We start from the raw sequence: 54,914 nt of genomic DNA, 5'->3' as shown, positions 1-54,914 counted from the left end.
GCCGGACCGCGAGCAGGAAAAGATGATTGATACGATCAGGCAAACCGGCGGGCTGGTCTCGATGCGGGCCTTGGCCGACGGGGGCCAGGCCCCCTATGAAATCAACACCACCTTCTTTGAGGCAACCCGGCGGACATTCTTGGGCGAAGACGACCACCACTTTGATCGATTTTTATGTTCGCAAACCATCGTGATGTCGCTAGAGGGGATCCCCGCATTCTACATTCACGCGATGCTGGCCACGCCCAATGATCACGACCAGGTCGCGCGGCGTGGGATGAACCGTGCGATCAACCGTCACCGTTGGGACTATCCAACGCTAAACGCCCTGCTGGATGACCCCAGTTCCTTGCAGGCTCGGGTTCTGGCGAGGCTGTCAGAACGGTTGAAGATCAGGGCAAGGCAACCCGCCTTTCACCCCAATGCGACCCAGTTCACCATGCCGTTGGACAACAAGATCTTTGGCGTCTGGCGGCAAAGCCTGGATCGACATCAGTCGATCTTTGCGCTGCACAATGTCAGCGACCAGCCCACAACCCTGCCACATATGTCGATGAACCTGATCGAGGATGAAACCTGGATTGACCTTCTGACTGGAGAGGAAGTCGATATGATGCAGGAAGCGCTGGTGCTTTCGCCCTATCAATGTCGCTGGATCACCAACCGGGGTTAGCGCGACGCGCCGTCACGTGCATTCACGCACGCAGGCTCTCGTTTGTATTTTGCACGTTCTACGCAACCAAAATCCGGTGCGCGATACTGCGTAGCACGCTTAGGTATAGTCCATCTCATCTGCCTTGGCGGCGGCAGTCATATCCGACAGGAAGGTGGGGTCGGCGGCATGGACGCGGTTCCAGGTGGGAATAAAGGGCGTCTCATGCGGGTTTTCCAGAAAGATCTGCCCGGCGCGCATGATGTTTTCCGCAAACAACTCGATCGAAGTCTCTTCGGTATGGCGATTGATCGACAAGCCATTCATCTTGGCATCGTTGTAGTAGGCCTCTAGCAAGTCAAGGGCGCAGCGATAATAAGTGGCCTTCAACGTGCGAAACACATTGGGGGTAAAGACCGTACCGTCCGCCGCCAGCTTGCGGAAAATCGCCTTGCAGATATCCGTCGACATCCGGTTCAGGCCGGTGTTTTCTTCCTCTGGGCTGAGCGCCTGGTGCTTGTGATCATAGGCATCCGAGATATCAACCTGACAGACCGCTTTGGGCGCAAGATTGCGCCAAGCCTCTGATAAGACTCCGATTTCCAGACCCCAATCCGATGGAATACGCAGATCCGGCAGGATGGCCGTGCGCATTGCAAACTCCCCCGATAGGGGATAGCGAAAGCTGCGTAGATAGTCGATGTAATCCCGGCTGCCGATCACCCGATTGAGCGCAATCAGCAAGGGGCTGACCAACAGGCGTGTGACCCGGCCATTGATCTTGTCGCCGCCGATCCGCGGGTAATACCCCTTGGCCACCTGGTAGGGAAAGCTGGGGTTGGCCATCGGATAGACCAGCCGGGCCAGCATCTCTTTGTTGTAGGTCAGAATGTCACAATCATGGATTGCCATGACTGCGCTATCGGCGCAGCCAATCAGATAGCCAAGGCAGGCCCAGACATTCTTGCCTTTGCCTTTCTCAGTTGGGGCCAGACCCAACGCCTCTAGGCGGCTCCCCAGTGCCAGCATTCTGGGGCTGTCATTCCAGATGACGATATGATTTTGCTTCAGTCCCTTGAAGAATTCCTTGGCACGGCGGTACTGGGTTTCATTCGCGGCATCCAGGCCAATGATGATCCTGTACAGATAGCTGACACTTGCCAGCTCTGTCAGGATATGCGGCATGGCCTCCCCTTCAAGTTCGGAATACAGGCAAGGCAGGATCAATGAGATTTTGCGGGACTGGGCAAAAACGGCAAGCTCATGCTCCAACTGATCGGCCGACCGGGTGCGCAGATTGTGCAGTATTGTGATGTTTCCGTTCTGATGAAAATCAGCCATACGCCTTAGCCCTTGTTCAATTGCAATCGATCTAGGAAATGAAGCATCGCCGCATTCCAGCCCTGCGGACCTGCGGCTGTGCTGCGGATGATCCGGCCCTCTGCCTCGCCCTGAAGCGGGGCAAGGGGGGCACGATGCGGGTTGGCCACCACCACCCCAAAATCAGTTGCCTCCAACATCTGAACATCGTTCGGCGCATCCCCCAGCGCAATTGTATGCTGGGGGGCATAGCGCTGAACAATTTTGCGCAGCTGATCGACCTTGTTGCCGCCAAAAGAGAGCGTCAGAAAACGCCCGCCCTGTTGCGCGCTCACGCCCTGCGCCTGCAGATGGGTAAGAAAGTCCGCCTGCTGTTGCACCGTCCCCAGCCATTGTCCTGGTTCGGAAAAATCACGCTGCTGTGCCAGCTGTGCCCCAGCGGGCGGCAGCCCGGTCATCTCGCCCAGCTGTGCCAGCGTGACATCCCCGAAACCGCGAAAATTCTGCCTCAGATCCGGCGGCAGCCCGGCAAGAATCTGGCGCAAATCCGCATAGCCGCTGCCCCCCTGCACAGAGCTGACACCAGGCGGCAGATGCCCTGCCCCATTCTCGACGATGGCGGGCCAGTCCTGCAGCCCCAAAGCAGCGCGCAGCGTGCCCACCTCGGCGGCGGTTTTGCTGCTGGCCAGGACAACCGCCGCAGACAGGTCTTTCAGTGCAGCAAGCGCTGGCTGTGCCGCCGCCCAAGAATAAGTGTCGTGATCAAGCAACGTGCCGTCAAGATCGGTAAACACCATAAGACGCAGGGGAATTGTCATGCCCCCAGTCTGTCTTCGCGCCCCGCAGGATCACAAGATCCCACTCGCGAGAGCGCGAGAGAGCCCCCGCATCCGCCTAAATCACAAGCACCGAAACGCCCATATGATTACGACTTAAGCACATTCTAAACGCCCAAGCGGGCAAATACAGGGTGCCAGATCCACGCTCCATAGCGCCTGCCTTTTGCCCCCAGCCAACCGCTGCAGGCCCGTTCAAAACCGGGCGCCGCGAGGTGGGGTTAATTATTGGCATTCGCGCAGCTGCAATCCCTTTCAGCGCCCTTCAACGTAGTCGGCAGCCTGAAAAAGCGGAACGCCCCAAGCCGATACATCGTTTCAGTATAGCTGTTCTGCTTACCCTCGGAATCCGTGGTCTCCACAGGCGTTTCAACAATTTCAACCGCGCTTCGGTACGGCTGCCCCTTGTTCAGCCAATCTGCTGACAGCACCATTTCAGTGCCATCCAACTCCCACGATCCGGTGTAAGGGCGTTTGGCAAAGACCAGTTCAAATGCCCCGTCTTTCTGGATCGCCATGTACCCTTCGGCATCGACGTCCAATTCACCAGCATCAACCTCGCGCATCAGCTTGGTCCATAGCACGACGTAGCTTGGCTCAGCGCTGCACAATTCGTAACGCGCGATCGGCTCGCCTGTCTCAAGGCTCCACTTCTCCTCGAACATCACATCCATGATGTTTTCTGGCGTGGTCAGAGGCTCCGATTGTTCCAAGTCGTACCGACGCCTCTCGCTCAGCTCATCCTCGTCGCGATCGCTCCTTTCAATGCCCCTGTCGTCGGACGACATCAAAGGATCACAAAATGAGACCAGCGGCATCTCAGAGGATTGGCTTTGGGCGACAGCACCGGTGGGGCCGATAAGGCAAGCCAAAACAGCTCCAATAATTTTTTGAAATGTAGTCATGATTTCCTCCCCAGAAACCAACTCTTCAAGAGTTGTCCCAATAATTTAGCAGAAATTAGGCCCTGCGGCAAAAAAATGAGCGACAGAATTAACCATTTGCACCCATTTCTCGCCCAAGAATGGCCGCTTTAACCCGTTAGTCCGTCCTGACCACAAGCCGTGGCAGGCGGCTTGAGTTCGCAACAATTTGGAAAGACAGACCCATGCTGCGCTATTTATTTGCTACACTTCTGGCCATGATGATGGTTGGATCAGCAGAAGCCCAGAAGGCCGGTGTCGGTGCCTGGGAGAATTCCAGCTACACCATGTTGAAGTGGCTGGAAGATACGCCCGCACTTGGCTGGTATTACAACTGGCGGCCCGATCAGATGTATTCCAGATCCCGCCATCGGCGCAGTGTGGAATTCGTCCCGATGATTCACAATGCGTCGGATGTGAACAAGCCGATACAATCTGACCTGCCCCTGCGGCATCTGCTGGGTTTCAACGAACCCGACGGCAAACGCAGGCTGTCAGTTGCGCGGGCGGTCAAACTGTGGCCCAAGCTGGAACGGCGCGGCCTGCGCCTTGGCAGCCCCGCCACCAAGCAAGGCGGAACCCTGGGCGAGAATTCCTGGCAGCGCCGCTTTATGAACGAAGTCGAAGCGCGCGGGCTGCGGGTCGATTTCATGGCGGTCCATTATTATTCCAGAAACGGAAGTCTGACAGAGTTTCGCGACTGGCTCGAAGCCGTACACAAGGAATACAAGCGCCCTATCTGGGTTACCGAATTTGCCTATATCAACTGGCGCCGCCCCGGATCCACAACCTATCAGAAGAACGCCAAATTCGTTGAAGGCGCGATCCGCATGATGGAGGGGCTGCCGTTCGTGGAAAGACATGCCTGGTTCGCAGCTAATCCCTATACTTGGCATGGCCATACGCCGCAGCTGAACCTGGTCAATGATGATCTGGTCCTGACCCCCACGGGCCAGGCATTCGACAGAGTCCTAAGCAGAATGGACGCCCGCCGGGTTTCCAGCAGAGACAATTAACAGGCTATGATTGGCATTTGCCGACCGCCGTTTCCCCATGCTCATATTACTGCAAAATTACGCCTTACTCTTCAGTGCTCCTTTAGACCAAACTTCCGGAATTAGAATTAGGTCGCAGATTTGCACGTTATGGTAATATCGGAAAATTCAGATATCCCAAAAACGTGGCAGACCCTCATGGAACTTAATAATCGGCAATCTATGTCTGCCGTATTTATTTGACAAAGACACCCCCAAGGACGTCTAATATAGGGGCAAATAATGAGGGAAAGGAAATGTCCGCACGTCCTCCTCTATTGAAACTGATTGGCATCAGTCTTGTTGTATTTTTCAGCGCAACCGGACCAGCCACCCACGCCCAAACGCTTGAATTTGAAACCTTGCAGGATGCTGCCAAAGATCCGGCGGCAGTAGACGCGCAACTTCAGCTTGGCGAGATCCTCCTTTATGGCAACAGGGGCCAGCCCCAGGACAAGGACCGGGGGTTGACGCTGATTTCACAGGCGGCAGCTGCGGAACACACGGCAGCGCAAGCGGTGCTGGGAAAAGTTCTGCTGGACGGATTTTATGTCGAAGCTGAGCCTGAAATGGGGCTGGGCCTCCTGCAGAAGGCCGCCGACAAAGGCAATCGGCTGGCAGAGGAAACGCTGGGGCGGGCGTTCTTGTGGGGGGAAGGAACACAGCCTGACCGCACCAAAGCGCACACCTATCTAAGTTCGGCAGCGATGAAGGGAAGCCCAGATGCAATGCGCATTCTGGGTGAACAACTTATCGATGGCCGGATCATGGACCAAGACATTGCTGCCGGAGTTCTGCTGCTGGAACGCGCCGTGGACATAGGTGATGCAAAGGCCAAAGTTGCGCTTGGCACATTGTTGTTTTACGGCGGAAACCTCCCCAAAGACCGGCCCCGCGCGACCGCGCTTTTCGAAGCAGCGGCAAAGGCGGGCAATGGCGAAGGCCTCCTCCACCTCGGCGCGGATATGATGTGGCGTCGGGTTGATCCCCAGGCCGCAAAAGCCCTGCTGACCCAAAGCGGAGAGCTGGGCACTGGTGCCGCTTGGACAACCCTGGCTGAAGGTGCGATGTTCGGATATCTGGGGGCAGACCGGCGCGGGCAATTTGAAACCTTTGCTGAAAAGGCGCGTGCCGCAGGTGAAACCCGTGTCGCCAAGCTGGAGGCTTTGCGCCAGTTATACGGCATCAATATGCGCGCAAGCGGCCCCGATGCGATCCACTTGCTGGAGCAGGCATCAGAGGATGGCAATGCCGACGCCGCCAAATTCCTGATCCAGCTGGTCCGTGATGGCAACCGGCTCAATGTCAGAAAGGCACCGGAACAGGCGGCCATTTATCTGGAGAAATATTCCCACCTTCTTGACCTGGCAGATCGGGAGCGGCTGGACTTCACCCTGAAACTGGCGGGCACACGGCGCTTTGACCAGTTTGACAAATTCGCTACGGAATTCGAAAGCCGACCAGACCTGAAAACCACTGCCTTTGGCATGGATATTTTTGCAAGTAATCCGAATTTTGCAATTTTCGTTTTGCAATCAAGATTCAAACAACAGGGCAAGGCTGTTGGCCCTACGGACGGATTTGCAGGCAGGCGGACCCTGAAAGCCCTATCGAAAGCCTGTCGGACACTGCCCGATACCAGCCCCTGTCGTGATACCGTCATGCAACCCAAAGTCATCGGAGAGCTGCTGGCCCAACGATAATGCGCCTGCACTACCGCCGGAGTGATATATCACTGCCGGGCAGCGCTGCGTGCGGCAGTGCCGGACCGATATGCCAAAGACCTACCTGTAGTTGTCGAAAGCTATGGCGGTCTTTGGGCAGAATGTCGTTTCCATACAGAACCCCAGATCCGCGGCACACCTCGCCGCAGGCCAACCCTGTAGGCTGCAGCCTTGCACCGCAAAAATGGACAGGTCAGCTTCGCTTGGGATCGTCGTTCAGATTTGGCCCTGTATCGCAGAGATCAAAGTTCTAGCTACGATGGCAACGTGAAGGCTGACCAAACCCCGCCGGAGAACAAATCCACGTGGCCCCCCCGCGCGTGCTCATCAATGAGGCCCGTCGAGCAGCCTTGCGTGCACGAGCTGCGCGTTTGTCAACAGTATTGCCATTGGCCATCCAATTGAAACCAGAAACAGTCTGAGTTCTATTGTTGCTCTGCTGCTCGGCCACTGCAGCCACTGGAAACGTAGAGATTGCCACGACTAGCCCAACACTGAGGGTCGCTGACACAAAATCGGTCGCCGTTTTGATAAACATTGCTCGCTGCCTCTAGCTTACATCGGTGGTTTCCCCACCTTGATTGCGCCTGAATAAGGTATTTATATGTTTAAGCAACGGTCGATTTGTGTCGGCTCTATGAGTGGCGAATTCTCGCTAGTTGCCGATTACCCGGTTTTCCAAGCGCCAATCCGGCAAGCCATAGCCATCGGGCCAAGGGTAGACCTCTTTTTGGTTGAAGTAGACGACACCGGACAACAGCGGTTTTTCGGGCTGTGGCTGACGGACTTCGCCTTCCCATTGCTCGACGTAGCTGGCGCTGCCGGCAAAGCCAAGCTCGGCAACGATGACCGGCTTTCCAAAGACGGCTACGCGGGCATAGGTTTCGTCCAGCCATTGCTGATACGGTCGCGACCCACCTAGAATTTCGGTCTCCCATTGCTCAAGCCCAAAAATCGACAGCCCCACAAGGTCCACGTAGTCGTCACCGGGATAATATTTTTCCAGCCCGTCATCCCCTGCAGGCGACCAGATAATGCTGATGTCAGGTGCCTGGTCCCGGCAGATATCAATCATCCGCTGGAACGAGGTGATATAGTCCTCCGGCTCCCAGCCTGACCAGATGAACTGGCCTTCATCGCGCTCCATTTCCTGCCCCCACCGCACAGAGATCGGGCTTTGCAGATCCTTGAGCACCTGGCAGATGCCGCGCATGTTTGCATCATAATAGCCATTCAGGATGCCATTGCGCAGAAATTCCGGTGTGTTGCGCTCGTCCACCGTCCAGGTCCAGGGTTCCACCGTGACCATCAGGGCACGCCCGCGCTCAAGCGCATATTCATCGGCATCCAGCAGGGAAATCAGCGACACGTCCTCCCACGGCAGGAAGACATGCTCGATCATCACATTGGTTGCCTCGCTGTAATCCCCTACAGGATCAAATGCGCCATAGGGCATGCTGCCTGGCGGAATAGCCGCAGCGGCCAGAATAAAGGGAGCCCCTGCGATTGCACCCACCGCAAACATGCGCCTGACGCGAGAGACTGGTTTGAAACGCTCCATGACCCGGTCCTCCTGTTTTTGGTCACCACACTGGGGCGCTTTCATCACCCCAGTCAAAATTAAATCTATATACAAACGGATCTCGACTTGCGCTGCCCGCCCCTGCAACGTTGACCTGCACCTCAACGATCTTCAGCGGTTCAAGACCAATCGACAGCGCATAGACGCTTTCTGCTGCGCGGATCGTAAAGGCGCTGAACAGCAAAGTCGCTGTGGTGGCCACAACACCTGCCTGCACCACAACATCGCGCCACTGTAGTTTGACAGGCCATCCGTTCTCCTGAAAATGCCTCAACACCGTCACGGACAGCGTCGCAGTATAAAGGCTCCCGGAAAACAACGTCAGAAGATAAAACCCCTGTGCCTGTTCCAGGTTTCCGGCCAACAATACGGGCAGGATACACCCCAAAGCCAGAATCGCATAGACTGCCCAGACCTTGACCGGCAAACGGGTTGGCCCGGTGTCACCCTTGGGGGTAATTCGGAAATCGACAAAGCGCCCTGTTAAACTGTCCCGCACGGCTGAAACGCAGCCCCACAAAACCCAGGGCCATTGCAGCATCAGAAACAAGGTTCGTTCCCAGCTAATAAGGGGGGCATCTACCGGCCGGAAAACCTTGAGCCGCCGCAGCGCGCTTGCCAGCAGCAGCAAGGCCGCGATCTGTGGCATCGCGTGCAACACATACTGTGGGAAAGTAATTTCCGCGTAGCGGAAATCGAACACAACCGCCAGGATGGGCAACAGGTACATCAGCACAAAGGTCACGCCGAATATCGGATAGAGCAGCTGACAAAACAGGAACTGCCATTTCAGCCGCATTGGCATTTGTCGCAGATAGCGCGGCGTATGTACCAACAACAGGGTCACCAGGCTGCGGGACCACTGGAATTCCTGAATCGCAAGATCGGCCACCGTTGTCGGGCCGTCGCCAATGGCAATCGCATCCAGCGCATGGACCCCCCGCCAGCCTGCCGCATTGATCAGCATTGTTGTGGAATGGTCCTCAGCCAGTTCAGGACCCAATCCGCCAGCCTCCTGCAAGGCACAGGTCCGCACCGAGTAGTGAGATCCGATGCACATCGGCGCAAACCCAGCGGTATAGCCCGCCTGCAGAACCCCGTGAAACGCCCCTTCGGTGTGTAGTCGCGTGCGCGCCGCCCAGTTCCGAGAGGCGTTGGAGGCACAAATTGATGGTGCACTCACGTAGCCCACGTCCGCATCCGCAAAGGGGCGCAACATCTCGCGCAGGTATCCCGGCTGCGGCACGTGATCGGAATCAAGCTGGCTGACGACATCGTATTCCGCATAGCCCCAGTGATCGTAGAAATAGGCAAGATTGCCTTCCTTGCACCGTGTTCGCCTTGGCCAGGTCGCCTGATGATAGTCTTCAACCCCCTTGCGGCTGGAAATCTTTACACCGTGGCGGTTGCACCAATCTATGGTGTCCGCGCTGGGATCTTCATCTGCCAGCCAGGTATCATGGGGATAGTCCTGTGCCAGCATCGCTTCGAGGGTGGTTTGAACAACCTCAAACGGTTCTGAGGGCGTCTTGGTCACGATCATCGCAACCCGGAACTGCCCCGGCACTGGATCGGGCGCGCTGGAGCGAACGGCGCGCATCGCAAAATAGATGAAATAGCATTGCAAGAAGCTCAGCCAGGCCAACAGCCCAGTCACCAGTGCAAACCGCCAGGGCGACGCGATATGTTCAGGCGCGAACCACCAGATCCAGAACCAGAGCGTCGCCGCCCCCCATATCCCTAGCAGGGCCCAAAACAGCACCCGTTTACGTCCCACGATTATGCGGGACAGGTTGTGATATCCGGGGTCAGGCCGCGACATTGCATTTCAGCCCGAACCAGGGGGCTGCGTCTTCAATAATCCGGTCAAGCGAGGACAGCTCGGCGCGAAACCCCAGCACCTCGGCGGCGCGCGAAGGATCTGCTGTCAGCGAGGGCGGATCACCGGCGCGACGGGGTTCAATCCGGACAGGCAATTTCCGGCCGGTCTTCGCCTCGATGGCGCGCAGGATTTCAAGGATAGAATGCCCTCTCCCACTGCCCAGGTTCAGCTTGATCGACGGTTTCCCCTGCATCAGATGCTGCAGGGCCAGAACATGCGCCCTGGCCAGATCAGCCACGTGAATATAATCACGAATGCAGGTTCCATCCGGCGTCGGGTAATCATCACCAAAGATCGACAAGACATCCCGCTGCCCCGACGCGGCCATCAGGGCAAGTGGAACAAGGTGGGTTTCGGGATCATGTTGCTCGCCCAGCTGGCCTTCGGGGTCTGCCCCCGCCGCATTAAAGTACCGCAGACAGGCAAATGTCAGATCGGTCACGCGGGCGAGATCTTCCAGCATCTGCTCGCCAATCAGCTTGGTCCGACCATATGGATTGATCGGCACCTGTGGCGTTGCTTCGTCAATTGGCAATGTTTCAGGCACACCATAGGTGGCACAGCTTGATGAAAAGACTATCCGCTTGATGCCGGTTGCGCTTGCGGCTTTTAGCAATGAAATCATGCCGCCGACGTTATTATCGTAATAGGCATTAGGGTGCTGCACGCTCTCTCCGACATAGGCGGAGGCCGCAAAATGCAAAATGGCGGTGATCTTATGCTGCGAAATCGCGGTGGCAACCGCATCGCAGTCGCGTATGTCGCCCCGCACGAAGGGGCCAAAGCGGACGGCCTCTTCGTGTCCGGTTGACAAATTATCAAAAACAACGGGACGGTATCCTGCCATTTTCAAAGCCTTGCAGCTATGCGATCCGATAAATCCAGCACCGCCCGAAACAAGGATTGAGGAGACCTGACTCATTGTCCTACTGGTACCTCCGCTTCCTTATCTGCCGCCAATCGTTCACGGTACCACTCAATTGTGGTGCTCAGACCTTCGTTCAGGCCCACGTTCGGCGCCCATCCCAAGATCGTCTTGGCACGTTCAATATTGGGTCTGCGTTGTCTGGGGTCGTCCTGCGGCAGCGGCCAGAACGCGACGCCTGTCCGCGATCGCACCATTTTGACGATCTTTTCGGCAAGTTCCAGCATGGTGAATTCGCAGGGGTTACCCAGGTTCACTGGCATCTTCTCATCCGATGCCATCAACTGGATCAGCCCCTCAACAAGATCACTCACGTAGCAAAAAGAGCGGGTCTGCTTGCCGGTTCCGTAAATGGTCAAATCCTCGCCTTTCAGGGCCTGCACAATGAAGTTTGACACAACGCGCCCGTCTTCTGGATCCATGTTGGGACCATAGGTGTTGAATATCCGGGCAATCCGCGTTTCAACCCCCTTATGAGCACCATATTCCCAGAACAATGTTTCCGCCACGCGCTTACCTTCATCATAGCAGGCGCGGGGGCCGCAGGTATTGACGCAGCCGCGGTAGCTTTCATCCTGCAGAGAAACCTCCGGATCGCCATAGACCTCCGAGGTGGAGGATTGCAAAATCCGGGCTTTCTTTCTGCGCGCCAGTTCAAGCAGATTGAGAGCGCCTAGAAAACAAGTTTTAGAGGTGTGGATCGGACCTTCCTGATACCTATCCGGAGAGGCAGCACAAGCCATGTTATAGATCTCATGAACAGGCCCCGATATATCAATCGGGTCACAGATATCATGCTGGATCAATCGGAAATAACGCCGCTTTAAAAACGGTGCGATGTTACGCCTGCACCCGGTTTGAAAATTGTCGACACAGATAACTTCGTGCCCATCATCCAAAAACCGACGGCAGAGGTTTGATCCAATAAAACCGGCACCACCGGCAACAAGGATTACTTTGTGATTTCGCGTAACGACGCGTGGCATAATATTGGTACGCAAATGCATTCCTCCCCAGGAGATTCCGAGAAAAATAAGGCAGCTATTGGCATATATGCGATTTGGAAGGACGTGATATTTCCGACAGATCCGAACTCGTCAGTTCAGATGTCTCTACGACTTCCGAGATTTTAATCTGCCACAGTCTAATAAAATTTTCAATAAAATGTATAGACTAGTGCTATCCCCCCCTGCACCATACTGAATATGGTATAGCCTTTCGATTTACCCCAAATAATTCTCGTGAAGGTAGTTTTGATTTCAGCTTCAGGTAGTGTCATTTTGTTAAATTCGACGGGAAACTCGAATAATTGACGGTGATCCAGCAAAAGCCTGTACCGGCGATTCGAAACTGTAACGGCAAGATAAATTGATTTCCGTTGGGCTGCCTGGTTCGCATATTCGAAAAGAAAGCAGAAAAATAGCGCCCCACCGCACCCAGGTTTCTTCATCCATGAAAATCCGACCTCATTCCTGGTGAAAAGAACGCGGGCAAGCCATGCAGAGAAATCTGGTTTTCGGATCAAGAAGCAGACACTGCTGACGCACACCATATCACCGAGCACCACGAAACGGCTCAAGAACCACTCCAGCTACCACTAATCGAGGTGGCGAAAGGGGGCGGCATTTCTTGGGACACGGCCTATAGGGCGAAAAAGAAGGGAGCAATCAAGATCTGCAAGGCAGAAAGCCAATCGTTACTGAATGCCTCAGGCGCCACAGCAGGATTGAGCGTTGTGCAGTGCTGCATGGCACATTGTGTGGGTATCTTGCGGGGCAAAGATGTCGCCACTGCCATTCCATCAAGTATTATCAAAATCTCAGGTCTTGATAATGGTGCGGTCGAGAGGCGTCATTTTTTGCATTAAAGACAACAAGATAACACTATCTTTGCGTAAACTATGCGTAACACAACAACGATACACTATGTAATTTGGATGAATGGTCGGCCCCTTACAGAGTCGATTGATGCAGAATCTCAGCCACAGCTGCCAGCTTGCCATTGGCGCAGGTCCGCCCGCGCGCCTCGGCGATCAGAGCATCCGAGATCTGACCTTCGGTCTGCGGCAGCGGGCCGGTGTATCCAGCGCAGGGCTGCAGCAGATCGGGAGGCACTTGGGGCGGCGGCATAACCGCCTCACTGGCTGGTTGAGAACAGGCGCTGAGCAGTAGCGGCAAGCAAAGGGGATAAAGGCGCATCGCGGCCCTCCATCTGTTGCAGGTCATTGGAAAGCGCAGACCATTGGCGCGCCTCATCGGCGGCGCGATCGAGGTGGGCGCGGTGAATGCGGGCGGTCTCGGCGGCCTGCTGCAGGGTGGCCTGCGCCCTGGTCAGATCCGATCGGGTAGCGGCCAGATCGGCGCGCAACCTGGCGCGGTCCTGGAAGGCATCCGCCACGGACCAGACACCCCCGGCCAGCACCGCCACCAGAGCAATGCCCGGCAGATTGCGCAAGATAACAGCCCGGATCATGCCGCCGCTTTCAGGGCCTGATGGCACATGGACCGTTCTGCGCCGCGCCGATTGACCAGCCCGGCCCAGATGCGCCCGCCCGCCTTGTTCCAGCGTGGCAGCTCATCGCAGGCCCCGGCGAGATCCCCGGCATTGGCTTTGCGCACCAGGGTCGATGTGCAGGCGGCCCCTGCCCCGACATTATAGGTCCAGCTGACCAGGGCGATTTTCATGCCAACCGGCACCGGGTGTTTCAGGCATCGATCCAGCGCTGCCTCATAGGCCAGGATCTCGCGCGCCAGCATCGCATCACAGTCCGCCTTGCTGTAGCGATCACCGGGCTGCACGCCCTTGGTTTCGCCATAACAGACGGTCCAGACGCCCACGACATCGCGGTAGGCATCCACGCGCAGACCTTCCCACTGGCCAATGAAGGTAATGGCCGAGGTCAACGCGATGCCGCTGCCTGCGATGACGCCAACCGTGCGCCGGCGGACCGCGCCGCCCGTATCGCGGCGGAAGGCGGCAAGGCCGGACAAGCCGTTCTGCAGCACCAGCCGCGCCGGGATCGCCAGTACCTGACACGTGGCCGAGGCCATGGCAAAATACAGCGGATCCCAGCCCAGCATGCCGGGTTGAACCAGGGCCAGAAAGTATCCGCCCAGCAGAACCAGGCTGGCAAGGACAAGCCAGAGAGACCAGGATCCGGTCAGAGTGGCGCGCCAGTTCGAGATGAGTTTCATTGCGGTTGCTCCAATGCAAAAGACCCCGCCAGAGGCAGGGTTGGTTTCGGTTAGGTTTTGGGTTTTGTGGTGGTTTTACGGCTTGGCGCGCAGCAGCCATTTGGTCAGCAGCACCTCAGCCCCGCGCGGGCCGATATAGGCGGCTAGGGCCACGATGCCGGTGGTCACGGTGGGACCGGCACCCATGTAGCTGGCAATGGCCTCGCCAATGATCGCCATGCCAATGGCAACCGGGATTTCCCAGAGCAGTTCCGGGCCAAAGAAACGGCGCTCACCTTTGCGCACCTCGCCGGAATGCCACATCAGGCGGCCTATGGTGGCCCCGATCAGCGTGGTCGCCGCGCCGCCCAGCAGGTTCGACATCCAGTCGATCAGTCCCGCCTCGGGCATCACCCCTCCCCCAGTTCGACCAGCGCCGCATCAAGCGCCGCCAATGCCACCTGCACCTGCGCTGGCGTCAGCGCGGCCTCGATCGCAGTCCGGGTTTTGCGGCGCAGCCCCGCAAGCTGTGCGGCGATGCCGGCATAGGCATCTGCCATAGCAACAATGGCCGCTGCCAGATCCTCGATCTCCTCGCCTGTGATGGCGGCCTCGGCCTGCAGCATGGCCACCTGTTCCACGCTCGCCGCGCTTGCCAGATAGGCCCGCGCCGCAACGGCCTTGGTTGCCCAGCTGTCGCGTTCCGCCTGGGGCACCCGCCCCGTGATCGCAGAGGCAGACGTGGTGAGCCGATCCAACGCTTCAGCCAGGCTCGCGGCCTTGGCCTGCGCCAGCTCCTCAACGGCCTGGTCCTGTGCGGTGGTGATATTGAGCAAGAATGTCATGGGCCTATGCCTCCAGCTCTACAGGTTTGCGAATGATGGGATCGGGAACGGCCCCGGCAGCAACGGTCAACACCGGCGAAGCGGCGGGCTGATGGGCCTGGGCCGTGGCCGCGTCATAGCGCCAGTGCAGCGACAGGGTCAGAGTGCCACCGCTGCGCGCGATGCGGCCCGCAAAAGGGTGATCGCCACCAGGCTCGGCAAAGCCGCCCTCGGGCACCGCCGATAAATCATAACCCACCCCGTCAACGGTGAGCGTGTCGCCCGCAACGCTGGCAGTGGTTTCAGGCTGACCGGGCAGACCGGCGCTGCAGATAAATGTAATGTGCATGGGAGAGTTCCTTTAGAACCAGCGGCCAATAGAGAGGAGGTCGACGTTATTGATCGCAGCTGCGCCAGAGGCATCAAACGCGGCAACGTCAACCGAGGTAAACCCCACAGAGCCAATGTTGATGGTGCGCGCCGAACTGACATCCCTGCCCGTCGCCGTGATAACCGGGGTGGCACCAAATACAGCCGGGAACGTCCAGGTGGTGGCACCAGGGCCGACTGGCAGAGAGGTCTTCCAGCAGATCTGCGTCCCATCCGCGAAGCGCACATATTCGCCATTGGCATTGCTGCCGCGCATGATCACGGCACCCGTGGGAACGCCGACAGCTTCAGAGACCGGGCCAACGATGGTTGATGACGTGAAGATCTTTTCCCAGGCATTCCAGGTACCTGCGACAGATGTGCGGTGATACATGCCGCCATTGAAGCTGTTTATATATATTTGCCCGATCCCGGTGCCACCCGCGCGCGTACAAATACACATGGCATAGTTGGCCGCCCCATCAGGTCGGGTCCCAACAGTGACCTCATTAACGCCATAAAACCCCACTGCAATGGACTGATCATCCAGATCCACCAAGGCCGGGGCAGCCGCCGCCCCAAGCCCAAAGGCCCCGGTCTTCAGCAGCTTTCCCGCCGCAGGGTCAGTTGGACTGGCCTGCACCGCAGTGCCATCCAGGCTGGCCGCCGTCAGCGCCGTAAAGGCCCCAGCCCTTGGCGTGATCAGGCCAATCTTGGTGTCATTCAGCGCACCGCCAATAATGGTGCTATTGGTTTCCAGATAGCTCCGCCAGGCCTCCATGAAGCCGATAAAATCATCTGTTGCCCATTTGAACAGGGCAAACATCTTGACGTCAAAATCTGCCTCTGGCGCAGAGCGTGTTGGTATATGCGGCGAAGCCGGGGCAAGGGGTGCTGCCATGGTTGAGCGATCCTATTTGATGGTTTTGAGAACAAGGGTGAAGATTGAATCCCCAGCCGCATCCAGCGGCTGCGTGTGGTCATCGACAAAGCCGAGATCTTCGATGCCGTAGTTTGGCGCGTATTCGCTGGAGCCGTAAAAGGCGGTCACCAACCCATCCACCTCGGACACCAGATCCATCACACGCGGTGCCTGCAGCGTCGGCACCCGCAGCGGCACGGTCACCTTGCGGGTGGAGCCACGCTTGATCAGCAGCTCATCGCCAAACTGGTCAAACTCTTTCCGGCTGTGACTGACATGGCCGATCTCGGCCCCATCCATGATGGTGCCCAGGATGTGGTTGCGCCCCAGCACGATATGACCAACCTCAGCCGTCCCGCCAGGCGCAGAGATCGTGATATCGATCCGGTGCCCAATGTAGCCCGGAAAGCCGTTCAACACCTTCTGGCGGGCATAGAAAATGCCACCAAAGAAATAGGTGTACATGCTGACCACATGGCCCGTGTCTGCCAGCTCAAAACTCTGATCGTAGATCTTCAAGGATCCATCCCAGACCTCGATCCGCATCGACCCGGCTGCAAGCCCAAAGAGAGAGATCGCATCACAGTCCCGCGTCGGCACGATCGAATAGGTGATCTCATCAGCACGGCTGGCCTTGTTGGAGCGGCGGTTGTCAAAGGCCGACCAGCGCTTGGTGGCAAGCCTGAGGTCCAGCCACCAGGTGCCATCATCCGAGACCGGGTCATTGCCCAGATTGCCGGGCTGCACACTCTCATAAATGCGATGCGTCACCAGGGAGATCACCCGATCCCCCTGGCCATAGGTGGCACCCGCATCCCAGACCGGGTGATCATCCTCGGCAATATTGGACGCCACCAGCTCAACATCCGTGACCGGCATCGGCGCGATAATATTGAAGTCCATCACACCACCTCTTTCGGCAGGCCCGCATCATTCCAGCTCTCAACCACCCGCGCGATTGTCTTGATCAGCAGTTCCATCTTCTGGCCCTGCACCCCGGCCTGGCGCGTCAGAGTGTCAACGCTCGCCACCACCTGGCGATTGTCCAGCATGGCCCTGGAATCGGAATGGCTGATCACCCGGCTGGATCCGGTGTTCTCCAGCTCCCAGCCCCGCTCGCCAACCACACGCCAGCCCCCGGCATGCACCCCGCCAGCGGCAAACTGCGGCACACCCCCGAGGCCCCGGATCTGTTCGCGCAGCTTGGCCAGACGGGATTTTTTCTCAGTGGTTGAGGCGTTCACCCGCCGCATGATCTCGCCATAAGAGGAGGATCCCAGCTGCTCCTGCAGCTCCGCCTTGAAGGCCCGCAGGTTATCCGCCGCGCCACCATAATAATCAAAGGAAGAGGTCAAATACCCGTTTGGCCCCAGACCAACGCTCTGCTTCTGCCCCACCAGAGAAACACCATACTTGCGGCGCAGCGCCTCAAAGGTGGCCAGGGTGCCCTCTGACTGGGATTGCTGCCGTCCGGCAATCGCGACACCCCTGGATTGCAGCCCAACAAGTTTGAGCTGCCCTTTCCGATGGGCCACATCATCATTCACCGCATCCCTGAGCGAACCCAGCATGTCCTGCAGCTTTGTCATGGGGCGCGCCAGCCCGCTGGTAGAGGCAACCAGATCGCTGAACACGCGGTCTGCGGTCAGGCTGACGCCGCCGTCAAACGTGAGCTTGCCGCCCGTGCTGCCGATCAGATCCTGCAGCTTGTTCAACCGGCCAATGGCTGCATTGCCCTTGTTGGTCAGCGCAACATGCACCTGGCGCGAGAGCGTTGCCGCCTGTGTCAACAACAGGGACCGCGTGTCGCCATCAAGATCCTGAACCAGCTTCAGCCGCATATCGCGCCGGATCTCTGCATCGGTGGTGAGCGCCAGACGCCGGGTTTTGGGATCGAGATCCTGCCCCAACACCAGGTCCAGCGTTGCCACATGTTCCGACAGCGCGTTGCTGGCGATCCAGCGATCCGCCGCAGTCAGATCATCGCGGCGAATGACAAAATCCAGTGTTGTCTGGATCCCCGTCCCGGCGCTATCCACCAGGCGGCGCAGCCAGAGCGGCGCGTTGTCATCGAGCGCGACAGCCACATCAAGACGCCCCACCAGATCATCATAGGAAAAAGCCTCCGCATCGGTGATGGCATCCTCCAGCGCCCCCAATGACGATTGGAACGCCTCGACCGTGCCATCCCAATCCGAGTGCAGCGCCTGCACCCCGTCGCTCAGTTCGCTCACCTGATCGCCGGTCAGCCCCTTCAGCTGCAGGAAGGCACCCAGCTCGCTCAGAACCTCGATCTGCCGATTATAAAGCGCTTCCAGCACCTCATCATTGCCGCTTTCCAGCTCAGCAACCCCGGCGACAAGGTTCAGCTTGCCCTGCACCAGGGCGGCAATGCGGCGATATTCCAGATCGGATCTGGCTGTATCCTGGGCCGATTGCAGATAGTCCCGCGCCAGACCAGCCAGGCCCGCCGCCGCTTCCTGATCGCCGCCGCGCGCCGCCTCATAAGCCTCATCAAACCGGCGCTGCTGTGCCGCCGCCGCCTGATCCCGACTGGCCCCGCCCAGCTCGGATGTGCCCAGACCAGACAGATAGTCGCGCAGACTGTCCGCCGTGCGCGCCCAAAGCGCGGCCGCAGCCCGTGCATCCGCCGCCATATCGCGCGCCACCTCGATCTGCAGGCCAATCTCGCCACCGATCTCATCCATCATGCCCGCAACCGACAGGCTGAGACTGTCGAGCTGCGGCAGAACCTGATCCATCGCCCCCGATATCTGCAACAGGCTGGCATAAAGCTCCCGCCCGTGTTCACTGGTGAGATCCAGACCCTCGACCAGCTGCCGGAACCCCGCCCGGCTTTCCGGCATCGCCAGGCCCATCTCTTCAAACCGATCACGCAGACGCCCCAGGATGGCATCGGCCTGCTCGCCTTCGGAATAGAACCCGGCAAAGTAGGTATTGGCCGCCGCATTCATGCCATCGGCACCGCCAAAGAGATCCACCAGAGCCGAGGCATTCTCCCCGCCCTCCAGAGACATATTGAACGCGCGATGCCCCAGCAGATCCGCCACACCATTGAAGGCCAGCAAACTGCCCGACAGCCGCGCCAGCGTTTCCAGCGCGCTTTCCCCGGCACGGCTGAATGTGTTGGTGCCCAGGATCAGCGAGGCCATGGAATTGCCCGTGGCTTTGATCTGCGTTTCCAGCTCCGCCTGGATCTGTTCGGCGCTCTTGCCATGGGTCCAGATGGTGAAGGCCGCGCCGGAGAATCCTTCCAGCGCCTCGGTGCCGAGGCCCAGGGTTTCCGCCATGGTCTCCAGTCCGGTGGTCAGCCCGGCCATGCTGTCATCCAGCGCTACCTCGAACTCGTAAGCCAGGCCTTTGTAGTTGGTCCGGTTGCCGCGCAGAAACCCGCCCTTGTAAAAATCAAACTGCGAGCCATTGAAGCCATTGGTATCAAAGTGGCCCCGAATGCCGCTGCCCGCGTATTTGCGGCTCAGCCCCTTGGCCAGCAGGGCAATCCCGCCAAAGACAATGCCAAGCGCAGGCAGGGCAGCCCCAAGCGCCCCCCAACCGCCAGACGCGCCAGAAAGTAGCCCGCCGAGATTGGCAAAGCTGGAGCCAATACCGCCGCCAGACAAAACCCCCAACAGACCCGAGCCAACCCCCGACAAGGCCCCACCGGCGCCGGTCAGTTTGAGCAACCCGCCTGCGCCACTCAACAAGCTGCCAAGACCACCGCCGCCGCCACCACCCAGGCCATCACCTAGGCCACCACCGCCGCCGCCACCGCCGCCGCCACCAAGGCTCAGGCCACCAAGCCCCAGGATCCCCGAGACAGAGGCCACCACCGGCAGCACGATCTTTGAATGGGCAAACTGATAGGCGATATCCTTGAGCATGCCCTTGATGGTGTCAGTCAGGCTGCCGCCCTCAAAGGCAGTGCGGGTGATGTTTTCCGCCCAGCGTTCCTGCTGATCCCGCACCCGGTCCAGCGCCGCCTCTGTCCGGTCCAGCTCGATCACCTGATCCGCCAGCGCCTCGATCTGCGCCTTGCCGATGCCGACACCTTCGCGGCCTAGCTTCTGCTGCACCGCGCGCACCGCTTCCAGTTTCCGGCGCTGCTCATCGGTCAGCCCCACCAGAGCGCGCCGGTCGCGGATCTCTTTTTGCAACCCCGCCAGCGCGCTCTTGCTGGCCGCACCCCCGGCAGAGCTCACCTTGTTCAGGGCACTGATCTGCGCCCGGTACTCGCCGCTCAGGCGCTGGTTTTCCTCAAACAGGCGCACCTGCTGATTGATCCCTTCTTCCACAGTGCGGCGCTGGCCATCGCGCATCTCTTCCAAAGGCGGCAGGGCCGCGACCAGCTCGGCGCGATACTTGGCCACATTGGCTGCCGCCTCGCCGCCGCCACCTGCCAAAACCGCCATGCCAGCCTTCAGCCCGGCGATATTGGCCTCAGCCCCCGCCAGTGCCCCAGGCAGACCAGAAAGATAGCCGCGCAGAGCCGCCGCCCGTCCCGCCGCCCCACCAAGCCCCTGCGCCAATTGGTCAGCCGCCACAGTGCCGCGATCGGTAAGAGTGACATTCTCAGACGTAATGCCATTCAGCTCATTCCAGCGCCGTTGCAGCTCAGCGATATTTGCCTCGATCTGTTTTCTGTTTGCCGCTTCTTCCTCAGTCAAAACATTGCCAGCCTGCACAAGTTTGATCATTTCTGCTTGCTTCAAAAGAAGCCGGACAACATTGCGCTCTGCAGCCTCATAGCCTGCGGCCATGAGCGCGGGCATTTCAACCAGATCTTTATCGCTAGGCTTGGCAAGTTCATCCAGTCCTGCTCTTGCGGCCTGCAACTCAACCAGCAGATCGCCATAGCCGAGCGCCGCCAGAACCGCTTCGCGCCGCTCTGCTTGAAGCTGCTCAATAACAGTGCGCCGCGCTGCTGCCTCTGCCATCTTTGCTTCGATCGTGGCTAGGGTAACTGGCCCACCTTTACGCAAGGCATCCGACAGCCGCGCCGATGCGTGGATCTGATCGCCCATCGCAATGGTCACATTGTCCATTGCGATCTCATGTGCCTCTGCAAACGAGACTGCTCCAGACACGTCACCGGCCAGCACTGTGCTTGCGACTGCCAGCGCGCTAAACCCGGCAACCACCAATCCAACCGGAGACGCCAGCGCAACAACCGCCCCAACCAGAGGGATCGCCAGTTTCAGCACCAGACCAAACCCCAGCGCCAAAGGCCCAAGGGTGGCCGTCAGGGCCGCGCCCTTCGCGATCAGCGCCTTGCTGCCATCGGACAGATTGGCAAACCACTCCGCCACGCTGGCCGCCTTGTCGCTCAGATCTTCCAGAAACGGCGCCAGCGCCACCGTGAGCTGATTGGCCATACCGCGACCGACAACACCCATGCGCGACAGCGCATCATTGGTGCGTTCGATCTGGTCTGCATCTACCTCAGAAATTGCCACGCCAAAGCGGGTGACATCATCCGTCGCCAGACGCAGCGCAGAACTGTCGATGCGGGTGAAGATCAAACCCGCCCGGCTGCCAAACAATTCCGAGGCCACCGCGCCGCGTTCCGCCTCTGGCACAAACTGCGCCATGGCCCCCTGGATCCGGGCAAGACGTTCATCCAGCGGCAGGCGCTGCAGGGCCTCGGCGCTGAGGTGCAGCCGGTCCAGCGCCTTCACCGCAGGGCCACTGCCCGCCGCCGCCTGGCTGAGCCGTTTGGTCAGCTGGATGGTGGCCTGCTCAACCTCGCCGATCGAGACCCCCGACAGATCCGCCGCCCGCTCCAGAACCTGCATCGAGGCCACCGTGGTCCCAAGCGACTGCGCCATTTTGGCCTGGGCATCCACAATCTTGAGGCTGGATTTCACCGCAAGCGCCGCCGCACCAACCATCGGCACCGTGAGGCCAAGCGCCAGCCGACGCCCCTGGCGTTCAACCGTATTCCCGAGCCGCACCATGCGCCGCTCGACGTTGCCCATGGCCGCAATGCCACGCTTGGCACCGCTTTCAAAAGCTGTGGATTCCAGCGACAACAGCCCCCGAAGCGAACCAATAATGGCCATCTATTTTCCCTTTTTACTTTGAAAGTGCAGCGCCATCAGACCCGCGCGCAGCTTGTCCAGATCCTGCGATGCATCCCGTTTTGCCGGTTTTGCCGGATCAGCCACCTTGGAGAAGTCCGGCATCTTTTTGGGATCGTGGAAGGCAAACTGCACCAGAATGCCCAACTCCTGATTGAGCACCCGCCAGGCTTTGAACTCCTGATCCTTGGCTTTGATCTTGGCGGTGGTGATCAGATCGTATTCCCGCAGAGTGACATCCCAGAAGTCATCGTGGTGCAGGTCCAACCCGCACCACGTGGAGAACAAGGCCTCCCAATCTACGCCTCTGCGGCGGCATTTCCCTTTCCCGGCGCGGCCTCGCCAGCCTCGCCAGCCTCGCTGGGGTCACTGAGGTCATCAGCCCCGCCGCCTTCATCAGCTGCGGATTTGACGTTAAAGGCGGCACCAATGGCGTCACCAACCAGCGGGAGCATCTTGCGCACCCCGCCCGCCTGGTCGATCAGATCCAGCGCCTGATCCTGATCGATGCCCTTGCCATCATTCAGCCCCGCCGCCAAAGCGGAGGCCATCAGGGTGACGCCCCCCGTTCCGGTGATCAGCTGATCCAGCAGGGTATCAAAAGGCTGCCCGCCGTTTTCCGCTTCAATGCGGATCAGGGCACGGGTCGAGAACTTCAGCTTCAGGGTCTTTTTGCCCAGCTTCATGGTTGCGCTGCGGATCATACGACTGGATCCCCTTTGGTCCATCCAACCACACCCGTTGGGCGCAGCTTGAGGTCGGTCATCAGATCACCATCCACATCCACCGACGGGATCGACGGGTTCACAAAGGCCTTGTAATCAAAGGCATCCCCGGTGAGCTGCTCCCCTTCAACAGCAGGCAGATCCACCTTGAAGAAGATCACCTTGCCCTTGCGGGCCAGCGCCTTCTCATAGAGATCAGCCGAGTAGAAGCACGACAGCGTCAGCTCGCCCGTGTCGGTCAGCCCGACGCCGTATTCCTTGTTGCGCCCTGGGCTGTCCAGCGAGGTCCGATCCCGGTATTCCGGGCTTTCCTCGGGGATGCCGACTGTCTTGCACCCCTTGATCACCTCCCAGGCGACCCCGTCTTCGGACCACTGCACATCGCACAGATCGCCCGGAATGACATTTTCTGCCATTGGCTTATTCCTTTCAGATTGTCAGAGTATTCAGCCAGTTACCCGGCCATGTTTCAGGTGCGGTAGCGCACCTGGAGGTCCAGCATTTGACGCCGGACCACTTCCCCGCCGGTCTCGGATGATCCGTCCCGGCGCGAGAGGTCTTTGCAGCGGATCACCGACCCGCCGCGATAACCTGTCAAAAGATGTGACACGGCAGGCCCAAGCGAGATCAGCTCACCATAAGACTTGGCGTCGATATTGACCTGCACCCGCGCGGTTTCCACATCCGCCCGGCCCTGCGATGAGTAGCCCGACACCGTGCCAATGCGTTGCAGGCTGATCCGGGGAAAGCCCACATCGCGGTCAAACAGGCCCCAGACAACGGGCAGCCCAAGGGTCTTGAGCAGATCTTTCAACTCGCGCTCCATGCTCATTTACCCGCCCTCAAAGCCTTGCGCCGTGCCCGCTCCAGTGTTTTTTCGATATCCTTGCGGATCTCCAGACCCAGAGCCTCCAGCATCCTGGGCGCATAGAGATCCCAGGCAGGCCGCAGGAAGGGATTGGCCGGCATCTCGCCGGTAAACTTGCCGGTGGCGTGCTGATAACGCGGCGCGGTGCCATCCTCATAGAGATGGGCATGCGGCGAATGACTGCCATCCGCCTGCACCGGCCCCACATACATGGCCACCCGGCTCCGACCCTGATCCCCCCGAGCGCCCCGCTTCTGGCCCTTGTCCAGCTTGCTGGTCACCGCGACTTTGAACTTGCCGCCCGCCATACCTTCCGCCGTTTGTGCCACCGGTTTCAGCACCTTCTTCAGCGCCCGCCGCCCCGAGGCTTTCGACTGGCCCCGCGTCAGCTGCACCAGGGCGCGCTCGATATCCCCCGCCCCTTCAATGCGCAGTTTTGCAACCATATCAGCCCCCTGCTTTCTTGATCCGCCAGGCGCTGATTTCCAGCTCATTACGAAAGCCCAATTCCTTGATCCCAGTGATCCGCCAATCATCCCCGTCAAAGCGCAGCCGAAAGGCACCGGTGATCACCGCAAGCCGCGCCGACCAGGACAGCACAAACCGGGCGTCTGATTTCTGCTCCACCGCCGCCGCCCGAAGGCGCTCGCCATCGGACACAGGCGCATAGCTGGCCCAGGGGCGCGCATATGCTGCCCATCCCGTTGCCACCATTTCCCCGGCGTCGTTTTCCTCAAATGAAGCCTGCAGAATGGTGATCCGCCGATCCCGCTCAGCAATCCGCATCAGAGCCACCAGCTTTTGAACGGCGCCACCAGCCGCGCGATCGACAGCGGCACCTCGACCGGCGTGCCCTCAAAACTCACAGGTTCCCGCGCCTTATAAAGATGCGCCGCAAACAGCAGGATTGCATGACAGATCGGCAGCGGCACCACACCCGGCGCGGCCCCATAGCCCGCCACATAATCAATCCGCAACGGAGTGCGGTGATGACCCGGCGCGCCCCAGGACGGCGCAAACGCCCCGCTGCGCCCGCCCTCCAGATCTTCAAGCGTCACGCCGTCAACCGCGATCCAGTTGCCAGCGGCGTCGCGGATCTCGGCCTGCACGATGTCGCGCACCGGCAACAGCGTGAGCGCGACGCCCTGGCCATTCCCCGGCACTGCCGAGAAGGTCTCCCGCCAGGTCTGATCCATCAGCGCCCGGCCCAACTCGCCATCCGCCCCATCAAACTGCGCGATCGCCACATCCAGGCAGTGCTGCAGGTGGTCATCATCTTCCCCCGCCTCCAGCCGCATATGCGCCTGCAACCGGACCAGATCCACCGGCGGCAGCCCCGGTGCAACACGCCGCGTCAAAGCCATAGGATCACTCCCCGGTTGGCTCGGTGGGCTCGGTGGGCTCGGTGGGCTCGGTGGGCTCGGTGGGCTCGGTGGGCTCGGTGGGCTCGGTGGGCTCGGTGGGCTCGGTGGGCTCGGTGGGCTCGGAAACCGCCACAACGGGCTGCGCCTCAGCGTCAAGCAGCTCGGCGTAGCCTGCCTTGATCAGATCCTGGCCAATATCATCAGCAACGGTCGGCTCGGTATTGGCGGTATAGCTGCAACGGACACCGGAACAGCTGGTAATGATTTTGATTTTCATGGGATCCACCCTTGGAATGAGGAACAGAAAAGCGGCCCCCAAAGGGACCGCCCAGACACAGCCAGATCAGGCCGACAGATCAGGCCGCCATCTGCAGTGTCTTGATGGCCTTGGTCTGGCCCGGCGCGCCGTCAATGCGATGCACCCCCATAATCCCGAGGTTGGGAAAGAACTTCTCGCGCGCCACACCAATCAGCGGGTTGCCCACCTTGCGCACATAATACTGCGAGAAGTCGCCAAAGGAGATCGGCTTGGCCGAGGCACCAATCTGCGCCATCGCCTGGTTGAACGACACAGGCTTGCCATTCAGCGAGGGCGTCACACCCTTGGTCACGTCACCATCAGACCAGAGATAGCGGCCATTGGCATCCTTGATCTTGCGCAGCGCCTTGACCGACTGGTCATGCATCTGGAACCGCACCTTGGGGCCAGTGCGATACGCAGGATCGACCGAATGCTCCAGCTCGATGATGTCATCAAAGGTCAGCACAGCCGCAGCCGCTGCCGCATGGCCGACCGGCGCGGCCGTGACAAAGCCAAGCGGTTCATTGCCGCCAGCACCCACCGTCAGCCACCTGTTGCCGGTGCGCCCGATGCGCTCCCCGATCAACTGACCCAGCAGCGCCTCAAAGCCAAAGCTGGAATCCTGCGCCAACTCAAATGACCATTTGATCCAGGGCGTCTTCATCACATGCGCCAGCAGCTGCGTCTTGCCGATCACAATGTCGCCGCTGTTGTCATCCACACCTTCAGCGCCCTCGGCATGGGGATCCATTTCCGCGTCAGTGTCATCCACCATGGGCATATCAAACGGCGCGCCATTGGCCAGATTGATCTCGGTCGCAATCGTCCCATCCATCATCGGGCCATGGGCGGCAGCGGCGATATTGATGGTATTGGCCAGCGTGGTGGGCACCAGAAAGCCGCCCTGCGCCCCGGTGCCGGTATTTTGCGCCCGGATCTCTTGCGCCCCCGCCCGCAGAGCCTCGCGCACCTCGCGGTCCAGCTCGGACATATCCGCCCCATTGGCAAGATACTGACGGAAGGCCTCGCGGTATTCATCCCCAACACCCTGCGCCGGGCTGTGCTGACGCTCTTCCTGACCGGGGCGCTGCGCTTCACGCTCTTCGCGTTCCTGGGTCTCGCGCCGCTGCTCTTCCTGCTGCGCCGCCTTATAGGCCCGCTCTTCACGATCGGCCTGCGCCACCACGCCGTCGCGCTCATCCATCATGGTATCAAATTTCTGATGCGCCGCCTCTGCCTCGGCCTTGGGCGTCGTGTCCGTCACGCTGTCCAGAATGGAGCGCGCTTCGGTTTCGATTTTCTTGGCGCGTTCGCGCAGTTCCTTGATCTTGCTCATGGGGTCACCCTTTGATGCTGAGATTGGTTGATGTTGAAGATTGGTTTTGGAAAGCTGCGCCTGCCCTGGGCGCGCGATGTATCTGGGCGGTGGAATGCGCGTTCAGCTGCCGCTGGCCAATCGCATCCGCATCTGCATCTGGCGGCGGTGCAGATCCCCGCCGCTGCCAAGTGCTGACTGTTTTGAGCGCAGGCCGATTTCGGTGCCCTCATAGGCCGGGTCCGTCACGATCGAGACATCATACAGGCGCACCGACTGAAGGCTGCGCACCGCGTGATCACCGGTTTCATCCCAGGTCTCTTTCTCCGCCAGAAAGGCAAAGCTCATCTTTGACAGATCCCCCCGCCGCATCTTTGGCAGGATCCGCATCACGTCCGGATCACTGGCGTCCAGCGCCGTATCCACCCGCAACCCGCGCTCATCTTCCGTCAGCGTCAGCGTGCCGGAGCTGGTGCGCGCCAGCGGCAGATCCCGGTGATTGATCAGAAAGGTCACGTCATCACCGCGCTGCAGTGCATCGGTGAAGGCCCCCCGTTCCACCACCTCGGACCAGCCCCAGTTGTCCAGCGGGCCGATCTCCGTCGCCTCGCCAAAGACAGCGGCATAGCCGGTCACATGGATCTGATCGCCCGCAGCCTCACGCAGCTCAACGGGCGCGAGGGCGCAATAGCGCACCTCACGTTTCGGCTCACTCATCGCGGCCTCCTGTTAGTCGGTTTCTGTTGTCTCTTCTGGCTCTTCGGCAGGCGTGTCGCTGTCGTGCTCACCCGCCGGGGGCGCATTCTTGTTGAAGGCCGTGCCCGCCATTTCCAGCGGCACCGTGGCCCCCTGGATAAACAGGGTATTGCCGCCCGCCAGCGGCGGCTTGTTCATCATTTCGCGCCCCTCATTGGGGGTCAAAAGCGCGTTCTGAACCGCCTTCACAATCGCCTCGATCCGGGTCTTGAAATCGCCCCGCATGATGCCGTCCAGATCCAGCTTCACATAGCGCCTGGAGCCGCGCCCAAAGATCTTCAGCGTCAGCTCCTGCTCAAACTTCTCAACCCAACGCCGCAGGGTATGTTTGACCAGGTGCAAATCCTGATGCTCGATATTGTTGTAATTGCCCTTGCTCAGCTCCTGCAAAAACACCGGCGGCAGCTGATAGATCCGCGCCACCTGCCCCACCGCAAAGATCTGCACCGGCGTCAGCTGCATTTTTTCAGGGTCATCCCCCAGCCGCACCAGATCATGCCCCGCTGGCATCGGCAGGATCGGCTTGCCGTCCTCTGCCGACCGGCGCGTCACCTTCATCAGATCCGCCGCCGCCCGCATCATTTCCTTGGCCGCCGTAAACGGGCCTTTCAGCACATAGGGCGGCACGCCATTCTTGCCAAAAACCGTCAGCGCATAGCGGTTGGCATTCAGCCCCTGACGGATGGCGCTGGCGCAGGTCATCACCGGATTATGGCAGTTCACATGATCCGGCTTCAGCATATAGGCGATATCAATCACGTCCTTCCCGGCATAGGTTTTCACCCGGCCCGATGGCTCCATGTAGTCATAAAACAGACGCCCCTTCACCCTGCGCACCGTGGTCCGCTCATACTCCATCGCAAACAGGTTGATGGCCTCGCCCCGCCGGTCGCGCTCGATGTAGCTATAGGCGCGCCCCGGACCAAAGACTTGGGAAAAGAAGGTCTCGCGCCAGCTGAACGAGGTGGTGCTGTCATTAACCGCAGCCCCCAAAACATCCGCCACGCCGCCGATCAGTTTCTTGTCGCCGCCCGTTTCATCGGTCTTTTCAAACACCTCGATCGGTAATCCCGCCATCGCCGCCGACAGAAAGTTGATCGCGTCCCAGACCGCCGGCATCGACAGCGCCTCTTTCATGGTCACGCCCTCGGACGTGCCCCCATTCAGAACATCGGCAATGCTGGTGGCAGTGCTGTCCATCAGCACCTGGGCGCGATCCTCTGCCGACACCTCGGCCACAGCCCGGTCACGCCGCAATCTGCCCATCAATCCCACAGGTCATCCTCCATTGAATAGCCATCATCGGCCCAGGGCGACTGCTCCGCCAAGCCACGGTCCCGGCACAGCGCCATGCCCGCCGACATCGCAAGCGACACCATGCCATCAATCCGGCCATGGGCCTTTTCCTTGTCAAACATCCGGTGCCCGGTACGGTTCTCGGCATAGGTCACCGAGGCCGCCATACTGTCCAGCAGCGGGTTTTTCGCCACTGTCAGCCGCCCATCGTAAATTGCGTTTTCCAGCTTGTTGATCGAATCCGGCATCCACAGATAGATCTCGACCTCTTCCCCCGGCTTGGTCGGATCCGGCACCTTGTCCAGGATCCGCTTCTGGAAGCCCTGCGGATGCACCTCACTTGGCAGCAGCAGCCCCTTTTCCGTCAGGCTGTCCTTCAACCGCTCCAACCCATATTGGTCGCAGGCAATCACCTCTGGCAGATAGCGCGCGTTCAGATCCGCCAGCGCATCCGCCAACCAGGGGTATTTCAGCCGCTCGCCGGGGATCGCCTCGATATGACCCTGATCTGCCCACAAATCATAAGGGGCCTGATCGCGGCCCGCGCGCTCCAGCAGCGTATCCTTCGGCGTCCAGAACCAGGTCTTTGACACCAGTTTTTCAGCGTCCTTGGTGGCATCCAGCACCCAGGTCAGGGTGAAGGCGGTAAAATCCCGCACCTGGCTGAGATCCAACCCACCAAAACAGCGGTATCCCTTCTCGGTCAGCGCCTCTGCATCCACCGCACCATGGCAGGCAACCCAGGCCTCGCGCTTGATCGCCGCCTTTACCGATTGCGTCCACTGGCAAAAATGCAGCCGTGCAATGCCGTTGCGCTTGCCCGGCATCATCCGCGCCTGTTTCACAACGCCCCGCAGATAGTCCTCCTCGATCGTCTCCCCCAAAAGCGGGTTCACCTTCACCCAGCAACTGGGATCGTTCTCCCAATCGTCGCCGTCATCCAGCGCGCAGATGAAGGCAAAGGTGCTGTCATCCTCATGTACCCCGGTCACCACATTGACCCCGTGCTGGTGTTCTTCCCAGCAGATCGATTTCTTGTCGGTGCCCGAATTGGTCGCCATGCACAAAAGCGGCTGCTTGCGGAACTTGAAGCCCCGCTCCAGCATATCGATCACATCCCGGTTGGGATGCTCATGCACCTCATCGGTCAGCGCGCAATGGGGGCGCGGACCCGACTGCGCCTTTTCCGCCGACAGCGGCTTGAACTTGCGCTTGTCGCCCGACTTGCCCACATAAGTGAGCTGCCAGACCGGGTTTTCCCCAAGCTGTTTCACCCGGCGTTTCAGCACCGGCGACTGATCCACCATCGCCACCGCATCCTGGAACAGAATGCCCGCCTGATCTTTTTTCGCAGCCGCCGCATAGATCTCGGCGCGCGGCTCGCCATCCGCCACCATCATATAGAGACCAATGCCGCCCAGCATTGGCGACTTGCCGTTGCCCTTGCCTTCCTCATCATAAAACCGGGTGAACCGGCGCAGCCAGGCCCCGTGGGTGGCGCTGAACTTTTTCCAACCAAACAGAGACCCGATCCGGAACGCCTGGCTGGGATGCAGATGAAAGGGCCGCCCCTCAAACTGACCGCCATTGAGCCGCAGCACCTGGGGAAAGAAGCTGATCGCCCTCTGCGCCGCCACCAGATCCCACTTGAGACCCCGCTTGGGCCCCTCGATCAGATCGCGCAGATGACGCTCCGCCGCCGCCCGCACATAAGGCCCGGCAATGATTTCCCCGGCGACAACATCCTGCGCCCAGGCCGTGACCGGATCCTCCTCATAGCTGATCCGCGCCACCGCCTCGCTCACGTCATGAACCCCTCTGGGCTATTGGGATCCGGGAAGTCAAAGCCCATCTGGCCACCGCCCGACAGCCCCCGTTCGGCAGCGGGCGTCATGCCAAAATCATTTGCTAGCCCCCGGATCTGCCGGAAGGTTTCATTCAGCTGCGCCACCTCTGGCCGTGCCTTGATCTGGGTGCCGTTGCGGGTCTGGCTCACATAGGTCTCCCCAAGCTCTTCCAGCTCCAGCTCGATCCGGTCATGGCGCACCACCGCTTTGCACAGCTGCAAAAAGGGCTGAAGGTGCTGCGGTTTCAGCCGATCAACCGTGGGATGACACAGCGGCAGCGCCAGCCGATCGAAGGTCCAGCGCAGCTGACCCGTCAGACCCTCGGGCCGCAATTCCTCAAGCCGGGCGCGGGCGCGCTCTTGCAGATTATGCGGCTGCACGCCCTCATCGGTGAGCGGAACAACCTTTTCCTCTGCTGGCTTGCGGCCCCGTGCCATTGCGTTGTTTCCTTCCCATAACCTGTGGCTTTTTCTATTCAATTACGGCTTTGCACACAGAAAGGTTCCCTCTCCGGTTTCCACCAAAAGGGATTTTCCTGCCGACCCTCCCCCTCCCCATCACGGGGTGCGAGGCTGGTCTACTGATTGGCGGGATGCAGCGGATCGATCGGCCAGCCATCGCTGCCGCGTTCCTGCGAGAAGCCCCGTGTTTCCAGCCGCTGCTTGTTCTGGTCATGGTCATCCGGGCACAGCGTCTGCAGGTTGCCCGGATCCAGAAACAAACCCCGATCACCCCGATGCGGGATCAGGTGATCCACCACCAAAAACCGCCGCCGTGGATTGCACTGATCCGCACCCGCCGAGGTCAGAGACCCATCATTCAGGATGCCGCGCCGCAGACAGGCCCGGCACAGCGGTTCCCGCTCCAGGTGCTGCGGACGCAACCGACGCCGCCATGCCGACAGATTGTAAAGGTGGTGGTAGTCGCTTCGGGCTGTCATTCACTGGCCCCCAGAACGCAAAATGCCCGAGGCGGGGTCTCCGCTCCGGGCGCAATTAGGTCGAGTGCACATTGGCAAGAGAGTGACATTCAAGTCAAGACACTTTTCCAAGGTGTGCGTTCAGGCATGCGGTCAGTGACCACAAAAGAGGTCAACGGGCAGGCCACCTGCAGGACGTGACGAAGATGCAAAAGAGCACCGTACCACCCCAGGTAGCGCCTGCGCGCAGCAGCAACATCGTGCGCAGAATTGGAATACCCAACCGGACACCAAAACCCATCATCGCGACCCGTCGCCTGATGTGCAGGCCATCGCAGACCTATCTGCCTGCACTGCTCCCGGTGAGCGTGTTGGCCATGCTTACTTGTGCGCCAAGCAACCGGCTTACAGGTCATTCGCGCACCCCGCATCCAATCAGGACGCTCACCAACGCGGGCCAATTCCGCAATCCCGATCGCCATCCGGCGCCCGCCGTAGACCTCGGGCAGACAGGCGAGGGATGCCGCAACCATATCAGCGTCGTGATGGCGCGGGGATGATCCGCCACCCTGGACCCGACAGCCCAGCTTTGCTTGCTGCATCATAAGGTATTCCACACCAACACCGGGGCGCGCTCCGGTCTCTCTCTCAATTTCATCGAAGTCCAGACCAACCTTTTCACGCTGAAAAGCCCATTCGATCAGATCGAGAACTCCGACGTCACGCCTTCCCGTGCGTGGGGCCCGTACCGCAGTCAGGCTCGATCCCAATCCCGGCTCAAGTTGTGCCGCCATATCCACAACCATATTCATGCCGCCCGCCCAGCCCGCGCCTGATCGGCAATGTCCTGACACCTGCGCATCGCGGCCAGACGCCGATCCCGAAACGCCAACTGATCTGGTGGGATCTGTTCACCGCGCGACATCCGTAGCTCAATATCCTCTAGGCGGCGCGCATGCTCGATGCCTTCATTGCGCAGCTTGGAGCAGGTCCAGTCACCGGGCCAAATGCCGCGTTCAGCTGTGACCTGCCGCAACAGCTCAGGCGCCCATCCCTTGGCCAGCGCCTCTGGCACCAGATGATGGGTGGCGAACACCTTGAGGATAAAGGGCGACGGGCCAGCCTCGGGCGTCTCAATCCTGTGGGCCTTTTGCAAGATATGAAGGGCAATAGGAAACCGATCTTTATCCTTGCCGCCGGGGTGAGCTTCGACCCACTCGCGCAACTCAGCCAGCCCGGTGTCGCTCATATACGCTAACTTCTGGGCCAGTTCTTTTTTTTGCAGTTCAAAATCGGCCTTAGTCGCCTTTGATGGCCTGACAAGCCCCAGCGCCTCTAACGGCTCAATCAGAACCGACAGCACCTGCTTTTCACCTTCTCTCTGCGCTTTCTCTTCCATCGCCTCTAATCCTTCTCAGCAATTTCAACGTTTGCCTTTTCTTTCGTCCAACTGTCACTGGGGGTAAGGGGGTTCTGATCTGATCTGGTCTGTTCATCGCGGAAAAAAGCGTGACAGTTTTCGCTCAAAAAAAAGCTCATCGCCCGTGACTTTCACTATATCTAGTGGGACGGATGCCAGCGGACACATTCGGACTGTCCGAATGCTGTCCATTTGCTGTCCTCGGACTGTCCAAGGACTGTCCGCCGGACACTTTCGGACCGTCCGAGGACTGTCCCAATGTGTCCGTTCGGACAGGGCGAACGTTGCCAACCAAGCCCGCCGCCGTCGCTGCGTTCATAACATTTTTTGTTGTTAGCTGTGCGCCATCAGGCAAGGCGGCAAGAACCATGTCCTGCACCTCATGAAACTTGGCGCCGTTCTCAGTCATCCCACACTCCATGAGCTTGACTGCCAAACGCTCACGGCGCTTACGCATCGCATCTTTGGTCTTCTTCCCTTTCTTGCGCCCCCAGGCATCCTCGATCAGGGGAACAATCCGAGACCAATACCGCCGCCCATCGGAGCACGAATGCCAGAGAGATAGGGCTTCCTTCAATTCCTCAGAAGCGACACTGCGCGGTACCAACTGCTCAATGTCAGCCACTGTACAAGGCAAGGAACCTGCTGGGGATTGACGCAAACTGACCGCGTACAAGCGGAAAACTGCACCTAGACCCGCAGAGGACAAACCAAGAGCCCATTCCTCGCTCAGCCAATCAATCGGCATGTCAATGCGTTCAAACCCGCCCAAAGAAACATCAGCTTCAATCGGAGGCTCAGGGTAGCTATCCCAATTGCACAGGTCAGCCATCACACGCCCCCTGCGTTCAAACAAAGGGGGCGAACCAGCGCTAACCCCGCAGGCTCACAAAGACGCGGAACTATCTCTTTTGGTCTGGCGCGCGACCCGCGTCGGGCGGCGTGAACGGCTGCCTTTTTCGTGTGCCGCGCTGGCGCAACTTGTTGAACTTCACGGCTGCCTCCAGCCCTTCCAGCATTATCGGATGGGACAAACGCATCTCTTTGCCGCACTGCACCCTCACCCAGCCCCACAAAGGGTTGTACTCTCTGGCCATCAACTCCCGCCACTGTTCCGGCGAAATGTGTAGCAGATGCGCAAGTATATCTTCGTCGTCCGGCAGCGTTGCGGGCGGTAAGTGGTCCATAGAATGCGACCACAGCCTCAGTGCCACGCCCAACACTTCGAAATCCGCCATGCGACCAAATTCGGAATTTAGCAAGCGGCGGTGCATCACAGGAAACCAGGTTATATAGCTCCACCGCAAATCGAGAGGGTATGGATACTCGACAATTTGCCTTTTCACTTTCGCGCTCCTTGAACCAAAACTGGAAAGCACCAAACTTGCCGAGTTTGCCCCGTTCAATCAACTCTGACATGGCATTTTATCCCCCCTCTGACTGAAACAAACGGCTTGCCCCAGATATGTTCGCGTCGGACGTAATATCTCCCCAGGGCCATCTCGACCCGGCGTTCAATTTCGACAAATTCAGCGGCGCACCGCGGATCCGCTTTGCGCCGATCAGCAACAGCGCGCAGCGCATGCATGACAGTGGTGTGATCCCGCCCACCAAAGCGCCGGCCAATCTCTGGCAGACTATGATTTGCTTTTTGCCGGATCAGCGCCATGGCCATCTGGCGCGGCCAAGCTAGGCGCCGCGCACGGCTGGGCCCAATCATTTCGCCAGCGCGCAGGCAGTAATAGCCGCGCACGACACCAAGAATGACCGCCACCGGGTCCGATGCCAGCCTGTGCCCAATGGCCTTGCTTGGATTAACTTTCATCAGTCGTACCTTTCCCAAAACAGTGACACAGGCCCAAATTCGAAATGCCAACCGCCGCGCAACCAGACACCGGTTAACGGATGGAACCGGCAGTGAGATCGATGCAAACTGATCCGCCACTCTCGTATGACGATCCAATTGAACAGGATTTCAGGGATCACGCGCAGCCCTCCAACAGATAGACAGGTTTTACCGCCGCCAATGCCAGACAAACCGCCTGCCAGACATCCGGCGCGTCTCGCCAGCCAACAGCAGGCGGAACAATGATGCAGCCGCAAGCGCGCACAGCAGGCGCAGGCAGGGCAACATCCTGCCCGGACCAACCGGCCATAAAGGCGGGCGAGATCGCCATGATTTGGGCCTGGGCGAGATCTTGCAGCCATGCCCCGGCATAATCAGCACCCAGCACAGGCCCGCCCTCAGAATATCTATAAGGCGTGGCCAAGCAGGCCAGCTGGCCGGTTTCACGCGTAGAAATCTCTGCCAGCGCCAGGCCTTCATGCAGGATCGGCTGACCCTGCCAATGCCAACGCAGCCATGCCCAATCCGGCCGGGGTGGGAATTGGCTGCGCCGGGTTGCGAGGCGCGCGGTCATTCTGCCGCCATCCTCAGCGCCCGGTCACGCCGCCGCTGATTTCCTTTGTGAGTAACCATTTCCAAATGGTCAGGATTGACGCAGCGCCGGTTGCGGCACTTGTGATCGATCTGTTTTTTGCCAGGAATGAAGCCGTTCTTATTGGTGAACATCACCCGATGCACGGCAACCGTCTGACCGTCCAGGCACATGCGGGGATAATCACCACCGCGCCCATCGCCCGAATCTTGGCCGGTCCACCGCCAGCAATCACTGCCCAAGACCGGGCAGCAGACAAGCTCAATCCGCGCGCGGACCTTTGCCTCAATCGCTTCGCGCCGGTCACCCATTGTGTGCCCCTTGAAAAAGCGGACGCGCAGCGCGAACTGCGCCAACGCGCCCGAGGTTAGACAGGGAGGATTTGGGGGCCACTTGCAGGCGCGCCTGCCCCCGGTCAGCGTAGGCAGCGGATGGCAATCCGCAGCCTGCAGTGTTTTCGCAGACAACCGGGGCTTGTTTACCACCCCGATTGACTGCACCCTTCGTCACACGCCAATGATTTTCGAAAGGGATTCTGTCTTGGACCTGCAACACGCGACGTTTCTCGCAGCCGCAGTCTCTGCCGCTGCCGCCTGTTTTGCCGCCTATAGCAGCTTCAAACAAACCCGCCTTCTTAACCAACAAGCGCAACGCCCGGAGCCAATTTTTGAGGTAGTGCGAATGGGAGAAGAAATCAGCGGCTCTGACAATTGGCGTCCGGTCCGCATCCTTGTGACAAACCCCAGCAACGTCGTGCTGGAAGTAAAATCCGCCACTGCCATCTCTTGGAAAGCAAGGCTGCGCCCCTCCAAACCACCCTCCCCACCTCAAGGCGAAAGAACGCTTAATTTCGATAGCCCTCGCCCGGTCAGACCAGGGGCGACCGACGCTTTTTTCAACTTCAATCTTCAGGGAAGAAAGGGGAGAAGCGTTCGAATTCGGTTCGACTATTTTTACAGGGACCTGATCAATGAAATCAAAAGCCATACAATCGAAATCTGAGCGAAGGCCAGGGCGAACTGCGCCAATGCAATAGCTAGCATCACCACTTCGGCGGACAAAACGGACTCGATCATCAGACCTATTATCTCCTATTGCAAACGCCCCCCAAAAAACGGGGCGCGTGACGCGATCGGCGACAACACGCCCCAAGTTCAACAGGGAGGGATTGGGCGCCACTTGCAGGCATGCCTGCCCCCGCTCACCATTGACATGAGCGACGGAAAACCCACCCCTATTTTTTTCGGTGCCGCTCATGCCGCCTGCCCCAGTTGCGCGCCAAAGAAACCCGGCGCGGCGGGGTCTGTCAGTATGACCAACAGCGCGATGTGGCTGGCGGGGGCGGTGACTGCGCCCCACCAGTTCAGCGCGGTCTGGAAACTGACATCGCAGAACAGCGCTACCTCGCGCGGGCTGTTGAACCGGGCGCGGAAATAGCTGGACCACAGATCCGGCGCGCTGGCCTTTAGGGCGTAGGGGTCAAATTGATTTGACCAAGAGGTTTGCACCTGCACCGCGCTAGCGTCAGCGCATGACACATCATTGTTCACAATCAGGGTCAGACGGGGGCGGCTCATGCGGCGTCCTCCGTCTGGTCAGCATCCGGAGCCGGGTTTTTCGCTATATAGGCGCGCAGCCGGTCAACGGTGCGCAGCGTTGGGCTACCGTCTCCGCTTTCCCATTTTGCCCAGGTTCCACCACCCCCGACCCCAGCCTTCTGAATGACGGTCGATGGGGTGATCCCAAACTGCGCGGCATAGGCGCGAACATCTGCCATGAATTGTTCCATGGCTCATGGATAGGATTAAACTCCTATATGCGTCAAGGGACTTTACACCGATTTATCTTTAACTCTGCATAGTAGAAAATACCTACATGAACCGCGATCACATCACAGAGCCATTCCTCCTACGTCTTCAAGATCGGATCGAAAACGACCGAGACTTGACTGCGGCTGGCCTCGCAATAAAGGCAGGCCTCGACAACTCTGCCATCCGGTCCATGCTCAAGAACAATGCGAGCCCCCGCGTCGCAACCATGCGGAAGATTTGCGCCGCCCTAGGGACGACGCTGGAAGAGTTCATGAGCAATGCTCAGACCTCAGAAGAGCAAGAAATTGTGCGTCTATTTGCCCAGCTACCCGAACCGCTAAAACAGCAGCTTCTGGGCTACGGGCGAGGTCTTGCTGCTGCTGCGGATCAGTCTCAGCCAAAAGACGCCTCAGAAAACGAATAAGTTCAATATCAGTCATGGAAATCTCCTCCTGCCACCCAACGGCAAACAAGAACGAGACCGACACCCAACCACAATCTGAAATTGTGCAAATCACAACCCACAACACCAAATAGAAATCCAAAGATGATTGCGAACCTTGCTAAATCCCTGGAAGTCTGGATCCCTACGGCGCTTTCATTATTTTCACTCGCCGTATCATTTGCTGCTATCCGGCGCACCACGCCACCCCCCAAGACGCCAAGGGGATGGACAGAGGTCGTAGGGCTCGGCGAAAAAGGTAGCACCTACCTGGTCTGCATTGAGAACCATACAGACAAGCCGTTTGGCCTCCTGTCTCTAACCAGCACAAGCGGCCCCTTCATGATATCAATAAAGAAGGAGGGGCAAGAAGGGTTTCACAGTGAAGAGCTTTCCGAGATAAAGTTAAACAAACAACTTCTCCCAAATGAACTAATCAAAGAAAAGTTTGCCATACCAATTCTAGCTGAGAGTACCGCCCCTGCCGTCAAAGTGCACCTTTCGACGGGCAGACGTTACCGCAAAAGAGCAACTATCGAAATTCCGATACTGATACCCGAAAGGACGTAAGGCGCCACGTCCTGTAGCACCCACAATAAAATATCCATCCACTCACTCCTCTTCCAGTTAACCCCGCCCGTGCGGGCCTTTGATTCTCCATCAATAGGAGTTTTCTCCTATTTTGTGTTGACGTAGGAGAAAACTCCTATACACTCCCCTTCATCAACCGATGGAGGATTGAATGCAAGACAAATCAAATACCGTGCTGCGCGATGCCCAGCACATCGCAGGATCGCCCGAAGATCACATCGACGATCCTTCCCTGTTCACCACCGCTTGGGCGGCAATGAAGGCCGCGCGCGGGCAGGGCTTTGACCCACAGCGCCTGCGCCCCCAACATCTGATCGACCGCCCCGAACCCTCGCCGGAACCGATCGATCAAACCCTGATCCGGGTTGGCGAAACCGTGCGCTGTTACGCCGAAAAACAGGGATACCGGGTTCAGCGCCGCCATGCCGCGTGATCTGAACCTGCCCCGCCACGCTGCCTGCCCCATCATCCGGCACGGCACTCTGCCGCCCGCATCACAGCGGGCACCACCCCCGCCCCACTAGCAACAACAGGCCTGCGACAAGGAGGACATCGCAGGTCTTGTTTTACCCAGTTTCCGCGCAGTTTCCAATTCTCGCGCGGATAGTGCGGGCGGTTTCAGTCCTCCTCCAAAGAACCCACCGCCCGCACGACAACCAGCCGAGGTCAGATCATGCCCACCTATAGCCTTGCCGCCGCCGCGGTTGAAATTGCTGCCCAGCAGGGTCTTTGCAAAATCCTGAAATTTCAGGATTTTGGCGGCACACTGACCCCGCCTAGCGATGACCCGCAGGACTGGTGGGAACCGGAAACCCTAACACACCGCGCCGAACTGCATGGCATCAAGGCAAGCGCCGACAACTTCTTTGACGCCATCACCGCCTGGACCGCAGCCGCCCATAAGGCTGGCACCCGCAACCGCCGCGCCACCGATGGCAGGCCGGATTGCCCCTACAACGGCCAAGGCCTCGCACCCAGCGCCCCCGACACACCCGCAGCGTGAGCGCTGCGCAGGGGCGCGGCACAGAAAGCCATCACTCACGGACAACCGCCGCGCCCCAACCGATCAACAGGAGGCACCCATGCAACAGATCACCCAGGACAAGGCACCGCAGCGCGCCGCCATGCTGGCCCATGATGTCGCCTTTCAGCGCTACGCAGCCACCCGCAACGGGATGCACGGCGAACAGTTCAGCCCGACAGCAGCGACCGAACACCTGCGCACCGTCTGCCGGATCCAGAGCCGCAAGGAACTGGCCACCGATGCAGAAGCCTTCCACCGTTTTCAGCGCCTGCACACTGATTTTGAAATCAGCGCTGGCCGATTGCCCACCCCACGCTAACCCGAAAGGAACCTCAAGTGATGACCGCTCACCTGCCCCCCGCCATGACCAAGCCGGAACCAAACGATCCCTACAAAATGCGCTCGATCGAACAGATCCTGTCGCTGTTTGATAGCGGTGACTTTCTGCAGCAGCTGATGACAGACCATCGCCAGCTGCAGATCGACCTGCTGGAACACAAGGCCGATCATGGCGCCAAGGGCTGCAGCGGCAGCATGACCATCACCCTGAACTACGCCCTGGGCAATTCCGGCGATGTGGCGATGGGCGCAACGGCCAATTTCAAAGGGCCAAAGAAACCCCCATCCAGCGCCGCCGCCTTCATCAACGATAAGGGCGAACTGACACTCTACAGCCCCTTCATGAAGCAGATGCACCAACCGCGCGATGTCACCGACTACGACCCTGAAACCGGCGAAATCCGAGACGTGGATTAAACAGCCGCGCATTCGCCACCCCACCCAACCTACCGCCAAAGGAAAACCAAATGGCATATGACGTTCCAGACGTAATGCAAAACCCGGCTGAAACCATGCGCAAGGTCATGGAAGAAATCGGCAATCACACTCCAGTCACCTTGCCAGATGCACTGGACCTGACCAAACCCGCCATCATCAGCAGCCCAAAGCACCGCGACACCAAGAACCTGACAGGCGAGATCCGCGCCGCAGCCGAGTATCTGAAACCAAGCCGCCGCAAGGGCACCGCGCAACTGGAAGATCTGCAAAGCCTGATCGACTGGGCCAACCGGTTCAAAGGCGAAACCTCTGCCCTGTTTGCGCGCGCAGATATGACAGCCCCCAAACTGACCTGCATTGCGGATTACCACGCGGGCGGCGCGATCGATCCTATGTCCGTCACTGGCGATGCAACAGCGCGCCATTGCCACCACAAGGCAATCTACAGCTTCCCCTTGTCAGACGAATGGAAGGCCTGGATGAAGATCTCAGGCGAGGCACTGGCCAAGGATGAGATGGGCGAGTTCATCGAGATCCACGCCACCGAGGTCATGGACCCAACGCCCGCGATCATCAAAGGATCTGCATCTGACAAGAACCAAGGCTGGGAAAACCGCCTGATCGAAACTGCAGACAAAATCGAAGGCCGTTTTGGCCAGCTGCACCAGCTGCTGCAGATGAGCCGACAGTTTCAGGTGTTTGAGACCAGCGACCTGAAGGTCAGCACCAACCGAGACACCGGCGAATCCCAGATCAATTTCATGAACGAGCATAAGGACGCCGAGGGCGCACCGCTGCAAATTCCCAATCTGATCATCATCGCCATTCCCGTTTTCCGTGGCGGCGTTCCCTACCGCATGGCCGTGCGCTTTCGCTACCGTAAAAGTGGCAGCACCGTGAAGTTCATCATGACGGTTTTCAATCCTGAGAAATACTTTGAAGCCGCATACCGCGAAGCCGTTGAACAGGCCCAGGAAGGCACAGAGCTGCCGCTTTTCTACGGCAGCCCAGAAGCCAGCTAAGCCCGCCTGATTTCTCTTTCTGCCCCCTCATCACCCGAGGGGGCATCGACAGAAACCAGGAGCCACCATGAAACAGCTAAAAGTTCTTATCGGCTGCGAAACCAGCGGCGAGGTGCGCCGCGCCTTTCTCGATCGCGGCCATGACGCATGGTCCTGCGATCTGCTGCCCGCACAGGACCGCAGCAACCGCCATATGCAATGCGACGTGCGCGAGGTACTGAATATGGGCTGGGATCTGCTCGCCGTGATGCACCCGCCCTGCACCCGGCTGTGCAATAGCGGGGTGCGCTGGCTGCACCAGCCGCCAAAGGGGCGCAGCCTGGCAGAGATGTGGGCGGATCTCGATGAAGGTGCCGCGCTGTTTTCAGCCTGCTGGAATGCGCCGATCGCGCGCGTAGCGGTGGAAAACCCCGTGATGCACAAACATGCAAAACAGCGGATTGAGAACTTTCAGCCCGCTACCCAACATGTGCAGCCCTGGTGGTTTGGGGAGCCTGCCTTCAAGTCGACCGGGCTCTATCTGCGTGGCCTGCCCAAGCTCACCCCCACCAACAAGCTGACGCCGCCAGCGAAAGGCACGGAAGCCCACAAGCACTGGTCAGCTATCCACCGCGCGCCACCGGGCGAACTCCGCTGGCAGATCCGCAGCAAGACCTTCCCCGGCATTGCCAGCGCAATGGCCAGCCAATGGGGTAACTATGCCAGAGATCACAAATTTACCGCCTGACACGACAACCACCCCAGCTGTTACTGCAGCGCGAACCAGGAACCAACAATGACACAGCAACTTATTGCAGTAGATGCTGACGCCCTTTCACGTCTCCAGAATGAACTGACCGAGATCAAGAAGCTACTCCTATCTTCCAAAATCAGTCCGCCGGCTAAGTGGATCACAGTCGCGGAATACGCCCAAAAGGCGGGAAAGTCTGAAGCGACAGTCCGCCGCTGGGTCAGAGATGGAAAACTGGAACGCAACAAGGGGCTGGTCAAAAATCTCGATAGCTAGGTGCTGGCCCTATCCTTCACAATTCCATGCCCGCCACAGATGAATGGCTACGGCCAGCCCGAAGCGGACCTCTCAGAACCAGCGTCTTGCCGTCCAAATGAACCGTGTCTAAGGTCGATCAGATTGAAGCATTTGCATCAAGGGAGAAACAGCAATGAACTTCAACGAAGCTATTTTCCTGATCAAAGAGCTTCCAGTTGGCACTCTAATACCCAAACCGAAATCTGGACAAGCTGAGATCGCAAGGTGGGGGATAAGGAGAAGGTCCCCGGCACTAATCTACCAAATACCCAACCACCAAATACCAACCAATCCCCACAAGAAGGGTGTGACCATCGAAGAATTTCGCAAGGCATTTGAACAACTGATGCAATCGGGCGAATTCAAGCGTTCGTGGTTCGACGTCCACCTTCCTGCCTGTAGCAAAGAGGGGAGCTGCAATTTTACTACCATCGGGGGCATTTTTTCTCTGATCGGGCTGTCTGAGTATGCGGGCCCCGGACGCTATCGCGCTTTAGCGTAGGTAGCAATCAGCCCAAACACGACATTCATTCGAGGTGCAGCGAAATCTCCGCTGCATGTGCGACGGGTTTCCCGAAAGCTGCCATTCAGCAAGCGGCGGCGGCTCTGGCTGATGCTGCAGTCAGCACCAGAGGCAGCGAAGCGCAGATAGCGACCTTTGCAAAGTGGGCGGATCTGGCGACATGGCGAGCGATCCATGCGGCAGGCGCACAAGGAAGAGCTGACCTTCGCCGCAGGCGCAGCCGCCGACCACCTTCGAACGCCGGGGATGCGGGACAAAGCTGCCTTTCTTTCCTTTGCGGCCAACCAACTTGACAGGCATGAAACGGACACTGTTCAGACTTTTGAGATTGTTATAGTCAGGATTGCAACATTCGGGAGGGCCAACAGTGTTTTACAAAGCCGCATTGGACATAAACGAAAAAAATGGTCCGCCGAATAAGCGATTCATAAGTTGTGTTCGGTTTGTAGCTGACGAAGCAACGCCAGCCGTCTTTTATCTCAACTCGGAATGGGCAAAACGAGATGTTCTCAGCGGGATGGGTGTCGACCCGAAGCGAATCCCGGAAGAACTGAAACCGATACTCAAACAACATGACCTGGACCCGGGTGACGAAAAGTCACTGGAGATGCCGACATTAGTTTATTTGAAAGAAGGTGCTTGGGAACGGACACCAGATTCCGAAACCGGAACTATGTCAGGCCTTACAGTCCCTAAACGGGAATTCGTGCTTTCAACTTCAGAGGTAGTTCACCGAGCCCATCTTAAAGATAGTGGATTGAACGCACAGACAGCAATTCTCTGCCTTGCGGCCGTAGGGTTAGATATCATGCTTCCCAACGTAAACTTCGAACTCGCTGCTGACGAAGAAATTGAGCGAGTAAAAGAAAAACTGAAGGATGAGCGACATGGCTACCTTGAGGTCGTAGCCAAGTTGGCTGACCAATCCTATCTTCGGCTGAAAGATGGAGACTACATAGATGTCCTTAGGTGGGCGGAAAGCGAAGCCGCTTTCAAGTTGGCGCCAAAGGCGAGAATTCTCGAGGAAGCAGTCTCATCGCTGGCTGCTCGTCAATTGAGGCAGGCGGGATATTCATTTTGGAAAGATGGCGTCCCAGCAATTGGAGCAGCATACATTTCAGGTGGCTTGGTTCCTGCTGGTGCGGTCGGCGCTCAAGCCGCGCTAAAATCCCTAGTTAAAACTATTGGTGCAAACAGATCGGAACGCGTAATACCCGAAGTTTCCTACGCAATGAAATTGAGTAAGGAATTGCAGAAATAGGAACGCGAATCAGCCGTATTTCCGGGTGCTGACAAGTATGCTGCCAGCGAGATTCGCTGCAATTATGACTGGATTCAGCATCTGTCAACTTGGGCTCAAAACTGACTTGCGGCGACGCGACATCCCAGGCCCAACGCTTCGGCACCAGGCACCCATCGCGAGAAAGCGGCAGCCAGTCCAAACCGGACCTCCAGCCTGCTCTATCAGATCGCCGGGGTCGCTCATGCCGACCGGGCGGGATACTGACTTTAGCTGCATTTGATGCAAAGACCCGAGAAGCGCGGAAGAGCGGAAGAGCGGACTACTTGCGCCTCATCTGCCTTCATCAGGAAAGTACTCCGAAGTACATCTCGGAAGACAAATCTGCGCCTCGCAATCTCGCGGTAGAAAAACCCGCACCGCCGACCCAGATAGTGTCGGTCCAATGCAGCCCAAGTGGCCTAGTTGTCCAGAGCATTCCATCGGCGCAGTTTTGCGCCTGACGGCCAGAACAGACTGCGGCGGAGACACCCAAAAATCAAACGCATCATTTGCAACCGGTGCAAGAGATGCTGCAAGAAAATAGACGATGTTGATCATCAGCAATGCTGTGAAAGTCAGATAGGCACGCAGCAGAAAAGCATGCGCCATCTTGATGTTGGTGATCTTGGTGTTGACCCCCTTTTGGTTCAGTCGGCCGCAAAGCAGCGCTTGCCGCGCGAGTTCTTGAGTGGGTTCACTACTCTTCCAAGCCTTTACAAGATCAGAGACCCCAATACGGTACGTAATGGAGACTTCCAGCACCCGAAAGGCCCAGACACCTACATTGGACGCATAGGCCACAGCTGCACCCAACCCGAGCATATTAACCCAAGTTGGAGCCGCGCCCATCTTCTTGTCCCAGACCGCCGTCGCGAGCGTCACTATCAAAGGCACGAGTGCAGCCACCACAGCTAAATAGGTGGTAGCTTTCTGATCGGCACCGCGCCGACGCTCATCCTCGGCATCAGAGAAGCGCCGGGCCTCATCGACTGCCGCGTCGCTCGCCGTACTCAGTTCGAGCGCCTCAATCGACTTTTTGTCGCGGGCAAGCCGCTCCTCTTCCTGCTCTTTGTCTGTAGGCAAGAGCTCGAGAACCGGCCACAACCATTCTCTCAAAGATTTTAGCCGTTTCATGCAGCGATGCTCATAATCTCGTCGATGATCGCCGATGAGAGCATCGCTCCCGTGCGGCGCTCAATCCAAGCCCACTGCCCATTCGGGTTAATTTCAAGAAACCAATAACGGTCCGCAGTGTCGCGGATGAGATCGATGGCGCCGTAACGTAGGCCCAAAGTTTTCGTGAGAGAAAGGCAACGGTGCGCGAGTTCATCGGGCAATGAGACCAGCTCGTGCGGAAGATCAAGCCGGCTGCCTCGGCGCCAATCAACTTGTGTTTCCGCTTCCTGCTGCGAATGAATGGCGACAGCGAATATCTTGCTCCCGATCACAGTTACGCGAAGGTCATGTGCTTTGGCGATCTCGCGTTGATAAATGACTGGAGCCAGTGCCACCGCGGCGCGATCATCGGCATCAAGTGTGCCAAGCCGCTGCGTAAACAGGACCTCTCCGTTTGGTTCAGTTTCGATGAGAGCGTGGCGAAGTGGTTTTCCTACCGCCGGCCCTTCTGCAATAAAAGTGGCTGCCGCATTGAAATCGTTGCCGATCATTGTCTCTGGAACACTAAATCCAAGCGCATAGGCCTCGCTGAGCTGCCTTGGTTTGTCCTCAGCGCGCAGGATGGCAAACGGTGAGTTAAGCCAACGGCCCTCGAGCGCATTCCAGAGAGACCGAAGCACCGCCGACCACTCGTTGGCGATGTAATCTCGAGTTGCAGCATCTCCTGCGGCTTCGGGCACTTCGGGAGCGCCAGGGCGCCGATAATAGCCAGCCTTCACCTCACACAATTTCAGGACTGTATCGCCGAAGCGGAGCACCCACCCGGATTTCGGCTCAAAGCGGACAATCGCACGAGGCAAGTCCTCACTGTTAAGTCGAAAGAAGGGAATCTCTCGCCGCTTCAACTCCAATACAATGAAATCAGTCGTGATGTCGCGCTTATTGGTGACCAGTAATATCAATGGAAAAGCTCTCTGATTAAATTTGGGTTCTCTTCACCGTGTTCGCTTTCAGTCAAATAATGAAGCGATAACCCAATTTAGTAATTCTTATAGGTCGCCCGAGGGTGAACGTGAGGTTCCATGCCAACAGCGCTTATCTCATCATCGCTTTCTCTCTGAACATCAGTCTTAGTCGCGAGCTCCGGCAAAATAAAGGATCGGGCAAAATCCTCAGAGAGGACACCTTCGTTAACCTCATCGTCAGTTTCAGACTGAATTGCGGTTTTGGTCACAATCTCTGCGAGCAACCCGAGGCGCTGAGATGCATTGATATGCTCATCATCTGTCTCCTGCGAAGTCTCCGTCTTTGTAACTATTTCAGCAAGCCGTCCGAGAGATCTATCGGCAAAGATCTCTTCGTCGTCGGTTTCCGCTGCCACCTTTGTTGAAGTCCTGATGTCGAGCAGTGCATCCTCGGCGGTAGTAATGATCGGCTGGCTCATGCCGTCAGCGACCACTGTCCAGACGCCTAGGGCAGGATCGTAGTTGCCTGGAATCTCGGGTCCCGTCACGCGCCGCGTTGCAGTGCGGAACAGCAAGGGGAGCACGGGCGGAGAGGTGGGTGTCTCAGTTCTCATCTACAACCTGATAATTATTGCAATATTGAATCCGTGAAAATCCTAGGAAGTGAATAGTAGTATAGCAACGATATGGCTACTGGCGATGGCAAAGCAACCCTGCATCTTGAGCTTGCGGCTCGAAGTCGGCATCAGACGTGAATTACGGACCTGATTAATACCAATATCCCAAGGTAACCTCGTTCGAACAGTTGAGATCGAAGTGAAAAAATCATTGATTTGAAGGAGGCTGCAAGACTGCTTGGGCCGACCTACGGCTCTCTAGTGTCTTGACGGGAAAGGTCCGCTTCGACGGCTGTGCGCTGCCACGAAACCACGAACGCCAAGGTTCGGTCTGTGCAGTCTGTGCCTCTCACGACCTTCCGCTGACTACAACTTTGCAAAGTCCACTTTTGCGCACAGCCGACATAGGTGACAAAACTTTTGGCACCTAATCCAGGCGCTTAGCCAGCTCTTCGGCGCTTTCATTGTAATAAACCCGCAGCTGCCGCAAATCCGTGTGCCCCACCATTCGGGCAAGCGCTAGCACATCAAGCTTGGTTGACAGTGCAGTAATGGCGGCATGACGGGAATCATGAAACGTCAAGCCCGAGACCGCCGACCGATCCCTCAGCTTTCGAAACAAGACATCTAATTGACGCGATGAAAGGCCAAACACCGGATCAAGATCCGGCAACGCCCTTAGCAACTCAACAGCCCTGGTCGACAACGGCACCTCGCGAGGCCTGCCGTTTTTGGTATGCACCAAAAGAGCCACCCGCCGTTCCAGATCCACCCGATCCCATTTCAGCCCCGCAATCTCGCCAGCACGCATGGCGCTTTCCATTGCGAACTTAAACGCATGAAAGGCCCGCGCCGTGGCTTTGCTCAAATCCTCCCCCGCACTAATTTGCATTGCCTCAATCTCCGCAGAGGTCGGCAATCGATCACGCGGCTGAGGCTTGGAGGGCTTGCGGACATCGCTGATGGGGTTTATTGAAATCAGCTCCCAATCGCGCCGCGCGACAGTCAACACCGAAGACATGAGCTGCATTTCGCGAATAACGCTTGCCGGGGCGACCTCCTGCAGCCGCAGGTCTCGCCACTTGGCAAAATCCTTCGCAGACAGATCCTCCAGGCGAATTTTGGCAATAGGGTCTCGCCCAAACTTCTCCAGCCTGATGACTTCCCACCTGTGACCGCGTTTCGATGGCGACACCTCGCGCGCATAGCGGTTGAACACCTCACCCAATGTCAGCTTGGCAGCGATCTTATCGCCGTGCAGTATCTCATATTCCGCCCGAGCAGCCCAATCTTTGGCCTCTTGCTTTGTCAGAAATACCTTTGACTTTCGGATACCATTGCGGGCAACCTCGGCCCGGTATCCTGATTTTAGCTTACGAATAGACGCCATGAATTACGCACCGTGCGGAAAATATGCGTAAACGAATACACATTCCTGCACATCATGGCCAGCCAACCAATGCCGCCAAATCTACAAAGCTCTTATTTTGTAAGGAAAAACGTTCAAAACCGTTCATATCGGTTTAGATGTTGGTGCGGTCGAGAAGACTCGAACTTCCACGGGTGTTACCCCACAGCGACCTCAACGCTGCGCGTCTACCAATTCCGCCACGACCGCACGATCTAGGCTTGGTGAGGGCGTATTAGACGAGCCGCACTCAGATGTGAAGAGGCTAATTCAACCTTTGTGCAAGTTTTGGCGAAAAGCAAAATCAACGGCCGGACAAGACAGCCGACCGTTGAATTATCGCGTCAGATCGCCCCTGAACGTCAGTCCGAAGAGAAGGTTGGCAGTGCCGTACCGCTTGCTGCAGCGGGGACTGGCTGCACCATTGCGCCACCGCTCAGGCCAGCAGAGGCCGCCTTGATCAATCCGGAGCGTTCCGGCTGACCCGGAGCAAAGACCGGCTCGGCACCAGCCTCAAGCGCGGTGAGCGCAAGCCCGTACCAATCCTGCGCCCGGGCGGTGGATTTCTCCACTCCAAACCCCTGCGACAGATGATGGCCAAGCAGTTCTGCATAGGGGCGCTGACCGATGCCAACCATGATCAGAGCCGCCCCAAGCGCGACCTCCATATTGTCGCGGCGATAGCCAGAGAACATGCAGATCCCGGCGGTATTGGCCAACTGCTCAATCGACATGTTGGATTGCAGCACGAACTTCTGCACCTCGCCAACCAGCGCCTGGCTCGAAGATGTGCCAAGCTTGGCCAGAAAAGGCTGCACCGCAGGCCCAAAGGCATCACATTGGCTATCGACCTGCGCCTGGGTAACGCCCCCCAGCTTGGCCACCATGCCTTCACCAGAGTTGATTGCATATGACCGGGCCAGGCAGAACTGCTCTCCCAGGGCCACTTCAGGGTCTGTCATGGTCGCCGCCGTCATGTAGCCACCATTAGAACCGGTGAGCAGGCTGAGCTTGCTACACTGGCTGGCCAGCGACAGGGTCGCGGCGGGTGCCGCTGGGGCAGCAAAGAGCTGGATGCCGGCAAGCGGCTGCGCCGGAGCTGGCGCTGGAGCGGTCGCAACCGGTGCTGGTGCCGCAGCGGTCGGCGCAGGAGGGGCCGTGGCCGTGGCCATCACCGTGCCACCTGGCGCTGGGGCCGCCGGGGCGGCAGCGCTGGCCATCTGCGTATCTTCGTTCATCCGGCAGACGCCCTGATGACAAGAGAAACTCGCCGTGGTGACTCCGCGCGCCATGAAGTCATTGCGCTGATAGCCCTGGGGCGTCGAAGCAAAGACCATGACCGAACAATGCGTTGCCCCACACCAGAAGGAACTGCCCGAGACAGAGGTATCGATCATATAGTCGTTTTTGCCATCGCCGTTCAGATCGGCCAGATGCATGAAGCCAGAGCGCTGCAACAGCTGTTCGGCACTGGGATCAGAACTGGCGGCGATCTCATCCACCGCTTGGCTCACCTCAATGGGCATGCCGCCATATCCCGATCCGCTATAGCTCAACCCGGTGCTACGCACCCCTGCGGCCTCGTCGCGCCAGACATGCAGCAGCCCGCGCACGCCTTGATTGCCCTGCATCGCCTTGATGACCTGTGGCCCGCCAATCTGCGCGCGACTATAGGATGAGACCAGGAAATCGCGTTCATAAGGGGTCAGCTCGCCGGTTGTGGGAAGGCCCATAAAGGCCTGATACTGCCCAATTGCGGTGCGCGACTTGCGCCCCATGACCCCATCGGGTGTACCCGCAGGAAAGCCAAAATAGTTGAGCGAGGTCTGGGTTTCGCGGTTTTGCACCCGCGCCGCAGAATAGGTGCTGGAGGTGCTGCGCCGCGTGGTGCGATTGTTGCGATTATTGCGCTGAACCTCGTTGACAATGGCACCGCCAATCAGCCCCCCCACAAGGGCCGCGCCCAGATTATCGGCAGCAACAGAGCCTGCCCCGGATGTAAAAACAATTGATGCGGCCAATGCCGTCTTCAGTGACTTTGATAACATGCCACTCACCCCTTATAGATCTCATGAATGGAATCAGGATAACAAATTTGCCTTTGTGAACCTAATGATTTCACCAGCAATCCGAGGTCAGGGTTTCCAGGCCGTAACCAAATAGGACAGCATTTTATGGTTGAATGGATCACGTCGGACAGTCTGGTCGACTATGAAACGGCTATTTCATTTATGGAAGACCGGGCTGCACAGATCGCTGCGGGCACTGCAGAAGAATGCATCTGGCTGCTGGAACACCCGCCGCTTTATACCGCCGGCACCTCGGCAAAAATCGAGGATCTGACCGATCCGGATCGGTTTCCTGTCTATGCCTCCAAACGCGGCGGCCAATACACCTATCACGGGCCGGGCCAACGGGTGGTCTATGTCATGCTGAACGTTGCCAAACGAGGCCATGACGTGCGCCGTTTTGTGCAAGAGTTAGAGGCCTGGGTGATCGGGGCGCTGGCGGAATTCAGTCTCACGGGGCATATCCGCGAGGGACGCGTTGGCGTCTGGGTGGAACGCCCCGACAAGCCACGGCACGCGGATGGCACCCTGGCTGAAGACAAGATCGCCGCCATCGGCATCCGCCTGCGCAAATGGGTGAGCTTTCACGGAATTTCGATCAATGTCGAACCCGATCTGGCGCATTTTGGCGGCATCGTGCCCTGCGGCATCCAGGAACACGGCGTCACCAGCCTGGTGGCTCTTGGGCTACCTGTCACCCTGGCAGATGTTGATGTGGCGCTGAAGCGCAGCTTTTACGATGTTTTTGCGGCGGAGATTGCCTGAACTCGGGCAGGCGCCATCAGGGATCTGATCGCGCCTGCCAGGGGATTTATGCGCGGGCGCTATACGTCGGACAGGGCGGCGCGGATCTGGGCGGCATGGGCGACGATCACCTCGCGCTCTGCCATCTTTCCGGGTCGGCGCAGCCTGTCGCCTTCGTGGCGTGGCAGAATGTGGAAATGCAGATGGAAAACCTCCTGCCCGCCCGCCGCTTCATTGAACTGTTGCAGCGTCACCCCATCGGCCGAAAAGGCCCGCAGGACCGCCTGGCTCAGCTTTTGCACCGTCGCCATCACCGCCGCCAGCTGTTCGGGACTGGCATCCAGCACATTACGGCAGGGTGTCTTGGGGATAACCAGCAGATGTCCATCGGCCCGCGGCATGATATCCATGAAGGCCAGTGTTTCGTCGTCTTCATAAACGCGTTCTGCCGGAATCTCCCCGCGCAAGAGCTTGGCAAAGATGTTTTCTGGGTCATAGGCCGTCATCACGGGCGCTCCTTGATTGCTAGGTCATGCCATGGTTTTGCGGGTTTGCGCCTGCGGGTCAAGTCTTGCACAGCCCAGTCGCTGCAGCGCCCCGTCGCGTCCCCCAGCCTGGCACCCCCGGTCTTGGCAACCTGCCCCAAACGCCCTGGCCGCGACCAATCTGGGGTGGGGCCATAGGATTTGGCAAAAAGGCTGTCAAAAACAAGCCCCCGCGACAATTATTCTTGATCCAGATCAAACTCCGCCATTGAAGGCCACAACACGGCACACTAAAACCGCATATGAGTCTATGGCCACCCGGAGTGTTTCCTGGGGCCGAAAGTTATGCAACAGGAGGCACCTAATGGCAGACGCAGCCATTCATGGTCACGGCCACGAAGACGAGCGCGGTTTTTTCACCCGCTGGTTCATGAGCACGAACCATAAGGATATCGGCATTCTCTACCTGATCGTTTCGGCGATTGTTGGTTTCATCTCTGTCGGGTTCACCGTTTATATGCGGCTTGAACTGATGGATCCCGGCGTTCAATACATGTGTGCAGAAGGCGCCCGCTTCTTTGCGGATGCTTCCAGCGAATGCACCCCGAACGGTCACCTTTGGAACGTGTTGATCACCGCCCACGGCATCTTGATGATGTTCTTCGTGGTGATCCCGGCGCTGTTTGGCGGCTTTGGCAACTACTTCATGCCACTGCAAATCGGCGCGCCCGACATGGCCTTCCCCCGGATGAACAACCTCAGCTTCTGGCTTTATGTGGCCGGGACCTCGCTGGCGGTTGCCTCTGTTCTGTCGCCTGGCGGCAATGATCAGCTTGGCTCCGGTGTTGGCTGGGTTCTTTACCCACCGCTTTCTGTCAATGAAGGCGGCTATTCGATGGATCTGGCGATCTTTGCGGTGCACGTATCTGGCGCCTCTTCGATCCTGGGGGCGATCAACATGATCACCACCTTCCTGAACATGCGTGCCCCTGGCATGACCCTGTTCAAGGTGCCACTGTTCAGCTGGTCGATCTTTGTCACCTCCTGGCTGATCCTGCTGTCCCTGCCTGTTCTGGCTGGCGCAATCACCATGTTGCTGATGGACCGCAACTTTGGCTTCACCTTCTTTGATCCGGCCGGTGGCGGTGATCCGATCCTGTATCAGCACATTCTGTGGTTCTTTGGTCACCCCGAAGTCTACATCGTGATCCTGCCGGGTTTTGGTATCATTTCTCATGTGATCGCCACCTTTGCGCGCAAGCCCGTGTTTGGCTATCTGCCCATGGTCTGGGCGATCATCGCAATTGGTGTTCTGGGCTTTGTCGTTTGGGCGCACCACATGTACACCGTTGGCATGTCCCTGAACCAACAGGCCTATTTCATGCTGGCCACCATGGTCATCGCGGTGCCCACAGGCGTTAAGGTGTTCTCCTGGATTGCCACCATGTGGGGCGGTTCCATCTCGTTCAAAGCACCGATGATGTTTGCCTTCGGCTTCCTCTTCCTGTTCACCGTTGGTGGTGTAACCGGGGTGGTGCTGAGCCAGGCCGCTGTGGACCGTGCCTATCATGACACATACTATGTGGTTGCACACTTCCACTATGTCATGAGCTTGGGTGCTGTGTTCGCGATCTTCTCGGGCATCTACTTCTACTTTGGCAAGATGACTGGTCGGCAGTACAACGAGCTGGGCGCACAGATTCACTTCTGGATGTTCTTCATTGGTGCCAACCTGACCTTCTTCCCCCAGCACTTCCTGGGTCGTCAGGGCATGCCACGTCGCTATATCGACTATCCCGAAGGCTTTGCCTACTGGAACAAGATCTCGTCCTATGGCGCCTTCCTGTCCTTTGCATCCTTCATTCTGTTTTTTGGTGTGATGATCTATTCGCTGCTGCGCGGCGCCCGGATCACCCAGAACAACTACTGGAATGAATACGCCGACACTCTCGAATGGACCCTGCCCTGCCCACCACCAGAGCATACCTTCGAGATCCTGCCCAAGCAGGAAGACTGGGATAAACCCCACGCCCACTAAGGTGACGTGACACATAATTAATAAGGCCCTGAAGCATCCGCTTCGGGGCCTTATTCTTTGGCCATTCACTGCATGGAGCTGCCTGCTTGAAAAGTCGGCAGGGACATAGATAAATACCAAGACCACTTCGTCAGCACCGCGCCACTAATAAAGCCCCCCGATGCCCTATTCCTGGATCACCCCACCGCCAAGCACCGCTAAGGCCCCCTGCGAAATGCACCTCTGGCCGCATCAGTCACTGCCGCCAAAAGGCTACGCACGCTTCATTGCAATAACCGCGCTGCTGATCGCCCTGCCACTGCTGGTCTTTGCCGGGTCTGCAGTGTTTTGGGGGCTTCTACCCTTTCTGGTCGTGACGCTGTTTGGCATGAAATGGGCGCTAGACCGCAACCGCCGCGATGCCCAGGTTATCGAAGTCCTGACAATCGACACCGCCGAAGCCAGGCTGGCGCGGCGTAATTCGGATGGCACGCAGCAAAGCTGGCACTGCAATCGCTACTGGGTGACGGTGGAACTACACCCCACGGATGGCCCCGTGCCCAACTATATCACGCTGCGCGGTGGCAACCGCGAAGTGGAAATCGGCGCGTTTTTGTCTGAGGATGAGCGCAAGGCACTCTATGACGAGCTTATGGGCGTTTTTTGACTGCGAAACTGTCGGCTAAAAGACGACTGTGCGTGACAAAGCCGCCATTTCATCACGGAAGCAGATCGACCAAGATGGCGTTCAACGTGGAGCCTGACTGGCGCAACACCGCAAGCGTTTGGAAGGCATCAGAATTCCAGAAACTCCTGGCATGGGCACGGTCCGGGAACGAGATGACGAACGCAGCATCCGGCAGCGGTTCACTCCCTTCCATGGTCTCGGGATCGCCGCCGCGTACCAGAAATTGCCCCCGATGCTCTTCAACGACCTTGGGAATTTTTGCGAAGTACTCGCCCATCCAATCCCTGTTATGGATTTGCATCCTACCAATAATAAAGGCTTTCATGCTGCTACCTCCCCCAGGGTCGGATCCTCATATGCGCCTTGAATATATACCCAAGATATATGGAGGCAACTGTCGAAGACTTATCACTTAGCGGTTCCTGGGGCTTATCGCCCTGACGACAGCCGCCTTTGGCGCGCTGAAATCAGTGATGGCTAATCATAGACGACCTGATCACAGGCCTGCGGCTGAGCCATCCGCTGCGCAATCGTCGCCTTCAACTCCTGCTCATTGGCAAACTTCAGCGAAAAGGCGACGGGTGCGCTGCCATCCTCGCGAGGCGGGATCGCGGCAGAGACCAGCGACAGGATGACCTCATGTGCGTTATCGATCGTTTCCTGCCGGTACAGGGCGCGGTCTGCAATACAATCCATCAGGCTTTGCTTTTGTGCATCTAAAAGCGGCCCCAGCTCCGACTCTTCGTCATAGCCCCGGTTGCGGCTGACAACCGTGTTCTCCTCGGCACCAGTG

General features: G+C 58.4%; 66 protein-coding genes and 1 tRNA gene (2 of these 67 only partly in view). 18 read left to right on the top strand and 49 right to left on the bottom strand.

Annotated elements, in window-relative coordinates:
* Positions 1–673: the 3' end of a sugar phosphorylase gene (locus tag LRK71_RS11950; protein ID WP_232404033.1), read on the top strand. It extends 1,076 nt beyond the left edge of the window; only the last 673 of its 1,749 coding nucleotides appear in the window; the start codon falls outside the window, past its left edge; its stop codon occupies positions 671–673.
* A 99-nt stretch (positions 674–772) separates the two neighbouring features.
* Here LRK71_RS11950 and LRK71_RS11945 read toward each other — a convergent pair whose 3' ends face one another.
* From LRK71_RS11945 to LRK71_RS11935, 3 genes are all read right to left on the bottom strand, one after another.
* Positions 773–1,993, bottom strand: coding sequence for a glycosyltransferase family protein (locus LRK71_RS11945; RefSeq protein WP_232404032.1), 1,221 nt, complete (start codon positions 1,991–1,993; stop codon positions 773–775).
* A 5-nt stretch (positions 1,994–1,998) separates the two neighbouring features.
* Positions 1,999–2,790 (bottom strand): HAD-IIB family hydrolase, encoded by a 792-nt coding sequence (locus tag LRK71_RS11940; protein ID WP_232404031.1) that lies wholly within the window; start codon positions 2,788–2,790, stop codon positions 1,999–2,001.
* A gap of 239 nt (positions 2,791–3,029) precedes the next feature.
* Entirely contained in the window at positions 3,030–3,713 is a 684-nt protein-coding gene (locus LRK71_RS11935; RefSeq protein WP_232404030.1) for a hypothetical protein, read from the bottom strand.
* Between the two features lie 203 nt (positions 3,714–3,916).
* On the opposite strand from LRK71_RS11935, the gene LRK71_RS11930 reads away from it, so the two are divergent.
* Together LRK71_RS11930 and LRK71_RS11925 are read left to right on the top strand one after the other, a co-directional pair.
* A complete protein-coding gene (locus LRK71_RS11930; RefSeq protein ID WP_232404029.1) occupies positions 3,917–4,747 on the top strand; it encodes a glycosyl hydrolase in 831 nt (276 codons plus the stop codon).
* A 275-nt stretch (positions 4,748–5,022) separates the two neighbouring features.
* A complete protein-coding gene (locus LRK71_RS11925) occupies positions 5,023–6,468 on the top strand; it encodes a tetratricopeptide repeat protein (protein ID WP_232404028.1) in 1,446 nt (481 codons plus the stop codon).
* Positions 6,469–7,144: 676 nt separating this feature from the next.
* Here the strand turns inward: LRK71_RS11925 and LRK71_RS11920 are convergent.
* The 35 genes from LRK71_RS11920 to LRK71_RS11750 all read right to left on the bottom strand — a co-directional run bounded on the left by LRK71_RS11920 (position 7,145) and on the right by LRK71_RS11750 (position 35,824).
* Positions 7,145–8,050 carry a glycoside hydrolase family 26 protein gene (locus LRK71_RS11920; protein WP_232404027.1) on the bottom strand — a complete coding sequence of 302 codons (906 nt, stop codon included), beginning with the start codon at positions 8,048–8,050 and terminating at the stop codon, positions 7,145–7,147.
* Between the two features lie 22 nt (positions 8,051–8,072).
* Positions 8,073–9,893, bottom strand: coding sequence for a glycosyltransferase family 2 protein (locus LRK71_RS11915; RefSeq protein ID WP_232404026.1), 1,821 nt, complete (start codon positions 9,891–9,893; stop codon positions 8,073–8,075).
* Positions 9,880–10,875: a UDP-glucose 4-epimerase GalE gene (gene galE / locus LRK71_RS11910; protein ID WP_232404025.1), complete on the bottom strand. Its 996-nt coding sequence runs from the start codon at positions 10,873–10,875 to the stop codon at positions 9,880–9,882. Before galE ends, LRK71_RS11915 begins: the two co-directional genes overlap by 14 nt.
* Positions 10,872–11,864 carry a UDP-glucuronic acid decarboxylase family protein gene (locus LRK71_RS11905; protein ID WP_232404166.1) on the bottom strand — a complete coding sequence of 331 codons (993 nt, stop codon included), beginning with the start codon at positions 11,862–11,864 and terminating at the stop codon, positions 10,872–10,874. Before LRK71_RS11905 ends, galE begins: the two co-directional genes overlap by 4 nt.
* 170 nt (positions 11,865–12,034) lie before the next feature.
* Positions 12,035–12,457 carry a hypothetical protein gene (locus LRK71_RS11900; RefSeq protein ID WP_232404024.1) on the bottom strand — a complete coding sequence of 141 codons (423 nt, stop codon included), beginning with the start codon at positions 12,455–12,457 and terminating at the stop codon, positions 12,035–12,037.
* A 373-nt stretch (positions 12,458–12,830) separates the two neighbouring features.
* Positions 12,831–13,007: a hypothetical protein gene (locus LRK71_RS11895; protein ID WP_232404023.1), complete on the bottom strand. Its 177-nt coding sequence runs from the start codon at positions 13,005–13,007 to the stop codon at positions 12,831–12,833.
* Between the two features lie 7 nt (positions 13,008–13,014).
* Positions 13,015–13,350, bottom strand: a complete 336-nt coding sequence (locus LRK71_RS11890) for a hypothetical protein (RefSeq protein WP_232404022.1) — start codon at positions 13,348–13,350, stop codon at positions 13,015–13,017.
* A complete protein-coding gene (locus tag LRK71_RS11885; protein WP_232404021.1) occupies positions 13,347–14,072 on the bottom strand; it encodes a lysozyme in 726 nt (241 codons plus the stop codon). The genes LRK71_RS11890 and LRK71_RS11885 overlap by 4 nt, the downstream gene beginning before the upstream one ends.
* 75 nt (positions 14,073–14,147) lie before the next feature.
* The gene (locus LRK71_RS11880) at positions 14,148–14,462 is read right to left on the bottom strand and encodes a phage holin family protein (RefSeq protein ID WP_232404020.1); all 315 of its coding nucleotides are present in this window, start codon (positions 14,460–14,462) and stop codon (positions 14,148–14,150) included.
* Positions 14,462–14,896: a hypothetical protein gene (locus LRK71_RS11875; RefSeq protein WP_232404019.1), complete on the bottom strand. Its 435-nt coding sequence runs from the start codon at positions 14,894–14,896 to the stop codon at positions 14,462–14,464. Before LRK71_RS11875 ends, LRK71_RS11880 begins: the two co-directional genes overlap by 1 nt.
* A 4-nt stretch (positions 14,897–14,900) precedes the next feature.
* Positions 14,901–15,224, bottom strand: a complete 324-nt coding sequence (locus LRK71_RS11870) for a hypothetical protein (protein WP_232404005.1) — start codon at positions 15,222–15,224, stop codon at positions 14,901–14,903.
* 12 nt (positions 15,225–15,236) lie between these two features.
* Positions 15,237–16,145, bottom strand: coding sequence for a pyocin knob domain-containing protein (locus LRK71_RS11865; RefSeq protein ID WP_232403994.1), 909 nt, complete (start codon positions 16,143–16,145; stop codon positions 15,237–15,239).
* A gap of 12 nt (positions 16,146–16,157) precedes the next feature.
* Positions 16,158–17,069, bottom strand: a complete 912-nt coding sequence (locus tag LRK71_RS11860; RefSeq protein WP_232403992.1) for a hypothetical protein — start codon at positions 17,067–17,069, stop codon at positions 16,158–16,160.
* The gene (locus LRK71_RS11855) at positions 17,069–22,246 is read right to left on the bottom strand and encodes a phage tail tape measure protein (protein WP_232403990.1); all 5,178 of its coding nucleotides are present in this window, start codon (positions 22,244–22,246) and stop codon (positions 17,069–17,071) included. Before LRK71_RS11855 ends, LRK71_RS11860 begins: the two co-directional genes overlap by 1 nt.
* The gene (locus LRK71_RS11850; protein WP_232403988.1) at positions 22,247–22,552 is read right to left on the bottom strand and encodes a hypothetical protein; all 306 of its coding nucleotides are present in this window, start codon (positions 22,550–22,552) and stop codon (positions 22,247–22,249) included.
* 11 nt (positions 22,553–22,563) lie between these two features.
* On the bottom strand, positions 22,564–22,968 hold the full coding sequence (locus LRK71_RS11845; protein WP_232403986.1) for a hypothetical protein: 405 nt from the start codon (positions 22,966–22,968) through the stop codon (positions 22,564–22,566).
* On the bottom strand, positions 22,965–23,405 hold the full coding sequence (locus LRK71_RS11840; protein WP_232403985.1) for a phage tail protein: 441 nt from the start codon (positions 23,403–23,405) through the stop codon (positions 22,965–22,967). Before LRK71_RS11840 ends, LRK71_RS11845 begins: the two co-directional genes overlap by 4 nt.
* Positions 23,406–23,458: 53 nt before the next feature.
* Entirely contained in the window at positions 23,459–23,821 is a 363-nt protein-coding gene (locus LRK71_RS11835) for a hypothetical protein (protein WP_232403983.1), read from the bottom strand.
* A complete protein-coding gene (locus tag LRK71_RS11830) occupies positions 23,818–24,303 on the bottom strand; it encodes a hypothetical protein (protein WP_232403981.1) in 486 nt (161 codons plus the stop codon). The genes LRK71_RS11835 and LRK71_RS11830 overlap by 4 nt, the downstream gene beginning before the upstream one ends.
* Before the next feature lies 1 nt (position 24,304).
* On the bottom strand, positions 24,305–24,643 hold the full coding sequence (locus LRK71_RS11825; RefSeq protein WP_232403980.1) for a head-tail adaptor protein: 339 nt from the start codon (positions 24,641–24,643) through the stop codon (positions 24,305–24,307).
* On the bottom strand, positions 24,643–25,221 hold the full coding sequence (locus tag LRK71_RS11820) for a head-tail connector protein (protein ID WP_232403977.1): 579 nt from the start codon (positions 25,219–25,221) through the stop codon (positions 24,643–24,645). The genes LRK71_RS11825 and LRK71_RS11820 overlap by 1 nt, the downstream gene beginning before the upstream one ends.
* A gap of 4 nt (positions 25,222–25,225) precedes the next feature.
* Positions 25,226–25,498 carry a hypothetical protein gene (locus tag LRK71_RS11815; RefSeq protein ID WP_232403974.1) on the bottom strand — a complete coding sequence of 91 codons (273 nt, stop codon included), beginning with the start codon at positions 25,496–25,498 and terminating at the stop codon, positions 25,226–25,228.
* A gap of 79 nt (positions 25,499–25,577) precedes the next feature.
* Positions 25,578–26,858: a phage major capsid protein gene (locus LRK71_RS11810; protein ID WP_232403972.1), complete on the bottom strand. Its 1,281-nt coding sequence runs from the start codon at positions 26,856–26,858 to the stop codon at positions 25,578–25,580.
* A gap of 102 nt (positions 26,859–26,960) precedes the next feature.
* The gene (locus LRK71_RS11805) at positions 26,961–27,554 is read right to left on the bottom strand and encodes an HK97 family phage prohead protease (RefSeq protein WP_232403961.1); all 594 of its coding nucleotides are present in this window, start codon (positions 27,552–27,554) and stop codon (positions 26,961–26,963) included.
* 12 nt (positions 27,555–27,566) lie between these two features.
* Positions 27,567–28,859 (bottom strand): phage portal protein, encoded by a 1,293-nt coding sequence (locus LRK71_RS11800; RefSeq protein WP_232404165.1) that lies wholly within the window; start codon positions 28,857–28,859, stop codon positions 27,567–27,569.
* The gene (locus tag LRK71_RS11795; RefSeq protein WP_232403960.1) at positions 28,859–30,694 is read right to left on the bottom strand and encodes a terminase large subunit; all 1,836 of its coding nucleotides are present in this window, start codon (positions 30,692–30,694) and stop codon (positions 28,859–28,861) included. Before LRK71_RS11795 ends, LRK71_RS11800 begins: the two co-directional genes overlap by 1 nt.
* On the bottom strand, positions 30,691–31,173 hold the full coding sequence (locus LRK71_RS11790; RefSeq protein WP_232403951.1) for a P27 family phage terminase small subunit: 483 nt from the start codon (positions 31,171–31,173) through the stop codon (positions 30,691–30,693). The genes LRK71_RS11795 and LRK71_RS11790 overlap by 4 nt, the downstream gene beginning before the upstream one ends.
* 140 nt (positions 31,174–31,313) lie before the next feature.
* Positions 31,314–31,676 carry an HNH endonuclease signature motif containing protein gene (locus tag LRK71_RS11785; protein ID WP_232403946.1) on the bottom strand — a complete coding sequence of 121 codons (363 nt, stop codon included), beginning with the start codon at positions 31,674–31,676 and terminating at the stop codon, positions 31,314–31,316.
* Positions 31,677–31,765: 89 nt separating this feature from the next.
* Positions 31,766–32,467, bottom strand: coding sequence for a hypothetical protein (locus LRK71_RS11780; protein WP_232403944.1), 702 nt, complete (start codon positions 32,465–32,467; stop codon positions 31,766–31,768).
* Positions 32,464–33,054: a hypothetical protein gene (locus LRK71_RS11775; protein WP_232403942.1), complete on the bottom strand. Its 591-nt coding sequence runs from the start codon at positions 33,052–33,054 to the stop codon at positions 32,464–32,466. Before LRK71_RS11775 ends, LRK71_RS11780 begins: the two co-directional genes overlap by 4 nt.
* 136 nt (positions 33,055–33,190) lie before the next feature.
* Complete coding sequence (locus LRK71_RS11770) at positions 33,191–33,907, bottom strand: hypothetical protein (RefSeq protein WP_232403941.1); 717 nt, start codon at positions 33,905–33,907, stop codon at positions 33,191–33,193.
* 70 nt (positions 33,908–33,977) lie between these two features.
* The gene (locus tag LRK71_RS11765) at positions 33,978–34,421 is read right to left on the bottom strand and encodes a hypothetical protein (protein WP_232403940.1); all 444 of its coding nucleotides are present in this window, start codon (positions 34,419–34,421) and stop codon (positions 33,978–33,980) included.
* 56 nt (positions 34,422–34,477) lie between these two features.
* On the bottom strand, positions 34,478–34,900 hold the full coding sequence (locus LRK71_RS11760) for a helix-turn-helix domain-containing protein (protein WP_232403937.1): 423 nt from the start codon (positions 34,898–34,900) through the stop codon (positions 34,478–34,480).
* A gap of 157 nt (positions 34,901–35,057) precedes the next feature.
* Positions 35,058–35,495: a hypothetical protein gene (locus LRK71_RS11755; RefSeq protein ID WP_232403935.1), complete on the bottom strand. Its 438-nt coding sequence runs from the start codon at positions 35,493–35,495 to the stop codon at positions 35,058–35,060.
* Positions 35,492–35,824: an HNH endonuclease signature motif containing protein gene (locus tag LRK71_RS11750; RefSeq protein WP_232403933.1), complete on the bottom strand. Its 333-nt coding sequence runs from the start codon at positions 35,822–35,824 to the stop codon at positions 35,492–35,494. Before LRK71_RS11750 ends, LRK71_RS11755 begins: the two co-directional genes overlap by 4 nt.
* 229 nt (positions 35,825–36,053) lie before the next feature.
* Here LRK71_RS11750 and LRK71_RS11745 point away from each other — a divergent pair, with 229 nt between their 5' ends.
* Positions 36,054–36,515, top strand: a complete 462-nt coding sequence (locus LRK71_RS11745) for a hypothetical protein (RefSeq protein WP_232403931.1) — start codon at positions 36,054–36,056, stop codon at positions 36,513–36,515.
* Between the two features lie 251 nt (positions 36,516–36,766).
* On the opposite strand, the gene LRK71_RS11740 is transcribed toward LRK71_RS11745, so the two are convergent.
* A complete protein-coding gene (locus tag LRK71_RS11740; RefSeq protein WP_232403930.1) occupies positions 36,767–37,090 on the bottom strand; it encodes a hypothetical protein in 324 nt (107 codons plus the stop codon).
* A complete protein-coding gene (locus LRK71_RS11735) occupies positions 37,087–37,290 on the bottom strand; it encodes a helix-turn-helix domain-containing protein (RefSeq protein ID WP_232403926.1) in 204 nt (67 codons plus the stop codon). The genes LRK71_RS11740 and LRK71_RS11735 overlap by 4 nt, the downstream gene beginning before the upstream one ends.
* A 98-nt stretch (positions 37,291–37,388) precedes the next feature.
* On the opposite strand from LRK71_RS11735, the gene LRK71_RS11730 reads away from it, so the two are divergent.
* From LRK71_RS11730 to LRK71_RS11680, 11 genes are all read left to right on the top strand, one after another.
* Entirely contained in the window at positions 37,389–37,748 is a 360-nt protein-coding gene (locus LRK71_RS11730) for a helix-turn-helix domain-containing protein (RefSeq protein ID WP_232403924.1), read from the top strand.
* Positions 37,749–37,871: 123 nt separating this feature from the next.
* Positions 37,872–38,336: a hypothetical protein gene (locus LRK71_RS11725; protein ID WP_232403922.1), complete on the top strand. Its 465-nt coding sequence runs from the start codon at positions 37,872–37,874 to the stop codon at positions 38,334–38,336.
* Positions 38,337–38,508: 172 nt separating this feature from the next.
* Positions 38,509–38,790 (top strand): hypothetical protein, encoded by a 282-nt coding sequence (locus tag LRK71_RS11720; protein ID WP_232403920.1) that lies wholly within the window; start codon positions 38,509–38,511, stop codon positions 38,788–38,790.
* A gap of 240 nt (positions 38,791–39,030) precedes the next feature.
* Positions 39,031–39,360: a hypothetical protein gene (locus LRK71_RS11715; RefSeq protein WP_232403917.1), complete on the top strand. Its 330-nt coding sequence runs from the start codon at positions 39,031–39,033 to the stop codon at positions 39,358–39,360.
* Between the two features lie 79 nt (positions 39,361–39,439).
* Positions 39,440–39,700, top strand: a complete 261-nt coding sequence (locus tag LRK71_RS11710; RefSeq protein WP_232403915.1) for a hypothetical protein — start codon at positions 39,440–39,442, stop codon at positions 39,698–39,700.
* Positions 39,701–39,720: 20 nt separating this feature from the next.
* Entirely contained in the window at positions 39,721–40,137 is a 417-nt protein-coding gene (locus LRK71_RS11705; RefSeq protein WP_232403913.1) for a hypothetical protein, read from the top strand.
* A gap of 50 nt (positions 40,138–40,187) precedes the next feature.
* Positions 40,188–41,180, top strand: coding sequence for a DUF2303 family protein (locus LRK71_RS11700; RefSeq protein WP_232403911.1), 993 nt, complete (start codon positions 40,188–40,190; stop codon positions 41,178–41,180).
* A 67-nt stretch (positions 41,181–41,247) separates the two neighbouring features.
* Positions 41,248–41,907 carry a hypothetical protein gene (locus LRK71_RS11695; RefSeq protein WP_232403909.1) on the top strand — a complete coding sequence of 220 codons (660 nt, stop codon included), beginning with the start codon at positions 41,248–41,250 and terminating at the stop codon, positions 41,905–41,907.
* Between the two features lie 48 nt (positions 41,908–41,955).
* Positions 41,956–42,186: a helix-turn-helix domain-containing protein gene (locus LRK71_RS11690; protein ID WP_232403900.1), complete on the top strand. Its 231-nt coding sequence runs from the start codon at positions 41,956–41,958 to the stop codon at positions 42,184–42,186.
* 154 nt (positions 42,187–42,340) lie between these two features.
* Entirely contained in the window at positions 42,341–42,709 is a 369-nt protein-coding gene (locus tag LRK71_RS11685) for a hypothetical protein (RefSeq protein WP_232403898.1), read from the top strand.
* Positions 42,710–43,097: 388 nt separating this feature from the next.
* Positions 43,098–43,991 (top strand): hypothetical protein, encoded by an 894-nt coding sequence (locus LRK71_RS11680; protein ID WP_232403896.1) that lies wholly within the window; start codon positions 43,098–43,100, stop codon positions 43,989–43,991.
* Between the two features lie 312 nt (positions 43,992–44,303).
* On the opposite strand, the gene LRK71_RS11675 is transcribed toward LRK71_RS11680, so the two are convergent.
* The 6 genes from LRK71_RS11675 to LRK71_RS11650 form a co-directional block, all read right to left on the bottom strand.
* Entirely contained in the window at positions 44,304–45,146 is an 843-nt protein-coding gene (locus LRK71_RS11675) for a hypothetical protein (RefSeq protein WP_232403894.1), read from the bottom strand.
* Entirely contained in the window at positions 45,143–46,090 is a 948-nt protein-coding gene (locus LRK71_RS11670) for an MvdC/MvdD family ATP grasp protein (protein WP_232403893.1), read from the bottom strand. The genes LRK71_RS11675 and LRK71_RS11670 overlap by 4 nt, the downstream gene beginning before the upstream one ends.
* Before the next feature lie 77 nt (positions 46,091–46,167).
* Positions 46,168–46,707, bottom strand: coding sequence for a hypothetical protein (locus LRK71_RS11665; protein ID WP_232403890.1), 540 nt, complete (start codon positions 46,705–46,707; stop codon positions 46,168–46,170).
* A gap of 430 nt (positions 46,708–47,137) precedes the next feature.
* Positions 47,138–48,100, bottom strand: coding sequence for a tyrosine-type recombinase/integrase (locus tag LRK71_RS11660; RefSeq protein WP_232403888.1), 963 nt, complete (start codon positions 48,098–48,100; stop codon positions 47,138–47,140).
* A gap of 141 nt (positions 48,101–48,241) precedes the next feature.
* Positions 48,242–48,328 (bottom strand) — tRNA-Leu (locus tag LRK71_RS11655).
* A gap of 152 nt (positions 48,329–48,480) precedes the next feature.
* Positions 48,481–50,166 (bottom strand): peptidoglycan-binding domain-containing protein, encoded by a 1,686-nt coding sequence (locus tag LRK71_RS11650; protein ID WP_232403885.1) that lies wholly within the window; start codon positions 50,164–50,166, stop codon positions 48,481–48,483.
* 126 nt (positions 50,167–50,292) lie between these two features.
* Here LRK71_RS11650 and lipB point away from each other — a divergent pair, with 126 nt between their 5' ends.
* Positions 50,293–50,952, top strand: a complete 660-nt coding sequence (gene lipB / locus LRK71_RS11645; RefSeq protein WP_232403878.1) for a lipoyl(octanoyl) transferase LipB — start codon at positions 50,293–50,295, stop codon at positions 50,950–50,952.
* 59 nt (positions 50,953–51,011) lie between these two features.
* Here lipB and LRK71_RS11640 read toward each other — a convergent pair whose 3' ends face one another.
* Positions 51,012–51,437: an HIT family protein gene (locus LRK71_RS11640; protein WP_232403877.1), complete on the bottom strand. Its 426-nt coding sequence runs from the start codon at positions 51,435–51,437 to the stop codon at positions 51,012–51,014.
* Between the two features lie 343 nt (positions 51,438–51,780).
* On the opposite strand from LRK71_RS11640, the gene LRK71_RS11635 reads away from it, so the two are divergent.
* Positions 51,781–53,454 (top strand): cytochrome c oxidase subunit I, encoded by a 1,674-nt coding sequence (locus LRK71_RS11635; RefSeq protein WP_232403875.1) that lies wholly within the window; start codon positions 51,781–51,783, stop codon positions 53,452–53,454.
* Between the two features lie 160 nt (positions 53,455–53,614).
* Positions 53,615–54,100, top strand: a complete 486-nt coding sequence (locus LRK71_RS11630; protein ID WP_232403873.1) for a DUF2244 domain-containing protein — start codon at positions 53,615–53,617, stop codon at positions 54,098–54,100.
* 52 nt (positions 54,101–54,152) lie between these two features.
* Here the strand turns inward: LRK71_RS11630 and LRK71_RS11625 are convergent, their stop codons facing one another.
* Positions 54,153–54,446, bottom strand: coding sequence for a DUF1330 domain-containing protein (locus tag LRK71_RS11625; RefSeq protein ID WP_232403863.1), 294 nt, complete (start codon positions 54,444–54,446; stop codon positions 54,153–54,155).
* A 152-nt stretch (positions 54,447–54,598) separates the two neighbouring features.
* Positions 54,599–54,914 carry the final stretch of a hypothetical protein gene (locus LRK71_RS11620; RefSeq protein WP_232403855.1) on the bottom strand. It continues 377 nt past the right edge of the window, so only the last 316 of its 693 coding nucleotides appear in the window; its start codon lies off the right edge, out of view; the stop codon is at positions 54,599–54,601.

The organism is Pseudophaeobacter flagellatus, assembly GCF_021228235.1.
GTDB lineage: Bacteria > Pseudomonadota > Alphaproteobacteria > Rhodobacterales > Rhodobacteraceae > Pseudophaeobacter > Pseudophaeobacter flagellatus.
Note: the sequence above shows the minus strand (reverse complement) of the source record. Positions and strands in the feature narration are given on the sequence as shown.

Excerpts from the sequence above, each read along its gene's own strand:
- LRK71_RS11675 (WP_232403894.1), bottom strand. The coding sequence starts at position 45,146 with ATGAAACGGCTAAAATCTTTGAGAGAATGGTTGTGGCCGGTTCTCGAG.
- LRK71_RS11835 (WP_232403983.1), bottom strand. The coding sequence starts at position 23,821 with ATGAGCATGGAGCGCGAGTTGAAAGATCTGCTCAAGACCCTTGGGCTG.
- LRK71_RS11660 (WP_232403888.1), bottom strand. The coding sequence starts at position 48,100 with ATGGCGTCTATTCGTAAGCTAAAATCAGGATACCGGGCCGAGGTTGCC.
- LRK71_RS11685 (WP_232403898.1), top strand. The coding sequence starts at position 42,341 with ATGAACTTCAACGAAGCTATTTTCCTGATCAAAGAGCTTCCAGTTGGC.
- LRK71_RS11755 (WP_232403935.1), bottom strand. The coding sequence starts at position 35,495 with ATGACCGCGCGCCTCGCAACCCGGCGCAGCCAATTCCCACCCCGGCCG.
- LRK71_RS11665 (WP_232403890.1), bottom strand. The coding sequence starts at position 46,707 with ATGAGAACTGAGACACCCACCTCTCCGCCCGTGCTCCCCTTGCTGTTC.
- LRK71_RS11710 (WP_232403915.1), top strand. The coding sequence starts at position 39,440 with ATGCAACAGATCACCCAGGACAAGGCACCGCAGCGCGCCGCCATGCTG.
- LRK71_RS11810 (WP_232403972.1), bottom strand. The coding sequence starts at position 26,858 with ATGAGCAAGATCAAGGAACTGCGCGAACGCGCCAAGAAAATCGAAACC.
- LRK71_RS11945 (WP_232404032.1), bottom strand. The coding sequence starts at position 1,993 with ATGGCTGATTTTCATCAGAACGGAAACATCACAATACTGCACAATCTG.
- LRK71_RS11840 (WP_232403985.1), bottom strand. The coding sequence starts at position 23,405 with ATGGCAGAAAATGTCATTCCGGGCGATCTGTGCGATGTGCAGTGGTCC.
- LRK71_RS11815 (WP_232403974.1), bottom strand. The coding sequence starts at position 25,498 with ATGAAAATCAAAATCATTACCAGCTGTTCCGGTGTCCGTTGCAGCTAT.
- LRK71_RS11725 (WP_232403922.1), top strand. The coding sequence starts at position 37,872 with ATGATTGCGAACCTTGCTAAATCCCTGGAAGTCTGGATCCCTACGGCG.
- LRK71_RS11770 (WP_232403941.1), bottom strand. The coding sequence starts at position 33,907 with ATGGCTGACCTGTGCAATTGGGATAGCTACCCTGAGCCTCCGATTGAA.
- LRK71_RS11785 (WP_232403946.1), bottom strand. The coding sequence starts at position 31,676 with ATGACAGCCCGAAGCGACTACCACCACCTTTACAATCTGTCGGCATGG.
- LRK71_RS11860 (WP_232403992.1), bottom strand. The coding sequence starts at position 17,069 with ATGGACTTCAATATTATCGCGCCGATGCCGGTCACGGATGTTGAGCTG.
- LRK71_RS11805 (WP_232403961.1), bottom strand. The coding sequence starts at position 27,554 with ATGAGTGAGCCGAAACGTGAGGTGCGCTATTGCGCCCTCGCGCCCGTT.
- LRK71_RS11845 (WP_232403986.1), bottom strand. The coding sequence starts at position 22,968 with ATGATCCGCAGCGCAACCATGAAGCTGGGCAAAAAGACCCTGAAGCTG.
- LRK71_RS11875 (WP_232404019.1), bottom strand. The coding sequence starts at position 14,896 with ATGACATTCTTGCTCAATATCACCACCGCACAGGACCAGGCCGTTGAG.
- LRK71_RS11920 (WP_232404027.1), bottom strand. The coding sequence starts at position 8,050 with ATGGAGCGTTTCAAACCAGTCTCTCGCGTCAGGCGCATGTTTGCGGTG.
- LRK71_RS11640 (WP_232403877.1), bottom strand. The coding sequence starts at position 51,437 with ATGACGGCCTATGACCCAGAAAACATCTTTGCCAAGCTCTTGCGCGGG.
- galE (WP_232404025.1), bottom strand. The coding sequence starts at position 10,875 with ATGAGTCAGGTCTCCTCAATCCTTGTTTCGGGCGGTGCTGGATTTATC.
- LRK71_RS11750 (WP_232403933.1), bottom strand. The coding sequence starts at position 35,824 with ATGGGTGACCGGCGCGAAGCGATTGAGGCAAAGGTCCGCGCGCGGATT.
- LRK71_RS11935 (WP_232404030.1), bottom strand. The coding sequence starts at position 3,713 with ATGACTACATTTCAAAAAATTATTGGAGCTGTTTTGGCTTGCCTTATC.
- LRK71_RS11705 (WP_232403913.1), top strand. The coding sequence starts at position 39,721 with ATGACCGCTCACCTGCCCCCCGCCATGACCAAGCCGGAACCAAACGAT.
- LRK71_RS11925 (WP_232404028.1), top strand. The coding sequence starts at position 5,023 with ATGTCCGCACGTCCTCCTCTATTGAAACTGATTGGCATCAGTCTTGTT.
- LRK71_RS11880 (WP_232404020.1), bottom strand. The coding sequence starts at position 14,462 with ATGCCCGAGGCGGGACTGATCGACTGGATGTCGAACCTGCTGGGCGGC.
- LRK71_RS11715 (WP_232403917.1), top strand. The coding sequence starts at position 39,031 with ATGCCCACCTATAGCCTTGCCGCCGCCGCGGTTGAAATTGCTGCCCAG.
- LRK71_RS11625 (WP_232403863.1), bottom strand. The coding sequence starts at position 54,446 with ATGAAAGCCTTTATTATTGGTAGGATGCAAATCCATAACAGGGATTGG.
- LRK71_RS11730 (WP_232403924.1), top strand. The coding sequence starts at position 37,389 with ATGAACCGCGATCACATCACAGAGCCATTCCTCCTACGTCTTCAAGAT.
- LRK71_RS11630 (WP_232403873.1), top strand. The coding sequence starts at position 53,615 with ATGCCCTATTCCTGGATCACCCCACCGCCAAGCACCGCTAAGGCCCCC.
- LRK71_RS11895 (WP_232404023.1), bottom strand. The coding sequence starts at position 13,007 with ATGCCGCCGCCCCAAGTGCCTCCCGATCTGCTGCAGCCCTGCGCTGGA.
- LRK71_RS11800 (WP_232404165.1), bottom strand. The coding sequence starts at position 28,859 with ATGGGCAGATTGCGGCGTGACCGGGCTGTGGCCGAGGTGTCGGCAGAG.
- LRK71_RS11740 (WP_232403930.1), bottom strand. The coding sequence starts at position 37,090 with ATGAGCCGCCCCCGTCTGACCCTGATTGTGAACAATGATGTGTCATGC.
- LRK71_RS11865 (WP_232403994.1), bottom strand. The coding sequence starts at position 16,145 with ATGGCAGCACCCCTTGCCCCGGCTTCGCCGCATATACCAACACGCTCT.
- LRK71_RS11775 (WP_232403942.1), bottom strand. The coding sequence starts at position 33,054 with ATGGAAGAGAAAGCGCAGAGAGAAGGTGAAAAGCAGGTGCTGTCGGTT.
- LRK71_RS11915 (WP_232404026.1), bottom strand. The coding sequence starts at position 9,893 with ATGTCGCGGCCTGACCCCGGATATCACAACCTGTCCCGCATAATCGTG.
- LRK71_RS11700 (WP_232403911.1), top strand. The coding sequence starts at position 40,188 with ATGGCATATGACGTTCCAGACGTAATGCAAAACCCGGCTGAAACCATG.
- LRK71_RS11790 (WP_232403951.1), bottom strand. The coding sequence starts at position 31,173 with ATGGCACGGGGCCGCAAGCCAGCAGAGGAAAAGGTTGTTCCGCTCACC.
- LRK71_RS11820 (WP_232403977.1), bottom strand. The coding sequence starts at position 25,221 with ATGGCTTTGACGCGGCGTGTTGCACCGGGGCTGCCGCCGGTGGATCTG.
- LRK71_RS11650 (WP_232403885.1), bottom strand. The coding sequence starts at position 50,166 with ATGTTATCAAAGTCACTGAAGACGGCATTGGCCGCATCAATTGTTTTT.
- LRK71_RS11780 (WP_232403944.1), bottom strand. The coding sequence starts at position 32,467 with ATGAATATGGTTGTGGATATGGCGGCACAACTTGAGCCGGGATTGGGA.
- lipB (WP_232403878.1), top strand. The coding sequence starts at position 50,293 with ATGGTTGAATGGATCACGTCGGACAGTCTGGTCGACTATGAAACGGCT.
- LRK71_RS11940 (WP_232404031.1), bottom strand. The coding sequence starts at position 2,790 with ATGACAATTCCCCTGCGTCTTATGGTGTTTACCGATCTTGACGGCACG.
- LRK71_RS11830 (WP_232403981.1), bottom strand. The coding sequence starts at position 24,303 with ATGGTTGCAAAACTGCGCATTGAAGGGGCGGGGGATATCGAGCGCGCC.
- LRK71_RS11855 (WP_232403990.1), bottom strand. The coding sequence starts at position 22,246 with ATGGCCATTATTGGTTCGCTTCGGGGGCTGTTGTCGCTGGAATCCACA.
- LRK71_RS11825 (WP_232403980.1), bottom strand. The coding sequence starts at position 24,643 with ATGCGGATTGCTGAGCGGGATCGGCGGATCACCATTCTGCAGGCTTCA.
- LRK71_RS11695 (WP_232403909.1), top strand. The coding sequence starts at position 41,248 with ATGAAACAGCTAAAAGTTCTTATCGGCTGCGAAACCAGCGGCGAGGTG.
- LRK71_RS11905 (WP_232404166.1), bottom strand. The coding sequence starts at position 11,864 with ATGCCACGCGTCGTTACGCGAAATCACAAAGTAATCCTTGTTGCCGGT.
- LRK71_RS11870 (WP_232404005.1), bottom strand. The coding sequence starts at position 15,224 with ATGCACATTACATTTATCTGCAGCGCCGGTCTGCCCGGTCAGCCTGAA.
- LRK71_RS11720 (WP_232403920.1), top strand. The coding sequence starts at position 38,509 with ATGCAAGACAAATCAAATACCGTGCTGCGCGATGCCCAGCACATCGCA.
- LRK71_RS11885 (WP_232404021.1), bottom strand. The coding sequence starts at position 14,072 with ATGAAACTCATCTCGAACTGGCGCGCCACTCTGACCGGATCCTGGTCT.
- LRK71_RS11930 (WP_232404029.1), top strand. The coding sequence starts at position 3,917 with ATGCTGCGCTATTTATTTGCTACACTTCTGGCCATGATGATGGTTGGA.
- LRK71_RS11735 (WP_232403926.1), bottom strand. The coding sequence starts at position 37,290 with ATGGCAGATGTTCGCGCCTATGCCGCGCAGTTTGGGATCACCCCATCG.
- LRK71_RS11760 (WP_232403937.1), bottom strand. The coding sequence starts at position 34,900 with ATGAAAGTTAATCCAAGCAAGGCCATTGGGCACAGGCTGGCATCGGAC.
- LRK71_RS11690 (WP_232403900.1), top strand. The coding sequence starts at position 41,956 with ATGACACAGCAACTTATTGCAGTAGATGCTGACGCCCTTTCACGTCTC.
- LRK71_RS11890 (WP_232404022.1), bottom strand. The coding sequence starts at position 13,350 with ATGATCCGGGCTGTTATCTTGCGCAATCTGCCGGGCATTGCTCTGGTG.
- LRK71_RS11635 (WP_232403875.1), top strand. The coding sequence starts at position 51,781 with ATGGCAGACGCAGCCATTCATGGTCACGGCCACGAAGACGAGCGCGGT.